This window comes from Pseudomonas sp. NPDC088414 (assembly GCF_044753325.1).
GTDB lineage: Bacteria > Pseudomonadota > Gammaproteobacteria > Pseudomonadales > Pseudomonadaceae > Aquipseudomonas.
Genome location: NZ_JBIVMY010000021.1, coordinates 1 through 57,671, shown reverse-complemented (window position 1 = coordinate 57,671; position 57,671 = coordinate 1). Strand labels below are relative to the sequence as shown.

Genomic DNA, 57,671 nt, shown 5'->3' with positions numbered 1-57,671 from the left:
GCCGTAGCTCGGAGTGAATCCGAGCACATTGATCCGATGGGTGCGGATCAAGTTGCAAATTTCTTCCGCGTCCCACTGCCCTTGCGCCCGCAGCACCACGTGCGCGCCGCTGAGCAGCGGCACCAGCAGACGTTCGGTGGCGGCGTCGAAGTTGATCGAATAGAAGTGCAGTTCGCAGTCGTCCGGGCGCATGCCGAAACGCTCGATCACCGCCTGGCAATGCATGGCGATTTCGCCGTGCGACACCACCACGCCCTTCGGCTTGCCGGTCGAGCCCGAGGTGTAAATCAGATAGGCCTGATGCTGCGGCAGGCTGATAAATGGCAACTCGCTGACTGGATAATCCACCAGCGCGGCGCTGTCATCTTCCAGGCACCAGCGCGCCACGTTCGATGGCAGATCGCCGAGGGCGTTGAACATCGCCCGGTCGCTGAGCAGCAGACCGATGCGGCTGTCTTCGATCATGTAGTGCAGACGGTCGAGCGGGTATTCCGGGTCCAGCGGCACGTAAGCGCCGCCCGCCTTGAGGATCGCCAGCAGGCCGACGACCATTTCCAGCGAGCGCTCCAGCGCCAGACCGACCCGCACTTGCGGACCGACCCCACGCTCGCGCAGGGCCCAGGCCAGGCGATTGGCGCGAGCGTCGAGTTCGGCGTAGCTCAAGGTCTGCCCGGCGAAGGTCAGGGCCGGGGCATCTTTGCGCGCCAGCGCCTGCTCGGCGAACAGATGATGGATGCACTGATCGAGACGACGCTCGCCCGGTTCAACGCCGAGGCTGTCGAGCAACTGCTGTTGCTCAGTCGGGTCGAGCAGCGGCAATTGGCTCAGACGCTGTTGCGGATCGGCGATCAACGCTTCCAGCAGGTTGCGCCAATGCCGGGCCATGCGCGCAATGGTCGGCTCGTCGAACAGATCGGTGCTGTAGGTCAGGCAGCAACCGAGGCGATGGTCGAGGTCGGTGACTTCCAGGTTGAGATCGAACTTGGTCGCACGCGCATCGTTGGCCAGGTACTCGACGGTCATCCCGGCGAGCATGCGGCTCTGCTGGAATTCCCAGCGCTGCACGTTGCACATCACCTGGAACAGCGGGTTGTACGCCGCGCTGCGTGGTGGTTGCAGCGCTTCGACCAGATGATCGAACGGCAGGTCCTGATGCGACTGGCCTTCGATAACGGTGTGGCGCACTTGCTCGAACAGTTCGCTGACCGACATCTGGCCGTCGAGCTGGCAGCGCAGTACCTGAGTGTTGAGAAATGCACCGATCAGCCCTTCGCTTTCCGGGCGGATACGGTTGGCCACCGGTGCGCCGATGCGCAGGTCGGTCTGGCCACTGTAGCGATAGAGCAAGGTGGCGAGCGCAGCGGTCATGGTCATGAACAGGGTCAGACCGTTTTGCGCATTGAACGCACGGACGCGAGCGGCGAGATCGTCGCTCAGATCGAAACGGAACAGTTCGCCCTGATGGCTTTGCACCGGCGGACGCGGCCGGTCCCCGGGCAGCTCCAGCAGCGGATGTTCGCGACCGAGCTGCGCAGTCCAGTAATCGAGCTGGCGCTGGCGTTCACCGGACTCCAGCCACTGCCGTTGCCAGACGCTGTAATCGAGGTACTGCACCGGCAACGCTTCAAGCGGCGAGTCACGGTCATCGACGAACGCTTCGTACAGCGCGCTGAGCTCGCGGGCAAAAATATCCATCGCCCAGCCTTCGGTGACGATGTGGTGCAGGGTCAGGACGAAGTAATGCTCGTGCTCGGCGGTCTTCACCAGACAGGCGCGCAACAGCGGGCCGCTTTCCAGGTCGAACGGCAGATGCGCTTCGTCATCGGCCAGTTGCTGGACGTTCTGTTCACGCTGGTCCGCCGGCAGTTTCGAGAAATCTTTCCAGCCCATGCGCACGCCGGTCTCGGCATGCACCTGCTGACGGGCCACGCCATCGACGCTCGGGAATATGGTGCGCAGGGTTTCGTGGCGCAGGATCAACGCCTGCAAGGCCGCCTCGAAATGCTCGACGTGCAACACGCCGCGCAGGCGCGCCATGCCACCGACGTTGTACGCCGGGCTGTCCGGCTCCATCTGCCAGAGGAACCACATGCGTTGCTGCGAATAGGACAACGGCACCGCCTGGCGGCGATCGACTTTGGCAATCGGCGGCTGTTGGTTGGTCTGGCCGCTGGCCTGGATCAGGCGGATCTGTTCGGCGAAGTCACCGAGTTCGCTGTGCTCGAACAAGGCGCGCAACGGCAACTCGACGTCACAGGCCTGACGGCTGCGGGAGATGATTTGCGTCGCCAGCAACGAGTGCCCGCCGAGGGCGAAGAAGTCGTCACGCAGACCGATCCGTGGCAGACCCAGCACTTCACGCCAGATCGCGGCGATCTGTTGTTCCAGCTCGGTGGCCGGTTCGACGTGCTCACGCACTTGCCACTGCGGCTCAGGCAAGGCGCGACGGTCGAGCTTGCCGCTCGGGCTCAGGGGCATCGCGTCCAGGCGCATCAGTTGCGCAGGGACCATGTATTCCGGCAGCTCGGAGGCCAGTGCGGTTTTCAGGCGGGCGATCTGTGCGTCCTGATCTTCGCTGGCGTCGGCGGCAGTGAAATAGCCGATCAGTTGCGCACCGGCCGCGGTTTCGCGCACCAGCACCACGGCCTGGGCGACGGTGTTTTGAGCCAGCAGCCGCGCTTCGATTTCTTCCGGTTCAACGCGGAAACCACGCAGTTTGACCTGCTGATCGAGACGTCCGAGGTATTCGATCACACCGTCGGCGGTCCAGCGTGCACGGTCACCGGTGCGGTACAGGCGTGCACCCTGCTCGCCCATTGGATCGACCACAAAGCGCTCGGCCGTCAGTGCCGGACGACCAAGGTAACCCCGGGCCAGACCGATGCCACTGATGCACAGCTCACCCGGCACACCGGCCGGCACGGGATTGAGATCGGCGTCGAGAATGCGGCAGATCACGTTGCCCAGCGGCCGGCCAATTGGCGAACGCTCGCCGTCGGCCGTGGTGCAGTGCCAGTGGGTGACGTTGATCGCGGTTTCGGTCGGGCCGTAACGGTTGTGCAATTGCACCGCCGGCAGTTGCGCCAGCACGCGGTTGCGCAGCTCCGCCGGCAGCGCCTCACCGCCGGAGAACACCCGGCGCAGACTGGTGCAGTCGGCGCTCAGCGGCTCGTCGATGAACAGCGCGAGCAGCGGCGGCACAAAGTGCAGCGTGGTCACACCGTATTCCTGCACCAGTTGCGCGATGCGATGCGGATCACGGTGTTCGCCGGGGCCGGCAATCAGCAGACGCGCGCCAGTGATCAGCGGCCAGAAGCACTCCCACACCGACACGTCGAAACTGATCGGCGCCTTTTGCATCAGCACGTCGGTTTCGTTCAGGCGATAGCTGTTCTGCATCCATTGCAGACGTTCGGCCAACGCGGCGTGGGTGTTGCCGACGCCTTTCGGTTGCCCGGTGGAGCCAGAGGTGTAAATCACGTAGGCGAGGTTGTCGCCGTGCAGGTGAAGGCCCGGTGCCTGGCTCGGCCAGTTTTCCAGGTGCAACGCGTCCATCGCGATCACGCTGACGCCGTCGCTGGCCGGCAGGCGGTCGAGCAATGCGGTCTGGGTCAGCAGCAATTCGACGCCGCTGTCGCTGAGCATGTAAGCCAGACGATCGGCCGGATAGTCCGGGTCCAGCGGCACATAGGCGCCACCGGCCTTGATGATCGCCAGCAGGCCGATCAGCAGTTGCGGCGAACGCTCGGCTGCGATCGCCACGCACACATCCGGACCGACGCCTTTATCGCGCAGATAGTGCGCGAGGCGATTGGCCTGGGCGTGTAATTCGGCGAAGTCGAGATTGCCACCGTCCCACAACAGCGCAGTGCGTTCCGGAGTTTGCCGCGCCTGTTCGTTAAGCAGTTCTGGCAGCCATTGTTGTGCCGGGGTACACGGGGCGATGTTCCATGCCTGTTGCTGTTCGTGCTCGCATGGAGTGAGCAATGGCAGGTCGCCGATCGCCTGTTGCGGCTGTTCGCAAACGGCGCGCAGCAGGTTGCTGAAATGTTCGGCCAGACGCTCGATGGTCGTCGCATCGAACAGTTCATCGGCGTAGTCGAAGGACAAGGTCAGGCGTCCGTTGCGATCTTCTTCGCTGTGCAGTTGCAGGTCGAACTTAGCCTCGCGGCTGTGCCACGGCAGTTCTTCAGCGAGCAACCCCGGCAGGCACTTGAGCGCACTCAGGTCGCGCTGCTGGTGGTTGAACATGACCTGGAACAGACCTTGTTCACGGGCCTGCGGGAACGCTTCAAGGAGTTGTTCGAACGGCAGATCCTGATGAGCCTGAGCGCCGAGCGCCGCCTCGCGGGTTTGTGCCAGCAATTCGACAAACGACAGCCGTGAATCAACCTCGGCACGCAGCACCTGAGTGTTGATGAAGAAGCCGATCAGACCCTGGGTTTCCAGGCGTGGACGGTTGGCGTTGGGGATGCCGATGCGGATATCGCGCTGACCACTGTAGCGGTGCAGCAAGCTTTGGAAAGCCGAGAGCAGCAGCATGAATGGCGTCGATTGATGCGCCTGCGCGGTCTGCTTGATCGCGTCGCTGAGGCTGACACCAAGGCGCACACTGTGGCGCGCGGCGCTGTGCAATTGTTTGGCCGAACGCGGATGATCGGTGGCCAGTTCCAGCACCGGATGTTCGTCGCCCAGTCGGGCTTTCCAGTACGCCAGTTGTCGCTCGCCCTCGCCTTGCGCCAGCCACTGGCGCTGCCAGCTGCCGTAGTCGGCGTATTGGGTCGGCAGCGGCGCGAGTTCGGCGCGCTGGCCTTGGGAGGCAGCGGCGTACAGACGCGAGAATTCGTCGATCAGCACGTTCAGCGACCAGCCGTCGGCGATGATGTGGTGCAGCGTCACCAACAACTGATGATCTTCGTCGTCGAGACGCACCAGCGTCACCCACAGCAGCGGGCCTTTTTCCAGATCGAACTGAGTGCGCGCCTCGTCTTCGCGGATCTGTTGCGCGCGGGCTTCACGCTCGTGCGCCGGCAGGTCGCTGATGTCGATCAGTTGCAGATTGAATTCAGGTGCAGCGTCGACTTGTTGCAGCGCCACACCGTCGCGCTCGAAGAAGCGCGTGCGCAGCGATTCGTGGCGCTCGATCAGTTGCTGGAAGCTGGCGCGCAACGCCTCTTCGTCCAGCTCGCCACGCAAACGCAGGGCGCCGGGAATGTTGTAGGCGCTGCTGTGCGGGTCGAGTTGCCAGGTGATCCACAGCCGGTTTTGCGCCAGCGATTGCGGCAGTGCTTCGCTGCGCGACAAGGTGTTGATTGCGCCTTGGGCGCTGCCGCCGTCCTGTTGCTGCTGTGCCACGGCTGCGGCGAATGCCGACAGGGTCGGGGCTTCGAACAACAGACGCAGGTTCAGCTCCAGCGCCAGCTCTTCACGCACCCGGGCGATCACTTGCGTGGCGGCAATCGAGTTGCCGCCGAGCAGGAAGAAGTGGTCGTCGGCACCGACCTGTTTGAGGTTGAGTTGCTCGGCCCAGATCTTGCCGATCAGCGCTTCCAGTTCGGAAGCCGCCAGGGTCGATTCGGTACTTTGCAGCTCGGCGGAGGGGAACACCGCGTAGCTGTCGAGGCTGCCATCGGCCAGACGATTGCGGCACGCCGAGCGTTGCAGCTTGCCGCTGGAGGTCTTCGGCAACGCGCCCGGATTGAGCAGCACCACCACGCTCGGTGCCTCTTGGTACGCTTCGGCGACCGCTTGGCGAATGGCTTTGATCAACGCTTCGGGTGGCAGGATTTTCTGCACGCTGCGGCTGATTTCCGCGGCGATGCCGATGCCCTCTTCACCGTCCTGATTGACCGCGAATGCCGCGACGCGACCTTTGCGTACCACCTCCACTTCGTTCTCGACCGTCTTTTCGATGTCCTGCGGATAGAGGTTGTGGCCGCGCACGATGAGCATGTCTTTCAGGCGCCCGGTGATGAACAGTTCACCGTCGCGGATAAAGCCCAGGTCACCCGTGCGCAACCAGGTGCGACCGGCGTGCTGGACGAAGGTCTTGGCGCTGGCCTCGGGGTTGCGCCAGTAGCCGTGGGCGATGCTCGGGCCGGCGGCCCAGACTTCGCCGACCGCATTGTCATTGAGTTCTTGCAGGCTGTTCGGCTCGACGATCAGCACCGCATGCTCCGGCTGGCTGATGCCGCAACTCATGATCGGGCTGCCGTCGCCCGGCTCGGCGCGGTTTTGCGCCAGCGCCTGATCATCGACGCGCAGCGCAGGAATGCCCGTGCCACGCGGTGTGCCGGCGACGAACAGGGTCGCCTCGGCCAGGCCATAGGAGGCCATGAAGTTGTCTTCGCTGAAGCCGCACGGGGTGAACTTCTCGGCGAAGCGCTCGAGGGAATCGAGACGGATCGGTTCGGAGCCGGAATAGGCCACGCGCCAGCGGCTCAGGTCGAGGCGCTCCAGCGCCGATTCGCTGACCCGCTCGCTGCACAAGCGGTAGGCGAAATCCGGCCCGCCGCTGATGGTGCCGCCGTATTGGCTGATCGCTTCAAGCCAGCGCAACGGGCGACCGAGGAAGTACGCCGGCGACATCAGAATGCACGGCACGCCGCTGAAAATCGGCTGCAGCAATCCGCCGATCAGGCCCATGTCGTGGTACAGCGGCAGCCAGCTGACGATCACGTCGTCGGGGTTCACGTCGATGCCGAAACCGTGGCGGATCAGCAGCTCGTTGGCCACCAGATTGCCGTGGCTGACCTGCACGCCCTTGGGCAGCGCAGTGGAGCCGGAGGTGTATTGCAGGAAGGCGATGTGGTTTGCGGGCAAAGTCGGTTCGACCCAGCGCTCGGCCAGGGCGTTGTCGAGAGTATCGACGCACAGCAACGGTGGCGCGCCGTCGATTTGCTGCAAGGCATCGCGCAGATCGGCACTGGTCAGCAGCAGACGCGGTTCGGCGTCGGCAATGATCGACAGCAGGCGCTCCTGATGATGACGCCGGGCGGACTCCGGCGGATAGGCCGGCACCGCAATCACCCCGGCATACAGGCAACCAAAGAACGCCGCGACGTAATCCGGACCGCTGGGAAACAGCAGCACCGCGCGATCACCGAACTCAGCCTGGGCCTGCAATGCGCCAGCAATGGTGCGCGCGCGTTGATCCAGTTCGCGATAACTGAGCACCACGCCCTGCTCCTCGGTTTCGGCGAGAAAGCGCAGGGCCAGGCGATCCGGCGTCTGTGCCGCACGGCGCTGGAGGGCTTGGACCAGAGTGCTGGGGAGTTCGAACGCGTCGGTCATGAGGTTTCCTGCCTGAATTCGGCTTGCTAAGTGGAATCGGGTTACTGCGTCACGCCGGTCGAGGGCGTGCAGGGCGCGGTCTGTGCCGACCGCGCAAGGCATGGGAATGCTTTCTGGCCGGGACTCGGTACCCGGAACCATTCACCAATGAGAACGGATGACGTCTTGAAATAATTAGTCGGCAGGCTGGATCGCCAACGGGGGCCGGGGTGTGGCGGTGTGTCGCAGTTCTCGATTCGCACCTTTACGGAGCATTAGTTCTCTTTCTCAATTGACAATCATTATCATTCAACATAATTTGTCGCTCGATGTGTAGGACGGCCCCGTCCCCCGGCGTCCCACTAACCTATTGGCAGCAAGGTGATTTCCATGACGGAACAAGTATCCACAAGCAGGTGCGATTCACCGCTACTTCAGGCCTTCGTCGACAATCGACTGATTCTGGTGAAGATCGCAGCGCGCATTACCGGCTGCCGTTCGCGCGCCGAAGACGTGGTGCAGGATGCGTTCTTCCGCTTGCAGTCGGCTCCGCCGATCACGTCGTCGATCAAGGCGCAATTGAGTTACCTGTTCCAGATCGTGCGCAACCTCGCCATCGATCACTACCGCAAACAGGCGCTGGAACAGAAGTACTCCGGTCCCGAAGAGGAAGGGTTGAACGTGGTCATTCAGGGCGCATCGCCGGAAACCTCGCACATCAATTTCTCGACGCTGGAACACATCGCCGACGCGCTGACCGAACTGCCCAGCCGCACCCGCTACGCCTTCGAGATGTACCGCCTGCACGGGGTGCCGCAAAAGGACATCGCCAAGGAACTCGGCGTCTCGCCAACCCTGGTCAATTTCATGATTCGTGATGCGCTGGTGCACTGCCGCAAGGTGTCGGGCAGTCGCGGGGATGCGGCCTCGATGGGTCGTCGTTAATCAGCGAAATCGTGGTAACCCCATTCGCGAGCAGGCTCGCTCCCACATTTGTCCTGTGTATGCAGAACCTGTGTGGGAGCAAGCCTGCTCGCGAATGCGGCCTCAAGATCACGTAGATCTTTGAGGCCTGAACCTCAGGCCAGCTTGCACCGATCAAAAAACCGCTCACGCCCCAGGATCATCAACGCCGCGCGCTTGTGCGGAAAGTCGAATTCCTTCTCGCAGTGGAAGCACTGATTCTGCATGTGGCCGATCATTTTCGCGTTGTCGGCACGCGGCTCGGCGACCACGCGTTGCGTGCGCGGATCATCCAGAAACAGATAGTGCACCAGCGCCGACAACCAGCTCGCGACCTTGTGCGGGCCACGGTGATTTTCCTCTCCCACCAGCATGTGAATGCCTCGGTCGTAATTGTCCGCGTCGTAGAACGGCGCGATGCGATCTTCCTTGGCCCAGTAGGCTTCGAAGTAGGCAAACGGCTGATCGTCGAAACACCCGATCAGCGTCAGGGTATGCGGATCGGCGTCGAGCTTGCCGAGGTATTCGCGATGCTGCTCAAGACTGCCCTCCTCCTGCCAGAAACTGGCGACCCGCGGACTGTTCTGCCAGCGATTGAATCGCGCCAGATCCTGCTCGATCTCCAGCGTACGCAGGGAAATCCACGCCCCGAGACGCGCATCGAAGCGTCGATAGACTTCACCGCGCGGCTTGACCGGACGCAGCGGATGGCGCTTGCCCTGGCTGATCACCATTTGTTGCGGATAACTGCCGCTCAGCGATGTACCGAGCCATGGCTGCGGCAATTGCCAAAAAAGGGTGCGCTCGCAACGGTATTCGCCGGCCACGTCGGTGCCAGCCAGCAAGCCGCTGCGCAAGGCTTCGGTGGGCGGCTGATCCAGTTGCCAGAGCAATTGCTGACGCTCCGGCTCACGGGCGAACAACCAGTAGCAGGCAGCCCACAGCGCCAGGCCCGGCGGCAGGGCAAAACGCTCATCGAGCTGAATCGGGCCGGTGCCGTCACGATTCAGACGCAGGCGAATCAGCGGTTGCCCGTCCAGGCTCAGGTTCAGACGGCTTTCAGTTGCATCGGCTACCAGTTCACTGCCCGAAGGCAAGGCCAGGGCAGTCAGGTCATTCAGATTGGACATGGGTCGGGCTCACGATAATCGGCGACAGTTCAACGATGGGACGTGAGCCAAGAGCGGAAATTTAGCCGCCGGGGCGAAAATTGCTCAGGAGTGCGGCACCGGCACCACGGCTATTTTGTACGGATCGAAGATCTTCAGCATCTGGCCGTTGTCGCGCAAACCCTGCAGCAACTTGCTGAACGCCTCGCCGGTGATCGGTGCGTTCGGGCGCAGAATCGCGTAATGGTGGTAGATCTGATCGATGCGCTGCGACACCAGCAGCTCGTCTTTGACCTTTTCGTTGCGCTTCAGATAATCGAACAGGTACGAGCGCGTCACCAGGGCTATGTCGGCCCGCCCGCGCAGGACCATCAGCAAGTTGCTGTCGTGGGAATAGGTCAGCGAGGCATTGAACGTATCAGCCAGGTATTTGGGATCGGCATTGAAGTTGGCGAACTCATAGTGATATCCACTGTAAAGCGCCAGGCGCTTGCCCTTCAGATCGGCGAAGTAGTTCTCCTGGCGAGCATCTTTGCGTTGCGCGACGAAAATCTCGGCATCTTCCAGCCCCATATCGACCGTGGTGTGTGGAATATCCTTCCAGCCCCATTCCGGGTTTTCGAAAATCGCCATGTCGGTGCGACCTTCCTTCAGGTCGCCGAAGCGCCGGGGAATCGAAGTCGGTACCAGGACAAACTGATACTCCGTCTGCAACGCATTCAACGCTTCGACCAATTCCGGCAGCAGACCGGTGTCAGCACCGCTTTCCGGGCGGATGGTGTAAGGCGGAAAGTGCGCGGCGCCCACTCGAACCAGTTGCGCTGCCTGCGCGGGCAACACCCAAAATACCGTCAGCGCTACGAGCAAAAGCCCTGCGGTCGTCCGAATTGGCGAAGACTTCAAAACACCCCACTCCCCGAAAAAATACCGATCAATGCATTCAAGCTAGGCGGTTTCGCCCAGTTAGCCAGTTTCCTGACCTGTTGGAACGTGGGTTAACGCTCTTCGAGCACCAGGATTAGTGCTTCATCGGCCAACTGATCAAGGCTCAGGCTGCCGCCGGCACGGAACCAGGTGGTGGTCCAGGACAACGCGCCGGTGAGAAAACGTCGGGTTACAAATACATCGCCACGGATGAAGCCGGCCTCCTTGGCTTCGCCCAGCACCTGCAGCCAGATGTCTTCGTAGACATCGCGCAATGCCAGCACTTTGGCCTGACCGTCTTCGGACAGCGAGCGCCATTCGTAGACCAGCACCGCCATGGCTTCGCCGCTGCCACCCATGATCGACTGCAACTCGCAGCGGATCAGCGCCAGTACCCGCTCGCGCACGTTGCTGGCTTCGGCCAGCGCGGCGCGCATCAGCGCGGTGTTGTAGCGGATGGTTTCTTCCATCACCGCCCGTAGGATTTCATCTTTGCTCTTGAAGTGATGAAAAATACTCCCGGACTGGATCCCTACCGCCCCCGCCAGATCACGCACCGTGGTGCGCTCGTAGCCTTTGTTGCGGAACAGGTGAGCGGCCACTTGCAGCAGTTTGCCGCGGGCGCTGTCAGGGTCGGTCAACTGGCCCTGGTCGACCAGTTCGCGCATGACCCTCAGGGCTTTTTGCTCGTCCACCCGTTCTCTCCTACAGTCGATCAGTCTGTTGCCCCCTGAACGCGCAGGGTTGCGCGCAATTTAAGCCCGGGGCCGCAACCAAGCAAGCGCTTGGGCAGAGATATTTCAGCTGTTTACAAACCAAGCGCTTGCTTGGTAGCCTCCAGACACTTCTGTCGCAGGTTCCTGAGTCGGAGATAAAAATGCCAACCACCGTCCGCATCGGATGCGCCAGCGCATTCTGGGGAGACACCAGTACCGCCGCCGCACAACTTGTGGCCGGCGGGCAGCTGGATTATCTGGTGTTCGATTACCTCGCCGAAATCACCCTGTCGATCATGGCCGGCGCGCGCATGAAGGACCCGCAGGCAGGGTTCGCCGGGGACTTCGTTGAGGTGCTCGCGCCGCTGCTGCCGCAACTGGCCGAACAGAAGATTCGCGTGATCAGCAACGCCGGCGGGATCAATCCGAGAGCCTGTGCCGCCGCCCTGCAAGCCGCCTGCGACAAGGCCGGGGTCAGTCTGAAAGTCGCCGTGCTGCTTGGTGACGATCTGCAACCGCAATTCAAGCAACTCGCCGTCCAAGGCATCCACGAAATGTTCAACGGCGCGCCGCTGCCGCCGATGTGCGTATCAACCAACGCCTACCTCGGCGCGCCGGGCATCGTCGAGGCTCTGCGTCTGGGCGCCGACATCGTCATTACCGGCCGGGTGGTCGACAGCGCGGTGGTCAGCGCGGCGCTGGTGCATGAGTTCGGTTGGGCCTGGCACGACTACGACAAACTGGCCCAGGCCGCGCTGGCCGGGCACATCATCGAATGCGGCGCGCAATGCACCGGAGGCAATTTCACCGACTGGCGCGACGTGCCGGATTACGAACACATCGGTTTTCCCATCGTCGAAGTCAGCGCCGACGGCCAGTTCATCGTCAGCAAACCCGAAGGCTCCGGCGGTCTCGTTACGCCACTGACCGTTGGCGAGCAGATGCTTTATGAAATCGGTGATCCGCAGGCCTATCTGTTGCCGGATGTGGTCTGCGATTTCACTCAGGTGAAACTGCAGCAACAGGGCAAAAACGCCGTGCATGTCCACGGAGCCAAAGGCCTGCCGCCCAGCGATAAATACAAGGTCAGCGCGACCTGGCCGGACGGGTTCCGTTGCACCGCCAGTTGCCTGATCGCCGGCATCGACGCGGTGGACAAAGCCCGACGTGTCAGTCAGGCAATCATCGACAAGACTGCCGAAATGTTCAGCCAGCGCGGCTGGCCCCCCTACAGCGAAGTCGACATCGAACTGCTCGGCAGCGAAGCCACATACGGCCCTCACGGCCAGCGTCGTGACAGCCGCGAGGTGGTGATCAAACTTGCGGTGCGCCATCCACTGAAACCGGCGCTGGTGCTGTTCTCCCGGGAAATCGCCCAGGCCGCCACCGGCATGGCGCCGGGACTGACCGGCATCGTCGGCGGACGGCCGACGGTTTACCCGCTGATCCGCCTGTTCTCGTTCCTGATCGATAAAACCGCCTGCACCCTGCACATCGACATGGCCGGTGAACAACATCCCTGCGCCCTCCCTGTGCAGATGCCGCTCGATAGCCATGACCTGCCAACTCCCGACCAGCCCCCCAAACCCCAGGGCCGCGCCGACGCCAGTGTGCCGTTGGTGAAACTGGCCGTGGCGCGCTCCGGTGACAAGGGCAACCACAGCAACATCGGCGTCTTGCCGCGCCGCCCCGAGTACCTGCCGTGGATCGCCGAAGCGCTGACGCCAGCGGTGATTGTCGACTGGATGCGCCATGTGCTCGACCCGATCCATGGCCGGGTCGAACGCTGGTACCTGCCCGGCACCCACAGCCTGAATTTTCTGCTGGAGAACGCCCTCGGTGGCGGCGGTGTCGCGAGTCTGCGCATCGACCCACAGGGCAAGGCCTTCGCCCAGCAGTTACTGGAAATCCAGATCCCGGTGCCGCAGAGCATCGCCGAACAACTCGACTAGAGGTTGGGCTCATGGCTTACGCATCGATTTTCAAAGCCGATCTGTTCAGCGGCCAGACCATCATCGTCACCGGTGGCGGCAGTGGCATTGGCCGTTGCACCGCGCATGAACTGGCAGCGCTCGGCGCCACTGTGCTGCTGGTCGGGCGCAAACCGGAGAAGCTGCAAAAGGTCGCCGCCGAAATCAGCGAAGACGGCGGCCGCGCCCATTGGCAGGCCTGCGATATCCGTGACGAAGACGCGGTGAAACAACTAGTCGCCGGGCTGATCGCCGAACACGGGCCGATCCACGGTCTGGTCAACAATGCCGGCGGCCAGTACCCCTCGCCACTGGCCGCGATCAATCAGAAAGGCTTCGAAACCGTGCTGCGCACCAATCTGGTCGGCGGCTTCCTGATGGCCCGGGAAGTGTTCAACCAGTCGATGAGCAAACACGGCGGCAACATCGTCAACATGCTCGCCGACATGTGGGGCGGCATGCCCGGCATGGGCCACTCGGGCGCGGCACGCTCGGGGATGGACAACTTCACCAAGACCGCCGCGTTCGAATGGGGCTACGCCGGGGTGCGGGTCAACGCGGTGGCGCCGGGCTGGATCGCGTCCAGCGGCATGGACACTTATGAAGGCGCGTTCAAAGCCGTGATCCCGACCCTGCGCGAACACGTGCCACTCAAACGCATCGGTACCGAATCGGAGGTCAGTGCGGCGATCGTTTTTCTGCTCAGCCCGGCGGCGGCGTTCATCAGCGGCAGCACCTTGAAAATCGATGGCGCGGCCAGTCTCGGCAGCCGCGCATGGCCGCTACACAAGGCGAGCCACAGCGAGTCGTTCAACGGTTTCCATCGGGCGTACCTGCCCGATGTGCTCAAGGACAAGGAGTAAGCCATGCCGCAGATCCAGTCCCAACTCGATCCGCACAGTGAAGCTTTCGCGCGCAACTGCGCAGCGATGCTCAGGGCCATCGAGCACGTCCAGCAACTGGAACAGAACCTGTTGAACAAGGCTGCCGAAGCCAAGGCCAAATTCGACAAGCGCGGGCAACTGCTGCCTCGTGAACGCCTGAATCTGCTGCTCGACCCCGGCGCGCCGTTCCTCGAACTGGCAAGCCTGGCGGGCTACAAGCTGCACGACGACAAGGACGGCAGCGCTGCCGGTGGCGGTCTGATCGCCGGCATCGGTTACGTGTCCGGCATACGGGCGATGGTGGTGGCCAACAACAGCGCGATCAAGGGCGGCACGATCTCCCCCACCGGCCTGAAAAAATCCCTGCGTCTGCAACAGATCGCCCAAGACAACAAACTACCGGTGATCACTCTGGCCGAAAGCGGCGGCGCCAACCTCAACTACGCTGCCGAAATTTTCGTCGAAGGCGCACGCAGTTTTGCCAATCAGGCGCGGATGTCGGCCATGGGCTTGCCGCAAATTACCGTGGTGCACGGCTCGGCGACGGCGGGCGGCGCCTATCAGCCGGGGCTGTCGGATTACGTGGTGGTAGTGCGCGGCAAAGCCAAGCTGTTTCTTGCCGGGCCGCCACTGCTCAAGGCTGCGACTGGCGAGGTCGCCACCGACGAGGAACTGGGCGGCGCCGAGATGCACGCGCAGGTCGCCGGCACCGCCGAATACCTGGCCGAGAACGATGCCGATGGCGTGCGCCTAGTACGCGAGATCCTGCGCATGCTGCCGTGGAACGAACAACTGCCGTGGCTGCCGGAACCGCAATACAAGGCGCCGCTGTACCCGATCGACGAGCTGCTCGGGCTGATTCCCGAAGACCCGAAGAAGCCCTACGACGTGCGCGAAATCGTTGCGCGGATTGCCGATGAATCGGAGTTTCTCGAATTCAAGGGCGAGTTCGATCAGCAAACCATCTGCGGCCAATTGAAAATCCACGGTCGCGCCTGCGGTTTGATCGGCAACAACGGCCCGATCACCCCCGCCGGCGCGAGCAAGGCTGCACAGTTCATTCAACTGTGCGATCAGAGCCAGACGCCGCTGCTGTTCCTCCACAACACCACCGGCTTCATGGTCGGCACCGAGTCCGAGCAGCAAGGCGTGATCAAACACGGCTCGAAACTGATTCAAGCGGTGGCCAATGCGCGAGTGCCTAAACTGACGATTGTCGTCGGTGGCTCCTACGGTGCCGGCAACTATGCGATGTGCGGGCGTGGTCTCGATCCACGTTTCATCTTCGCCTGGCCCAACAGCCGCACCGCAGTGATGGGCGGCGCGCAGGCCGGCAAGGTGCTGCGCATCGTCACCGAGGCCAAACAGCTCAAGGAAGGCCTGGTGCCGGATCCGAAAATGCTCGACATGCTCGAACAGGTCACCGCGCAGAAACTCGACAGCCAGTCCACCGCGCTCTACGGCAGCGCCAACCTGTGGGACGACGGCCTGATCGACCCACGCGATACGCGCACCCTGCTCGGTTATCTGCTGGATATCTGCCACGAAGCCGACATCCGCACGCTGCAACCCAACAGCTTCGGCGTCAGCCGCTTCTGACCGCCACGGATCCCCAGGAGAACAATAAAAATGATCTTCACCCCGGAACACGAAGCACTGCGCCGCACCGTCCGCCAATTCGTCGAGCACGAAATCAACCCGCACGTCGATGAATGGGAAAAGGCCGGGCGCTTTCCGATCCACGAGATTTTCCGCAAGGCCGGCGACCTTGGTCTGCTGGGGATTTCCAAACCGGAAAAATTCGGCGGCATGGGCCTCGACTACAGCTATTCGGTTGTCGCCGCCGAGGAGTTCGGCACCATTCATTGCGGCGGCATTCCGATGTCGATCGGCGTGCAGACCGACATGTGCACCCCGGCGCTGGCGCGCTTCGGCTCCGATGAATTGCGCGACGAGTTCCTCCGTCCCGCGATTAGCGGCGAGCAGGTCGGTTGCATTGGCGTCTCGGAAGTCGGTGCCGGCTCCGACGTCGCCGGGCTCAAAACCACCGCGCGCAAGGACGGCGACGACTACGTGATCAACGGCAGCAAGATGTGGATCACCAATTCACCGAGTGCCGACTTCATCTGCCTGCTGGCCAACACCTCGGACGACAAGCCGCACATCAACAAGTCGCTGATCATGGTGCCGATGAACACCCCGGGGATCAGCCTCAGCTCGCACCTGGACAAGCTCGGCATGCGCAGCTCGGAAACCGCCCAGGTGTTTTTCGACAACGTGCGTGTGCCGCAGCGCAACCGCATCGGCCACGAAGGCGCCGGGTTCATGATGCAGATGCTGCAGTTCCAGGAAGAACGCCTGTTCGGCGCGGCGAACATGATCAAGGGCCTGGAATATTGCGTCGACAGCACCATCGAGTACTGCAAGGAGCGCAAGACTTTCGGCAATGCGCTGATCGACAATCAGGTGATCCACTTCCGTCTCGCCGAATTGCAGACCGAAATCGAATGCCTGCGAGCGCTGGTCTATCAGGCCACCGAGCAATATGTGAAAGGTCAGGACGTCACGCGCCTGGCGTCGATGGCCAAACTCAAGGCCGGCCGTCTCGGCCGTGAAGTCAGCGACAGTTGCCTGCAATATTGGGGCGGCATGGGCTTCATGTGGGACAACCCGGTGGCCCGCGCCTATCGCGACGTGCGGCTGGTATCGATTGGCGGCGGCGCCGACGAAATCATGCTGGGGATCATCTGCAAACTGATGGGCATCCTGCCGGGGAAAAAGAAATGAGCCCCCTGCCCGATTGCCAGACGCTGTTGCTGGAACAGCACGGCGGCGTGCTGCACATCACCCTCAATCGCCCGGACAGCCGCAATGCGATGAGCCTGCAGATGGTCAGCGAACTGCGTGCGGTGCTGGCGGCAGTGCGTGATGACCGCGGTGTTCGCGCTCTGGTCTTCAGCGGTGCCGGCGGGCATTTCTGCGCCGGTGGCGACATCAAGGACATGGCCAATGCCCGCGCCCAGGGCGCCGATGCCTATCGCGAGTTGAACCGCGCTTTCGGCGCGCTGCTGCAAGAAGCGCAGCACGCACCGCAAGTGCTGATCACCGTGCTGCAGGGCGCAGTGCTGGGCGGCGGATTCGGTTTGGCGTGTGTCAGCGATATCGCCATGGCCGATCATCAGGCGCAGTTCGGTCTGCCGGAAACCAGCCTTGGCTTGCTGCCGGCACAGATCGCCCCGTTTGTGGTGCAACGCATCGGCCTGACCGAAACCCGCCGACTGGCACTGACTGCTGCACGCTTCGACGGCCATCAGGCGCGGCGGCTGGGGCTGGTGCATTTTGTCGAGCAGGATCCGCAGGCATTGGCCGAGCGCCTCGATGAAGTGCTTGATCATGTGCTGTGCTGCGCACCGGAAGCGAACGCGGCGACCAAAAAATTGCTGCTCGCCAGTGCCGGGCAGCCCTCTGATGAACTGCTGGATGAAGCGGCGCGGTGGTTCAGCGAAGCGGTGACCGGGGCCGAAGGGATCGAGGGCACCATGGCCTTCGTGCAAAAGCGTAAACCGAAGTGGGCGTCTTAACAGCTTCGCGATCGGGCTCGCTCCCACAGACGGAAAGCGTTCCAAATGTGGGAGCGAGCTTGCTCGCGAAGAGGCCAGCACCGACACCGCAAATTCCGAGGGAACAGCCATGCCCGCCATCCACAAAATCCTGATCGCCAACCGCGGTGAAATCGCCTGCCGCATCCAGCGCACCGCCCAGGCCCTCGGCTATCGCACCGTCGCCGTATTCAGCGATGCCGACGCCGATGCCCTGCACGTGCAGATGGCCGATCAAGCGGTGAACATCGGCCCGGCTCCGATGCAGCAGTCTTACCTGAACATCCCGGCAATCCTCGACGCCGCCCGGCGTAGCGGTGCCGACGCGATCCACCCCGGCTACGGCTTCCTCTCGGAGAATGCCGGCTTCGCCCGCGCCTGCGCAGAGGCCGGCCTGACCTTTATCGGCCCGAGTGCTGAGGCGATCGAACTGATGGGCAGCAAGCGCCTGTCGAAAATCGCCATGCTCGACGCTGGTGTTCCCTGCATCGCCGGCTATCAAGGTGCCGCGCAGGACGACGCAACGTTGTTGCGCGAAGCCGAGCGCATCGGCTACCCGTTGATGATCAAGGCCAGTGCCGGCGGCGGCGGGCGTGGCATGCGTCTGGTGCACAGAAGCGAAGATTTACCAGCGCAATTGCGCACCGCCCGCTCCGAAGCGCTGAACGGTTTCGGCAGTGACGAGCTGATCCTCGAGCAGGCGCTGATCGAACCACGGCACGTCGAGGTGCAACTGTTCGGCGACCGTCACGGCAACCTGATCTATCTCGGCGAGCGCGACTGCTCGGTGCAGCGCCGCCATCAGAAAGTCATCGAGGAGGCACCCTGCCCGGTGATGACCCGCGAGTTGCGCGAGGCCATGGGCGAAGCGGCATTGAAGGCTGGCCGAGCGGTGAATTACGTCGGTGCCGGCACCGTCGAGTTTCTGCTCGATGCCCGAGGGCAATTCTACTTTCTGGAAATGAACACGCGTCTGCAGGTCGAACATCCGGTGACCGAACTGATCACCGGGCAGGATCTGGTCGCCTGGCAACTGGCCGTCGCCGAAGGCCAGCCGCTGCCGCTGACTCAGGATCAGCTCGCGCTGAACGGCCACGCCATGGAAGTGCGCTTGTATGCCGAAGATCCGACGCAGAATTTCCTGCCGCAGACCGGTCGTGTACAGGCCTGGGAACCGGCAGTCAGTCCGGGCGCGCGGATCGATCACGGCTTGGGCGAAGGTCAGTGGGTCAGCCCGTTCTACGATCCGATGCTCGGCAAACTGATCGCCCACGGCGCCACCCGCGAAGAGGCGCGCCGCAAGCTGTTGCGCGCGGTGCAGGACAGCGTGCTGCTCGGCGTCCAGAGCAACCAGCGTTTGCTGGTCAGCCTGCTGCAGCATCCGCAGTTCATCAGCGGCGAATTCAGCACCGCGTTCATCGCACAGCATTTCACTGACCATCCCTGCCTGCAGACTTACGCACCCGGCGCCGAAGAACTGGCGATTGCCGCCGTGCTGTTTTATCAGGCCGGCGCACAGGCGCATCGTGCGCCGCTCAAAGGCTGGCGCAACAATGTCGGCGTACCCCTCGATTACCGCCTCGGGCTTGAACAGCAGGACTGGAGCGTGCAACTGCACACGGGCGGCGATAACCGCTTCACCGTGAACGTGATGCAACGCGCACTGGTACTGACCGTCATCAATTGCGACGGGCGCGCGGTGACGCTGGAAGTCGACGGCCTGCGCCAACGTCACGCCTACCGGATCGATGGCGAAGAACTCTGGCTGTTCACCCACCCCGGCAACCTGCGCCTGGAGGATCGAACTCATGCGCTGATCAGCAGTCAGAGCAGCGTCAGCTCAGGGACACTGAAGGCGCCGATGGACGGTGCCATCGTCGACGTGCTGGTCAGCGAAGGCAGTCCGGTCAGCAAGGGTCAGTTGCTGGTGGTGCTGGAGGCAATGAAAATGGAGCATCCGCTCAAGGCCGGCATCGACGGCGTGCTCAAGCGGATGCAGGTCAAGGTCGGCGATCAGGTAAAAAATCGTCAGGTTCTGTTGCAGGTCGAGTGAGTCGCCAGGCGCAAACGCAAGGTTTGACTACGCTCTGATCTATCAGGACGCGTAAATCAGGAAACCTGCGATGCCCCATTGGCTGGTCATTGATCTGGAAGCCACCACAGATGAAGGTGGCTGGCCGGTTACGGAAATGGAAATCATCGAAATCGGCGCGACGCTGGTCGATCGTGCCGGTCGCGAGCAGGATCACTTTCAACGGTTCGTCAAACCGACCCGGCGGCCGTTGCTGACGCCGTTTTGCCGTGAACTCACGCACATCACCCAGGCCAACATCGATGCCGCACAGCCATTGAGCGAAGTCTGGCCGGCGTTTGAACGCTGGCTTGGGCAACATCAGAAACGCCTCGAAGGCTGGGCCAGTTGGGGCGATTACGACCGCAAGCAGTTGCTCCAGGAATGGCAGCGCCTGCAACTCGACAGTCTGCTCAGCCGGGTACCGCACATGAACCTCAAACAGCGCTTTGCCAAAGCCCGCCGCCTGGAGCGGCCACTGGGCCTGAACGGTGCGTTGCAACTGGCCGGCATGCAGTTCAGCGGTCAACAGCACCGGGCCCTGGAAGATGCGCGCAATACCGCGCGGTTGCTGCCGTTGGTCTTGCCACTCTGAAGTCAGGGCGAGAACCCGCCGGACACGCTCCGGGCAGGTGACGGCGCCCGGAGCGTTGTGCATACTGGCCAGCCTTTTTTAACCCTTTTTTTGCCCTTTTCGAGAGGAATCGCCCATGTTCAAAGTCAACGAGTACTTCGACGGCACCGTCAAGTCGATCGCTTTTGGCACCGCTGAAGGTCCGGCGACCATCGGCGTCATGGCCCCGGGCGAATACGAATTCGGCACCGCTCAGCGCGAGATCATGCACGTGGTTTCCGGCGCGCTGACCGTCAAATTGCCGGACAGCAGCGACTGGGAAACTTTCGCCGCCGGCAGCCAGTTCAACGTTCCGGCCAACAGCAAGTTCCAGCTGAAAGTCGCCGTTGATACCGCTTACCTGTGCGAATACCGCGGCTAAGCCCACGGTTTTTCCCGGTGCAAAAAAATGCCCGTGTCCATGGACACGGGCATTTTTCATTTCCGGCTTCGGTTACTCGAGGATTTCCACCGGCATACCGACTTCCAGACGACCATTGCTGTCGTTGACCAGGTTCTGGCCGAACATCGCACCATCGGCCTGGGCGCGGTATTTCTGCAAGGTCGCCAGTGGCTCGCGATCAGCACTGCGCTCGCCGGTTTGTGGATCGATGGTGGTCAGGATGCAGCGCGAGCACGGTTTGACCACCCGAAACTCGACATCGCCGATGCGAATACGCTTCCAGCCATCTTCGGCAAACGCCGTACTGCCCTCGATCACCAGATTCGGCCGAAAGCGCAACATCTCCAGCGGTCGTCCGACCTTTTGCACCAGATCCTCAAGTGACGCCTCGCCGATCAGCAGCAACGGGAAACCGTCGGCGAATGCCACCTGATCATCCTCGCGGCCGTAACCGGCCTGCGTCATACGCGCGCGATCTAGGGGAACCTGCACCAGACGGGTCGGCTTGCCGATGAAATCGCTGACCCAGCGGGCCGCTGCATCACCGGCATCCGGCACGCGCAAGGTGTCACGCCAGATGGTCACGCCGCGCAGCTCGGCATCGTCCTCCGGCAACGGAATATCCAGCGCGGCGTGGTCGGGCGCACTGAGGGTCAGACCGCCCTGCGCATTCCACAGCGCCGACAGCTGACTCATTTTCGCCTCGGCCCTTTGCGTCAGGAAGCGGCCGCTGGCCTCGTCCACGAGCATCCAGCGTCGGTCACCTTCAAGGCCGAGTTTGTCCAGGCCAATCGATTGCAGAATCTCGGGCTTGCCGGATTTCAACGGGTAACGATAGAGCGCGCTCAGACGCAACATGTCCAGCTTCCTGATGGGCAAAAATGCCACCCTATACGAGCTTTATCGGCGAATCAAAGCCTGAGTTCGAGCACTGCACGACAAGGTAGGAGCTACGGCACGCTGCGATCTTTTGACTTTGGCTTTAAAGATCAAAAGATCGCAGCCTCGTTTCACTCGACAGCTCCTACAGGGGCGGCGTGGCTTTGCGGTCAGGCTGGCACTTCATCGAGCATCAGACGCTGACGCACCACATCGACCAGTTTGTCCGGCTGGAACTTGGAGAGGAAGTTGTCGCAACCGACCTTCTTCACCATCGAGTCGTTGAAGCTGCCGGACAGCGAGGTGTGCAACACCACGTACAGACCGCGCAGGCGCGGGTCGTTGCGAATTTCGGTGGTCAGGCGATAACCGTCCATTTCCGGCATCTCCGCGTCGGTAAACACCATCAGCAGCTTGTCGGTCATGTTCACGCCGGTATCGGCCCAACCCTTGAGCATGTTCAGCGCCTTCAGACCATCGCTGGCGATGTGCATTTTCACCCCGAGCTGGCCGAGGGTGTCACGCAGTTGCGAGAGCGCGACGTTGGAGTCGTCCACCAACAACACTTCACGGCCACGGGCACGCTCCAGTACCGGATCGTCGAGCTTGTCGCGCGAAACCTTGGCGTTGTACGGGACGATTTCGGCAAGGACTTTCTCGACGTCGATGATTTCCACCAGTTGATCGTCGACCTTGCTGATCGCGGTCAGGTAATGCTGGCGTCCGGCGCTGGTCGGCGGCGGCAGGATGGCTTCCCAGTTCATGTTGACGATGCGGTCCACGCCACCGACGAGGAAAGCCTGTACCGAACGGTTGTACTCGGTGACGATGATGGTGCTGTTCGGGCCCGGCACCAGCGGGCGCATGCCGATCGCCTGGGACAGGTCGATCACCGGCAGCGTCTGCCCACGCAGGTTGACCACGCCGCAGACAAACGGGTGACGCTGCGGCATCAGGGTCAGCTTCGGCAACTGCAGAACTTCCTGAACCTTGAACACGTTGATCGCGAACAACTGGCGTCCGGCCAGGCGAAACATGAGAATTTCCAGGCGATTCTCACCCACCAGTTGCGTGCGTTGGTCTACCGTGTCGAGAATGCCGGCCATCAATGACTCCTGGGCTTGTTCTGATGAATTCACTATTGAGGGGTTATCGGCTGTTTATGGCGATTCTTGATCCCCAAAAAATTCACCATCAAAATGCCACATACGGGCATTGATGTCACATTAACATCATGGTTTACTGGCTCGGTGTTTTCATCTGCTACATTCTCTTCTGGCGCGACCACGGTTTGCGCCACAGGTTCCCGCGCGTAAGGGAATCCCCTAGTAACAATCAGGCCCAACCTGATGTTCGCAATATCCAATAGCCATTAATGTGACGCCATTCTCATTGCATGAACGGAGTCAGGCTATTGTGTGCGATCGCAGGTCAGTGGAACCCCACCCTCTGGAAAACCTCAGCCAGTGCACTTGCACGGCGGGGCGCGATCTCCCGACGGTGCATGATCGTCGACACACACGGCATTCCCTCATCAGACATGACGCTGTGGAGATAAGCATGCCAATCGACCGTAAAGACTGGGCACAACGCTTTCCCGAATTTCTCGTCGAAGCTGAAACGCTCCTGGCCAAGTCCGAAGAATGCCTGAGCCACCTGCAACTGATCAGCAATGACAAGGACGCCATCGACTGCATGCGCAGTACTCTGCTCAAACTTGCGAGCCGGGCTGAAGCACTGGCACTGGAGGCGATCTCCGAATTCTCCCTGCATATTCACAGCCTGCTCGATCACGCGCCGGATCCTGTCGATCTGCATGCACAGGCCCTGGATGCGCTCAAAGACTGCTTCACCCTGATGGCCTGGCAGATCGAACTGGTCGATCACAATACCGGCCAGTTGAGCCTGGACACCAGCGAACAGACCTCCCTGATCGAAGCCTTCGCATTCCAGGTCGGTCAGAGCGAATTTCGGCCGCCACTGGCGACTCGAACGCTACCACTCATGTCTTATTCGGAACGTCAGGCCTGATTCAGGGCTGGCCCTGAACACGTCAAGGTCATTGATCCGAAGCGCAGAATGTCGCAAATGAATAGTTCATACCTGCCAGCGACAATTCGAATTAAATAATCACACCTGACACCAGCGGAAATTTTCCCGCGGCCTCAGGGTTTACCTGTGTCCGAGTAATGATCAACTTCGAGTAACATCGATATCTGCCGAACACAATAAAGCGCCTTTTTTCCATTATGGAACCCACGTCCAACATGGCGTCTTTCCTGACTCATTGGACATATATGGCAAACGCGACCAACGGTATCTTAAGTGGTATTATGCCGGCCATTAGTTGCTCTCAATTAATGGCACAGTGATTCACTGACAGTCACCCACCGAAGTTGGCGGTCAAACATCGTTCACTGAACCTGGTTAAAACCAACAACATAATTGACAGCATTTTCAGACAGAGATCGGCCCGCCACCGGCCGGTCTACCCGCAGCGAACATCCATTGGCTCCATCCGTTATGTACGCCAGCCTCAAGTCAATCACCACATGGCCACCGTCCCGGGAAAATGCACGCCGGTTCACACTCGTATTGTGTGTCACCGCCACCGTCGGCTGCCTGCTGACCTATGGTTTTTCGGCACCACTTTCACTGGGGTTGTTGCTGCTGAATATCGCCGCCACCGCTTGCGTCTGGGTGCAATATCGACTGTCGCGCAAATCGATCAAGTTCCAGCCTCAGGAACTCGCCGACCGTTTGCTGGAAGTCCAGGAAAACGAACGCCACCGTCTCAGCCGGGAACTGCACGACGACATCGGGCAGTTACTGACAGCGGCCAAGCTGCAAAGCGAATGGCTGAAAAAACGCCTGCCACCCGACTTGCAAGCGCAATGCTCGACACTCTGCGACACCCTTGAAGAAACCCTCAACAAGGTGCGCGACGTTTCCGCCATTCTCAATCCGCGCCAACTGACCAGTCTCGGGCTGGAAGCCAGTCTGCGAGCGCACCTGCTCAAGACTCTGGCGAACACGTCGGTGCACTGGAGCCTCGATTGCCAGCAGCGGCTCAACGGTATTCCGGAAGAAATGGCGGTCGCCGCCTTTCGCATTGCTCAGGAAGCGGTCACCAACATTCTGCGCCACGCACAGGCCAGCAACCTGCTGATCCGCGTGCAACGCCTGCCAAAAGGTCTGACGCTGCTGATCAGCGACGATGGCCAAGGCTTTGCGCCTGCCGCGGATCCGGGTCGCGAAGGACAACGCGGGATGGCCGGGATGGCCGAAAGGATCGAACAGTTGGGCGGCACGTTGAACGTGATCAGCGAGCCGGGCAAAGGCACTCAAATCGAAGCACTGTTCCCCTGGGCGCCCCGTGCACTCGAACGGGCCAGTACGAATAAGGTTATGCGTTGACTTGTAACTTACTTCTGGTGGATGACCACTCGCTGATCAGGGCCGGCGTGCGCGCTCTGGTGCTCGACATTCCCGGTTACGCGGTCGTTGGCGAAGCCAGCGATGGCTCGCAGTTGCTCGAAATGGTCGAGCAGCTGGCGCCCGACATCGTGCTGCTGGATATCTCGATGAAGGAAACCGGTGGCCTGGAAGCCCTGCAACGGCTCAAGCGGGTGCGCCCGCAAAGCAAGGTGCTGATTCTGTCGATGCACACCGATCCGGCGTTGATCATGCAGGCGCTGGAGTCCGGCGCACATGGTTATCTGCTCAAGGACACCACGGCCACCGAGCTGGAACATGCCCTCGAAGCCCTGCGCAACAACGAGCGCTACCTGAGCCCGGCGATCGCCCACACCGTGATCAATCAGGCGCTGACCCGCACGCAGAAAAACCAGCCGGAAGTGGCCGACTCTCACAACCTGACGGCCCGTCAGCTGGAAATCCTGCGGTTGATCGTACGCGGCAAATCCACCCGCGAGATCGCCAACGGCCTGGGCCTGAGCATCAAGACCGTCGAAACCCACCGCTCGCAGATCATGAAGCGCCTGCAGATCTACGATGTGGCGGGCCTGGTGCTGTTCGCGGTGCGCGAGCAGATTATCAGCCTGGACGATTGATCGAGCGGTTACCGCCCAACAGCGGCGAATGCTCGGGCAAGTGCACCCGCAAGGCTCCCGGACGCGCCTCGAAGCGCAGGCTGTCGCCCTCCAGCGGCTCGCCGTCAAGATTGATGCTCAGGCCTTCGGCAACCTTGATTTCGACCCAGGGCAGGCGGGCCCGGACAAACATATTGTCGAGGCCGAAACCGTCGCTTAGCAGGGTCTTCAGTGTCCCCACCAACTCCTGCGGAGCCGGCAGAATGCTGATATCCAGCAGGCCATCATCGGCCAGTGCCTGCGGACACAACTCATGTCCGCCACCCGCCTGGCGGCCGTTGCCGATCCCCAGCGCCAGCAGCTCGCCACTCCAGTGAAAGTCCGGCCCCTGCAGTTCGCCGTAGGCCGCGTGCAACTCACTGAAGCGCGACAGACCGGTGAACAGATAGGCGGCCCCGCCCAGCACTTTTTTCAGATCCTCCGACGTATTGGCCGTGACCTGGCTACCGAAACCGCCGGTCGCCATGTTGAGGAAAATCTGTCCGCCGACAGCGCCCAGATCAATGTCACGCGGCGGTACATCCAGAAGCTCAAGCGCCTCGGCCGGCTCCAGCGGGATCCCCGCCGCACGGGAAAAGTCGTTGGCCGTGCCCAGCGGCAACAGCACCAGACTGGCCTTGTGCGCATGCGCCGCAAGGGCTTCAGCAATATCGCGCAAGGTGCCATCACCGCCCCCGGCGATGATCTGCCGATAGCCACCCGCCAGTGCCTCTTCCACCAGGCGCTGAGCGTCACCGGCCTCCCAGGTCAGACGTACCGCCAACTCCCAGCCTTGTTTGCGTTTAGCTTCGACGGCGGCGCGAACCGCCTCGTTGAGTGCCTGCTTGCCATGCAGAATCAACAGCGCCCTGCGTTCACTCATAACGGTTACTCCCCACGATTGAATCGGTATGAAACATCTTGACCACTGGCGCACGCAAAAAAGCCGCAATAATTCCATTTAATTCAGGCGACTGGTCTCTCGCGTCCTACACGGCGGTATTTTTTCTTACAACATGTGAGGAATCGGCTCAATTGACCGGGCCCGCTCATTGATTCACCGTGTGCAGGCGGTATCAATTTTCGATTTCACAACACAAGGATGTGCAGGTAATGAGTGGATACACCCTCGGAGCTAGTAACAGCTGGAAGGACGGGAAGGCCGACGCGCTTACATTTACAACCGCCAATGGACATTCCGATGCTCAGCCATGAAGCCAGAGTTCACACCCGTTCGGTCCCCCCGCTCAATGAAAGTCGCGCCAGTCACAAATCCGATTTCAAGAAAAGCGCCAAAACCGCTGGAGAAGTTGATATGGAACCGCGTGTGACCGAACTGGAAACCCACCTCAAATACATTCGTCGCGATATGGACGAAGTGCGTGGTGATGTAAAGACCATCAAGCACCGTCTCGCCTATTCGGCAGGTGCAACGGCAGTGGTGTTGGGATTGCTGGGGTGGGTTGCCAATAGCCGGTTCGACCAGCTGGTCACGCTGATGAGCCATTGACAGAGAAATGCAGGCATCGACGCAGTATCGGTCGAGCCTGCAGTTACCAGCCGCGCGTCAGCCGAGCAGGTCACTCAGTGGAATGAATCCAACCTCATCACCCTTTACCAGCGTACGGCCCTCCAGCACTTCCACCAGGCCATCCGCCCAGGCCGCGCTGCGCAGCACGCCGGAGCTTTGATTGCGGTAGATAATTGCCCGCCCCTGCTCAAGACGACCGCGCAGATATTCGCGACGATTGCCGGCAACAGGCCAGACAAAATCTGCCGGAACCGTAAACTTCAGAGGTTCGACATCCTGTACACCCTGACGCCGCAACAAGTAAGGCCGCGTGAGCAGAGCAAAGGTCACCAGTGTCGAAGCGGGGTTACCCGGCAAACCGATGACGGGCACCTTGCGAAAATGACCGAATGTCAGCGGCTTGCCCGGTTTGATGGCCAGTTTCCACAGCGCCAGCTCGCCCTCTTCCCGCAACGCGATGCCAAGAAAATCCGCCTCGCCAACCGACACGCCTCCGGTCGAGAGAATCAGGTCGACACCCTGCAAGTCGCCAAGGCGCGCGCGCGTGGTCGCCAGATCGTCCGGAAGAATACCGGCATCAACCACTTCACAACCCAGGCGCTGCAACCAACTGCACAACACCACCCGATTACTGTTGTAGATCTGCCCCGGCCCCAGCGGCTGGCCCGGCTCGACCAGTTCATCGCCGGTGGACAGCACCGCCACTCGGACCTTGCGTACCACATTCAGCCCGGCACATCCCAGCGACGCCGCCAGACCTTGCTCGATCGGTCCCAGCCGGGTACCTGCAGCCAGAATCAACTCACCCACGGTGGTTTCCTGGCCCTGCGGACGAATGTTCTGGCCGACGCTCATGGTTTCAATGAAACGCACACTGCCGTCGGCTTGAACCTCGGCGTTCTCCTGCATTTCCACGCAATCGGCTCCGGCGGGCACTGGCGCGCCGGTGAAGATCCGCGCGCAAGTGCCGGGCTTCAAGGGTACAGGCGCCTGCCCGGCAAAGACTTTCTGGCTGACCGGCAGCGGTTCGCCGGTCCAGTCGGCCAGATTCAGGGCATAACCATCCATGGCGCTGTTTGGCCAGGGCGGCAGATCCAGGGTCGAAACCAGGTCTTCGGCGAGCACCCGCCCTTGCACCTCGGCCAATGGCAGAAACTCGCGCTCGACAATCGGCGTGGCCTCGGCCATTTGCAACAGACGGGCCAGCGCTTCCTCGACAGGCATCAGGCTGCCGGTCTTGCCCGGCTTACCCACGGGATTCACAAGGCGCCGCCTGTTTCAAGTGAGGAACGAAGTTGCACGGGCGATGCCGCGAATCCAGCTGTTCAGCCAGAATCCCGTCCCAACCGGTGCGTACCGCATTGGTCGAACCTGGCAGGCAGCACACCAGCGTGCCATTGGCCAGACCGGCCAGTGCCCGCGACTGCACAGTCGAGGTGCCGATATCGGCCACCGAAATCTGCCTGAACAGCTCACCAAAACCGTCGACCTGTTTGTCGAGCAGGCAAGCGACTGCCTCCGGCGTGCTGTCACGTCCGGTAAAGCCGGTGCCACCGGTAATCAGCACAACCTGCACCACGTCCTCGGCAATCCAGTGGGCAACTTGCGCGCGAATCTTGTAGAGATCATCTTTGAGCAAGACCCGCTCGGCCAGACGGTGACCGGCAGCAGTCAGGCGGTCGACGAAGACCTGGCCTGAGGTGTCGGTTTCCAGGGTTCGGGTATCGCTGACAGTCAGCACCGCAATGTTCAGCGGCGCAAAAGGTACATCGGCCTTGGCTTTCATCAGGCTCGTCCAGTTGTAGGAGAAACAGCTCGGTGTTATATCACAGCGCCTGAATTTTTCGCCGCCCTGCCGGAGAACTGCCATGACCAAAAGTACACCGCTCCCTTGTTCCATTCTGCTCCTGGCGGGCGGACGCGGCCAGCGCATGGGCGGCCAGGACAAGGGGCTGATCGAATGGCAGGGCGAGCCGCTGATTGCGCACTTGCACAGCAAGGTGCGGCCGCTGACCGCCGACCTGATCATCTCCTGCAATCGCAATCGCGAGCGTTATGCCGCGTACGCCGATCAACTGGTGAGCGATGAACAGAGCGATTTCCCCGGTCCGCTGGCGGGGATCCTTGCCGGCCTCAGGGCCGCCCGTCTGTCACACTTGCTGGTCTTGCCCTGCGACGTTCCGCGAATTGACGCAGCGCTATTGCGGGACATGCGTGAAACCGCCAGCCAGTTTCCTGAAAAACCTTTAATGTTGCGTCACGACGACCACTGGGAACCCCTGCTTTGCGTGATCCCTGTCGCGCTTCTGCCCATGTTCGAAAACGCCTGGAGCGCGGGTGAACGGAGCCCCGGAAGGGTCATGCGCAACCTCGGTGCGACTGCCCTGCAATGCCCGGACAATGACCCGCGACTGGCCAACCTGAACACCCCCGAACTGTTAAATACACATAACACTGTGTCAGACTGACAGCATTCAAGGAACTCTCACGCCTTGTACACGTCTCAAGCTCAGTAACCAAAAGTATTCCCATTCGGAGACACACTCATGACTCAACGGACCCTCGCCACTTTCATGCTCGCACTGGGCCTGGCTACCCTCGCTGGTTGCTCGTCGCCAACAGTGATCACCTTGAATGACGGTCGCGAAATCCAGGCCGTCGACACCCCGAAATACGATGACGATTCGGGCTTCTACGAGTTCAAGCAACTGGACGGCAAAGAGACCCGCATCAACAAGGATCAGGTTCGTACCGTTAAAGAGCTGTAATCTTTACGTCGACACCGGATACAGAAAAGCCCGCATTGATGCGGGCTTTTTCATGGGCGCTGCAAAGTGAGTGGCGTCACCATTGCAAGGTGATCTGGCTCTCGAATTCGCGCTCCTCGCCGGTCACCGGGTCGATAAAGCGCAACCCCTGCGCCAGCAGCTTGAGCGGATTGGCGTAATCATCCTCAACGTCTTTCAACACATCCGGGTAGAACGGATCGTTGCAGATACTCGCCCCCAGCGCGGTCATGTGTACGCGTAGCTGATGCTTCTTGCCAGTCACCGGATACAGGCCGTAGCGCCACAGATCACCGTTCTTTTCCCGGACTTCCACAGCCGTTTCAGTATTGGCGACGCCTGGCCCTTCCTGCATGCGGAAGAACGGTTCGCCATCGATCAGACGGCTTTTGTGTACAAGGGGAAATTCCAGCTCCGGCAGCGCAGGGGCGATCGCCTCATAACGTTTATCGATCTGCCGCGTAGGGAACAGCGACTGATAAGCGGAGCGGGTTTGTGGGTTAGCCGAAAAGATCACCAAGCCTGCCGTGTGCCGGTCAATGCGGTGCAGTGGCACCAGATGCGGATTATCGAGGCGGCGGATCAGACGACGCAGCAATGTTTGCTCAACGTATTCACCGGCCGGCGTCACCGGCAGGAAATGCGGCTTGTCCGCCACCACCAGATGCTCGTCCGCATACAAGATCGACTCGACCACCGGGATCGGCTTTTCATCCGGCACTTCACGGAAGTAATGAATACGCAGCCCTTCCTTGTACGGCAGATCCAGCGCAATCGGCTGTCCCTGCCCATCCAGCACCCGGCCCCGGGCGATCCGGTCCAGCCATTGCTCGCGACTGATCGCACTGAAATGCTCACACAGGCAATCCAGTACGGTAAGCCAGGCCCCCGGCGGCAGGTAAAGGGTGCTGGCCTGATTCTGCGCAGCGGAAAACGTTGGTGTGGACATACGGAAATCGAACCCTCAATGCAGGACGGCATTATCCAACACTGAGCGATACGAACCTAGCGCCGATTCCACCGCCCGCTTCAGGCCGGGATCGACTTGAGCGCGGCGGCTTCGGTGAATTCCTTGAGCCAGCGCAGCACATCGACCGCCTCCCAGCGTCCCGGGTCATACAAGGCGTACAACAAGCCCTGATAACCGACCACATCCAGTTGCTTGTGATAACCGGCACGCTGGAACAGCGCCTCGATCTCGGCAAAACAGGTGTTGAAATGCAGTTTGTTGAAAGGCGTCTTGCCCTCCGTGACCAGCCCGTCCAGGCGCAATTCGAGGACCGCCTCGCGCACCACGTCAACCGACATCCGGTTCACGCTGTTCTTCAACTGTTCGACATTGACCACGGTTCGTCCCTCTGACTGCCGGATTCACCTGCTCAAGCCATCAAAAGCAGCAGGCTCACCCAATTACTGTATGAACATACAGTAACCGAATAATCCGCAAAGTGCCAAGGGAAGGATGCGCGCTCGCGACCGGCGGAAAGCCACGCCGCGTCACCGAAAAAACAGGCTCAGCGCAGGAAGGCCACAACCTGATCGGCACTGAAAGGCCAGCTCAGCTCCGCGCCGGTGTCAACTCGTCGCAGCACCGGAATTCGCAGGCTGTAAGCCTCGAACCAGGATTCATCGTCGGCAATATCCACCAGTTCGACCAGCAGACCGTGCTCGACAAAAGGCATCAACTCGGCCTCTGCCACCTCACACAAATGGCATCCCAAGGTGCCGAACAACTGACATTCAGGAGGCATGATCGCTCAACCGGAAAAGTGAGCGTTCATTCTAGGCCTGCCTCGAAAACCCGTCGAGCGACAGCTGCCCAAAGACCCAGGCATGGCCGGAAACTCGCAAAACCCTGACGCAAATCAGCCCGCAAAAAGCCAATCAGGCGATCCTCCCGGACTTTTTGCCTCTACGCTTGAGAAGCCTGAGCCTGACATCGGAGTGCTTTGTGTTTGCCAACCTGTTGATCATCCTCGCCTCATCCCTGGTGATGATTGCCCTGTTCCGCCGACTGCGCTTGCCGCCAGTGCTGGGCTATCTGTGCGTGGGCCTGATGGTGGGGCCGACCGCTTTCAACTGGGTCAACGAGAGCGAACACCTGCCGGATGTGGCCGAGATGGGCGTGGTATTCCTGCTGTTCTCGCTGGGCCTGGAGTTTTCCCTGTCGAAAATGATCGCACTGCGTCAGGTGGTGTTTCGCCTGGGCAGTCAGCAGGTATTGCTCAGTACCGGAGTGCTCGGGCTGGTGCTGATTCTGCTGGGTATGCCGCTGGCCCCGGCGCTGTTGCTTGGCGCCGGGCTGTCGCTGTCGTCGACGGCGATTGTCACCAAGGAGTTGAGCAGCCTGGGCGAAGTGTTCAGCAGTCACGGGCAGAACGCGGTCGGGGTCTTGCTGTTTCAGGACGTGGTCGCGGTGTTGCTGCTGACCCTGGTGCCGGTGTTCGCCGGGAGCAGCGCGCAAGCTTGGTACTGGGCCTTGCCGCTGACGCTGGTGAAGACCGTGGTGCTGTTTTTCGGTCTGTTGCTGGCCAGCCGCTGGTTGCTGCCACGGCTGTTCCATGAGGTGGCCGCGTCGCGTTCGGCGGAACTGTTCGTGCTGCTGGCGCTGGTGATTGTATTGCTGACCGCTTGGCTGACGCACCTGCTGGGCCTGTCCCCTGCCCTTGGCGCATTTCTGGCCGGGATGCTGCTCGGCGAAAGCCACTATCGCCATCAGATCGAGGCCGATATCCGGCCGTTTCGCGACATCCTGCTCGGGGTGTTTTTCGTCAGCATCGGCATGCTGATCGACCTGCAACTATTCGTCAGTCACAGCCTGTTGATTCTCGGCCTGAGCCTCGGCCTGATGCTGATCAAAGGCACGGTCGTCGCGCTGTTGGTGAAGTGGCGCGGCAGCGATCACGAGACTGCCTGGCGCAGCGGCCTGGCCCTGGCACAGGGCGGGGAGTTCTGCTTCGCGTTGATGGCGCAGATGCAACAGAACCAGATGCTGCCTGCCGAGTTGGGCGCCCTGCTGCTCGCGGCCACCTTCTGTTCGATGCTGCTGACGCCATTGCTGTTGCGCGCCGCGCCGCGCATTGCCGCAAGCCTGCATCGCAAGCCGAACCAGGAGGCGCAAATCGAGGAAATAAGCGCCCTCAACGCCGGTCTGGATCAGCACGTGGTGATCTGTGGTTATGGCCGTGTCGGCCAATCCATCGGCCGCTTCATGCGCAATGCCAGTCAGCCTTATATCGCGTTGGACAACGATCCGGTGCGCGTGCAGGAAGCCGCGTCCGGCGAAAGCGAGGTGCATTACGGCGACTCGTCGCGCGGCGACCTGCTGACCGCGGTCGGATTGTTGCGCGCGCGGCTGCTGGTGATCGCCGTGGATCAGAGCGATGTCAGCCTGCGGATCCTCAAGGAAGCGCGCCGGCTTCATGCGCGGATACCGATCCTGGTGCGCACTCGCGACGACAGCCAATGGGCCGAACTCAAGGCCGCCGGCGCCACCGAAGTGGTGCCGGAGCTATTGGAATCGAGCCTGATGCTCGCCTCCCACGCCTTGATCATGCTCGGGCTGCCGGCGCATCAGGTGCAGGAGAAGATCGATCAAGTGCGCATCGACCGCTATCGCCTGTTGCATGGGTTCTATCCAGGTGCCGAAGACAAGGAAGCCTAGTCCTGACTGACCGCGCCGATCTTGTGCAGCGACAGGTCGGCGCCGTAATACTCTTGCTCCTGACTCAGGCGCAGGCCGTGCAAGGCCTTGATCAAACCGTAGACGGCGAATCCGCCGATCAGCGCGACAACCACACCGAGCGCAGTGCCGATCAACTGACTGATCAGGCTGACACCTCCCAGACCGCCGAGCGCAGTCTGGCCGAAGATACCGCACGCGATCCCGCCCCACACCCCGCACAAACCATGCAACGGCCACACGCCCAGAACATCGTCGATGCGCCATTTGACTTGCGCGGCGGTAAAGCACCAGACGAACAGCGCACCGGCAATCGCGCCAGTCACCAGCGCACCCACCGGGTGCATCAGGTCGGAACCGGCACAGATCGCCACCAGCCCGGCCAGCGGGCCGTTGTGCAGGAAGCCCGGGTCATTGCGCCCGACGATCAGCGCCGCCACCGTACCACCGACCATGGCCATCAGCGAATTGACCGCCACCAGACCGCTGACGCCTTGCAAGGTCTGCGCGCTCATCACGTTGAAACCGAACCAGCCGACAATCAGAATCCACGAACCCAGCGCCAGAAACGGAATGCTCGACGGCGCGAACGCCACCAGACGCCCGTCGCGATAACGCCCGTTGCGCGGACCGAGCAGCAAAACCGCCGCCAGCGCCAACCAGCCGCCCATCGCGTGCACCACCACCGAACCGGCGAAGTCATGGAACGCCGCGCCAAAGCGTGCCGTCAGCCAGGCTTGCAGACCGTAGTTGCCGTTCCAGATCATGCCCTCGAAAAACGGGTAGATGAACGCCACGATCAGCGCCGTCGCACACAACTGCGGAACGAATCGCGCACGCTCGGCAATCCCGCCGGAGATGATCGCCGGAATCGCCGCAGCAAAGGTCAGCAGAAAGAAAAACTTCACCAGCCCATAACCGTGGTCGGCACTCAGCACCGCCGCCGGTTGCATGAAGGTCACCCCGTAGGAGATCCAATAGCCTATAAAGAAATAGGCCATGGTCGAAACGGCAAAGTCGCTGAGAATTTTCGACAGTGCATTGACCTGGTTTTTCTGACGCACCGTGCCGACTTCAAGGAAGGCGAAACCGGCGTGCATCGCCAGCACCATCACCGCACCGATCAGAATGAACAACGTGTTGGAGCTGTGGACCAGCGTGTCCACAGCGCTTTGCAGATTTTCCATAAAGAGGCAGACCTGAAGGCTAAAAAGGCACCAAAGCGGTTCGCGCGGACAATTCATGCACCAAGTTGCGACCGCTCGGTCCGCGCAGTGAAGCTGCGATGAACCGCTTTGGCGCACAAGGTTGATGTCGTGACACGAACCAGGATTATTTGAGTTAAGGTTTTGCTGCACGCCCGCCCGCCAACAGCGCACGGCGGCAACAGGACGCACCACGACATAGCAAAAGCTGTACCAGTCATTTGTACTGAACCTTCGCGCAAGGCTCATACTCGAACGCTTCAGACGTCACTTACGGAGATCCACCCATGGCCAGCATCAAGGCAAAGACTGCTCAAGAAATCCTGATGAACGACTTCCAGACTCTGGTCGCCGACACCGAGCGGTTGCTCGAACACACTGCGTCCCTGGCGGGCGATCAGGCCGATGAGCTGCGTGATCAGATCCATGACAGCCTGCTGCGCGCCCGGGAAACCCTCAAGCTGACCGAAGACACCCTGCGTGATCGCGGTCAGGCTGCCGTCACCGCCACCGAAGACTATGTGTCGGCCAACCCTTGGCAATCGGTGGGCATCGCTGCCGGGGTAGGCTTTCTGATTGGCCTGCTGGCCACGCGGCGCTGATCATGTCGATCGGCGAATCCGGCCTGGGGTCGGGCACTACTTCCTCCACGCGGCGTCTGGGCGCCGCTGTTCTCGGCTTGCTGCACAGCCATGTCGAACTCTTCGGCATCGAATTGCAGGAGCAGAAAGCACGCACCGTCAGCCTGCTGTTGTTCGCTGGCCTGGCGCTGGTGTTTGCCCTGCTGTTGCTGGTCGGTCTGTCGACGCTGGTGCTGATCGTGTTCTGGGATACCTATCGTCTGGCCGCGATCATTGGCCTGTGCGTGTTCTACACACTGGCGGCCGCTTTCTGCGGGTTGCGCCTCAAGGCAGCAGTCTTCGATGAATCCTCACCCTTCCACGGCACGCTGGAAGAATTGGCCAACGATCGGGAGCGCCTGTTGCCATGAGCCTGCCTGAATTGCCACACAACAGCTCACGCCGGGAAATGCGCAAGGCGCTGATTCGCCTGCGCATGGAAATGCATCGTCAGGAAATCCGCCACGAAGCCGGGCAAGTGCTGCAACCCTTGCAGCGTATGCGTGGCATGACACAAAGCCTGCAAGGCGGTTTCGGCATCAAGCACGCGCCGCTGTGGGGCGTGGCCGCCGTGACCCTGCTTGGCTTCATCACCGGCAAGGGCGCGAAAAGCGGTGGCGTCGGTGGCCTGACCCGGCTGATTCGCTTGGGCACCAGCCTCGGGCCGCTGATCAGGCTGGTGATGCAGAGTTCGGGCAAACGCTAAGCCGGCGCATCTGGCTGCATTCTTGCAATATCCGCGGGATTGAACCTCTTCACCAAGAGGTTCAATCCCGCGCGCCTACCCGGTCGGCGGGTTCATCCAGAACAACAACGACTAAGGAGGCCCCGTGATCGACGGGCAACCGCTCGCCTGCTTTCAGCCTTTCATCGATACCGCTACCGGACGTATCGCAGGCGTTGAAGCATTGGGTCGCCTGCGCCAGCCTGACGGCCAACTGGCCTCGGTCGGGCCGTTGTTCGCCGACCCGCGCACACCCGCCATCGCCCTGCGCCGCCTCGACCGACAGATCCGCGACAACGCCCTGAGCCGACTGCATGAAGCCCCCGCCGAGTGGTTTCTCAGCCTGAACATGTCGCCGCGCTGGATCAGTCGCCTGCGCGCCGATCAGCCATTGCCCAGCCTCAAACAAATGCTGCGACACCGCGTCGATCCGCAACGCATTGTGTTCGAGATCACTGAACTGGGTGGCAACAATCAGCGTCTGGCCGAGGTGGTGGCGCGCTATCGCGAGGCCGGCGCGCGGATTGCGATTGATGATTTTGGCGCTGGTTACTCGCAGCTCGATCGGGTACTGGCGTTGCAGCCGGACATTCTCAAACTCGACATGCGCCTGTTTCAGGCTGCCGCGCTGGGCGGGCCGAGTAGTGACGTGGTCAAGGCTCTGGCGCAAATGGCCGAGAAAACCGGCTGCTGGATCATTGCCGAAGGCGTCGAAACCGAAGCCCAGCTCAATTTCGCCCTGGAATGCGGCTCGCGCTACGTTCAGGGTTTCCTGTTCGCCCGGGCGCAGGAGGCGTTCTATCCAACCGATGCCTTCGTGCAGCGCTTCGCTGAACTGCGCCAGCGTTACGTGCGGCAGAAACTGGCCGAACGCGGGCGCTTGATGCAGATGCGTCAGCAGCTCGGCGAACTGATGGCGATCCTCCAGACCTGGGCTCAGGCCCACGCACCGCTCAGTGCGCTGCCGCAACTGGAGGCTTTTCCGTGGTTGCTGCGGTTCTACCAGTGCGACCGCCATGGCACCCAACTCACACCCAACCTTGAGTGGCGGCACAACCGCTGGGTCGCCGACAACCGCTACCTGGGGCACAACTGGTCATGGCGTCCGTACTTCTATCATCTGCTCGCCGAGGGCTGGGAAGAGCGACGCCTGACCCTGTCCAGCACCTACCGCGATGCCACGAGCAACCAGTATTGCCTGACCGCCGGCCAGTTCTTCGATAACGGCGAGCGCCTGCTGCTGATCGATATTGATGCCGCGGGTTTGTAGTTCCGCTTGCAGGGGCGTGGCTGAACCGGGAAGCTAGGGCAACAGTCATCCCAGTCACCGACGGAGAGAACCAGCCTTGGATTGGCAGACCCTGCTCAACCGCGAACGCCTTGGAAAACCGCTGCACAGCCCGCAAGAGCTGGGCCGCAGCCCGTTCCACAAAGACCACGACCGCATCATCTTCTCCGGCGCCTTCCGCCGTCTGGGCCGCAAGACCCAGGTGCATCCGGTATCGAGTAACGACCACATCCACACCCGTCTGACCCATTCGCTGGAAGTCAGCTGCGTCGGGCGCTCGCTGGGCATGCGCGTCGGTGAAACCTTGCGCAGCGCCCTGCCCGACTGGTGCGACCCGAGCGATCTGGGCATGGTCGTGCAATCGGCCTGCCTGGCCCATGACATCGGCAATCCGCCGTTCGGCCACTCCGGTGAAGACGCGATTCGTCACTGGTTCCAGCAGGCAGCCGGGCGCGGCTGGCTCGACGGCATGAGCGAAGCCGAGCGCGGTGACTTCCTCAATTTCGAAGGCAACGCGCAAGGCTTCCGGGTGCTGACTCAGCTTGAGTATCACCAGTTCGACGGTGGCACCCGCCTCACCTACGCCACCCTCGGCACCTATTTGAAATATCCGTGGACCGCACGTCACGCCGACTCGCTGGGTTACAAGAAACACAAGTTCGGCTGCTACCAGAGCGAATTGCCGCTGCTGGAGCAGATCGCCCACAAGCTCGGCCTGCCGCAAATCGAGGACCAACGCTGGGCGCGCCACCCGTTGGTGTATCTGATGGAGGCGGCCGACGACATCTGCTATGCGCTGATCGACCTCGAAGATGGCCTGGAAATGGAGCTGCTGGAGTACGCTGAGGTTGAATCACTGCTGCTCGGTCTGGTCGGTGACGATCTGCCGGAAACCTATCGCCAGCTCGGCCCACAGGATTCGCGTCGACGCAAACTGGCGATCCTGCGCGGCAAGGCCATCGAGCACCTGACCAACGCCGCCGCCCGGGCATTCGTCGAGCAACAGGATGCGCTGCTGGCCGGCACCCTGCACGGCGACCTGGTGGAACACATGCACGGCCCGGCCAAACGCTGCGTGCTCAACGCCAAGGACATCGCCCGCAAGAAGATCTTCCAGGACAAGCGCAAGACGCTGCATGAAATCGGCGCCTATACCACGCTGGAAATTCTCCTCAACGCGTTCTGCGGCGCCGCGCTGGAGCAACATGGCGGTCGCACGCCGTCGTTCAAGAGCCGCCGTATCCTCGACCTGCTGGGCAACAATGCACCGGATCCCCACGGGCCGTTGCACACCTCGTTCCTGCGCATGATCGACTTCATCGCCGGGATGACCGACAGCTACGCCAGTGACATGGCGCTGGAAATGACCGGGCGCTCCAGCCACTGACAGAACCTTCTTCAACCGGGTCAGTGCGACACCCGGTTGAAGGATTGATCCATGAAAGCGGCTCAGCGGTATTCGATAGCCGCGCCGACCAAACGTAATCCGTTTAACGACGACAGTACGCAAACAAACGCTGTTTTCTCAATAATCTAACAGCAACTTAAAACATTCAGATAAACAAATAATCTAAACACTTCCTTACGCGACACAGAGTTTTGTCGTAGTCAATTTCTCTTTAGTGTGTAGGACTTATCCTATATTGCTGCTAGAGCCCTGTGAGTTCATGCGATCGCTCTTTTATCTGAGCTAAGGTGCGCGCTTTATTCGCGCACGTATGGGATTTGATTATGAACTCCGTTTTTATTGTCGATGATCACCCCGTCATCCGACTTGCCGTTCGAATGCTCCTCGAGCATGAAGGTTACAAGGTCGTCGGCGAAACCGATAACGGGGTCGATGCCATGCAGATGGTTCGCGAATGCATGCCCGACTTGATCATCCTCGATATCAGCATCCCCAAACTCGACGGCCTGGAAGTCCTCGCCCGCTTCAATGCCATGGGCACTCCGCTCAAGACCCTGGTACTGACGGCGCAATGCCCGACGCTGTTCGGCATTCGCTGCATGCAGTCCGGCGCATCCGGTTATGTGTGCAAGGAAGAAGACTTGAGCGAACTGGTCAGCGCCATAAAAGCGGTACTTTCCGGTTACAACTATTTCCCCAGTCAGGCATTGAATCCGGTACGCAGTGACGATGTGCGTTACGCCGAGCTGGAATTGTTCAAAGCCGTCAATGACCGCGAACTCATGGTCCTGCAGTTATTTGCCCAAGGGCGCACCAACAAGGAAATTGCCAAGGGCATGTTCCTCAGTAACAAAACCGTCAGCACTTATAAAAAACGCTTGATGCAGAAACTGAAAGCCAGGTCCCTGGTGGAACTTATCGAGATGGCCAAGCGCAACGCGCTAGTGTGAGAGCCTGAATGCCCAGTCGTCTAAAGATCTATCTCGCCATATTGTGTGCAAGCCTGTGCCTGACTTCTCAGGCACAGGCCGACCTTGTCACAGCGCAGGATTATGTGCTGCGCAGCCGTTCGAGCCACGACGCGCTGACCATGCACCTGCAGCCCGCGCAACGGCAATGGTTACAGACTCGCCGCGAACTGATACTGGGCACTTCCGCACCGGATTATCCGCCATTCGACATGACCGCCAGCGGTCGTGATTACGAAGGCTTTACTGCCGACTATGCCGGCCTGCTCGAGCAGGCTGTGGGCTTGCCAGTCCGGGTCAAGCGCTTTGCCTCACGGGAAGCTGCGGTACGCGCGCTGGTAGCTGGGCAGGTTGATATGCTCGGTACCGCCAACGGTTTCGAGGCCAGTAACGCCGACATCCTGCTTTCTATCCCCTACGCCATCGACCAGCCGGTACTGGTCACCCGCGAAGACGAAACCCGCGCGCTCACCGAGGGCCTGGCCGGACTGCGCCTGAGCATGGTCTATCACTATCTGCCGCAGAACGAAGTCAAGGCGCTCTACCCCAAAGCCATCCTGACGTCCTATCCGTCCTATCAAAACGCAATCAACGCGGTGGCTTTCGATCAGGCCGACGTGTTTCTGGGCGATACCATTTCCACCCACTACATGATCAACAAGGGCTATCTGAACAACATCCGCATGGCCAATTTCGGCAAACAGGAAGCCCATGGTTTCAGCTTTGCCGTGCACGCCGATAACCCGCAACTGCTGGCCATCATCAATACCGCACTGCTGGCCATACCCGCCAGTGAACGGGACAGCATCGCCAAGCGCTGGAGCGCCGGCAGCGACATCCTGCTGACCGACCAGAAACTGCAATTGACCCACCACGAAGAACAGTGGCTCAAACAGCATCCGGTGCTGCGCGTGGTGGTGAACGAGGCGTTCGCGCCGCTGACATTCTTTGACAGTGACGGCAATCTGCGCGGCATCACCGCAGACCTGCTCGAACTGCTGCGCCTGCGTACCGGCATGCGTTTCGAACTGGTGCGCAGCCGCAGCGACGCTGACATGGTCGAGCAGATCAATCAGCACCGGGCCGATCTGATCGCGGCGTTGCTGCCCAGCCCGCAACGGGAAAAGACCCTGCAATTCAGCCGTCCCTATCTGGAAAACTCCTTCGTCCTGCTGACCCGCAAATCCACTGAGAGCCCGACCCATCCTGCGCAGCTCAAGGACAAATACCTGGCGATTGCCCAAGGCAGTCCCATGGCCGCCTACCTGCGCCGCGAGTTCCCCGATATCCATCTGACCGAAACCTCCGACACCTTCGGCGCCGCGACCTTGCTCGCCGAAGGCAAGGCCGATGGTGCCGTCGCCTCGCTGGTGATCGCCAACTATCTGATTTCGTCGCGGATCTTCGAGCATCAGTTGCAGATCACCACCACCCTTGGTACCCGGCAGGCGGCCTTTTCGCTGGCCACGGCCCGTGACAACAGCGAACTCGGATCGATCCTCGACAAGGCCCTGCTGAGCATCAGCCCCGAAGAGCTGGGGGTCATCAACAGCCGCTGGCGCGGTTTTTCCAATGCCGCGCAAAGCAACTGGCATCACTATCAGCGTCTGTTTTACCAACTGATCGGCGCAGCCTGTCTGCTGCTGTTGTTGTCCCTGATCTGGAACGCCTACATGCGGCGCCAGATCAAGCAACGCCAGGCCGCCGAGCGGGCACTCAACGATCAGTTCGAGTTCATGCGCTCACTGGTCAACGGCACACCTCATCCAATCTACGTGCGCGATCGCCGAGGCTTGCTGCAAAGCTGCAACGACAGCTACCTCGAAGCCTTCAACGCGAAACGCGAAGACGTGATCGGCAAGAGTGTCATGCAAGGCACCCTGAGCAATGCCTTCGAAGCCCGGGCCTTCGAGGCGGATTACCAGCGGGTTGTGGCCGAGGGGACGCCGCTGCTGCTCGACCGTCCGTTGCACATCGGTGGCCGGCGTCTGACGATCTATCACTGGATCCTGCCTTACCGCGACTCCAGCGGCGATGTACAAGGGATCATCGGTGGCTGGATCGATATCAGTGATCGCCGCCAGTTGTTCGATGAACTGCGCACAGCCAAGGAACAGGCGGACAACGCCAACCGGGCGAAAAGTACTTTTCTGGCGACCATGAGCCACGAAATCCGTACGCCGATGAATGCCATCATCGGCATGCTCGAATTGACGCTCGAACGCATGACCGATCAGGCGCCGGATCGCTCGTCCATCGAAACCGCCTACTGTTCCGCCAAGGATCTGCTGGGGCTGATCGGCGACATCCTCGATATCGCCCGGATCGAGTCCGGACGCCTGAGCCTGGCGCCCGAGCGGATCAATCTGGTCGACACCGTCGCTTCGGTGGTGAGGATCTTCGACGGCCTTGCCCGGCAGAAAAACCTCGCCCTGCCCCTGACCGTCAATCCTCCAGGGCTCGAAGTCGATGTGGAACTGGATCCGCTGCGCTTCAAGCAGATCCTGTCGAACCTGATCAGCAATGCCATCAAGTTCACCCAGAGTGGGCAGGTGCGGGTCACATTGGACGTGCTGCCTAATGCCGCCGGCAAGTGTTCGCTGGTTCAATTGACGATCCACGACACCGGCGTCGGCATCAGCATTGAAGATCAACAACGTCTGTTCGAGCCGTTCGCCCAGGCTGACGGCGGCCGCCAGCAGGCCCGCAGCGGCGCCGGACTGGGGCTGGTGATCAGCCGCAACCTCTGTGAAATGATGGGCGGTCAGTTGCAATTGAGTAGTCAGCCGGGGATCGGCACCCAGGTCTGCCTGTCGCTGCCGCTGCAAACGCTGCCATGCAGGGTGGCCACGGCGAAAACCGCATCGCCGATCCGCGTGTCAGGTGCGCCGCTGAATATTCTGGTGGTCGACGACCATCCCGCCAATCGCCTGCTGATGTGCCAGCAACTGGAGTTCCTCGGGCATCGCTTCAGCCTTGCCGAAGAAGGTCGCAGTGGATTGGCGAAGTGGCAGGCCGGTGAATTCGACCTGGTCATCGCCGACTGCAACATGCCGTTGATGAACGGCTACGAATTGGCGGCGGCCATCCGCCAGGAAGAACAACGCACAGGCCGTCCTCCTTGCAAGGTCCTTGGCTTCACGGCCAACGCGCAGCCCGAGGAAGTGCAACGCTGCAAACAGGCGGGCATGAATGACTGCCTGTTCAAACCCCTGAGCCTCAGCGCGCTGAGCCAGTGGGTCAACGGGCTGCAACCGGCAACACCGCAACCCGCGTTCAATCTCGAGGGCTTGCATCAACTGACCGGTGGTAATCCGCTTCAAGCCCGGCGCCTGCTCACGCAATTACTCAAGAGCAGCCGCCTCGATCGCGAGGAGCTGCTGGCCCTGGCGCCGCACAATGATCGCGAGGCACTGGCGGTGGTGGCGCACAAGATCAAGGGCGCCGCCCGGATCGCCCAGGCTTCGCGTCTGATCGTCTGCTGCGATGCGCTGGAACACGCCTGCCAGCAGACCACGTCGGTGCCGGCCATCGTGCGCTGCATCGAGGCCACCGACGCGGCGATGGTCGAACTGGAGCAGGCGTTGCAGCAACAATTGGAACCGTTCGCTGAAAGCACAATGACCGAGCCTTAACTATGCTTGAACGCTGAGCAGTGTGTTTACTTCAATGGAGAGTCAGCAATGCCCAGCCCACTGCGCCCGGATCAACGCCGGTTCCCGTTGCACGTGCACATCAGCGTCATGTTCACCTTTCTGCTGTTGCTGACAGGCGTGGTGCTGGGGCTGTTCAATTATCGCCAGACCACCCGGATCATCCTGTCGAGCAGTGAAAACCTGTTCAATCGCATCGAACAGGACGTGCGCCTGGACCTGCATTCAACCTACGAACCGATCCGTCATCTGCTGAGCCTGCTGACCGACAATCAGGCCGCCGGGGCCTCGAACCTGCAGCAGCGTATGGCGTTGCTCAAGCCGTTCAGTCAGTCACTCAAGGACAACACCGATCTCGCTTCGCTGTACCTGGGGTACGGCAACGGCGACTTCTTCATGGTTCGGCCGTTGCGCACCAGCTCCCTGAAAACCCTGCTCAAGGCGCCGCCGACGGCAGCCTATCAGGTCTGGAGCATCGAGCACGATGCCGGCGGCGCTGCGTCGTCGCAGTCGCTATTCTTCGACCAGGCGCTGACGCCCGTCGGGCGCCAGGACAATCCTGACGACCGCTACGATCCGCGCACTCGCAACTGGTACACCAACGCCCTGCAGCAGGGTGATCAGATCACCACCGAGCCCTATGTGTTTTTCTCCACACACAACGTGGGCACTACCTTGGCCCGACGCAGCGGCGCAACCAGTGTGATCGGTGCCGACCTGACGCTGGAAGCACTCTCGGCCACCTTGCTCAAACACGTGGTCACCCCCTCCACCGAAATCGTGTTGTTCGATGCCGATGGCAACGCCGTGGCCTACCCGGACAGCCGCCGGCTGATTGTCGACGACAGCAGCGCACGCCTGGCCAAGGCCGCCGACCTGAGCCCGACTCTGCACGCGTTACTGTCCACCACGCATCAGGGCAAACGGCTGAACGTCGATGGCCGCCACTGGATCGTCGCCCGCAGCCAGTTGCAGGAGGGTGGGCCGAGAGGTCTGCAAATGGCCCTGGTGGTGCCAGAGGACGAGTTGCTGGCCGACGCCTACCGCATGCGCTGGCAGGGTGCACTGATCACCCTGGCGACCTTGCTGCTGTGCCTGCCACTGGGTTGGCTGACCTCACGGATTCTGGTCAAGCCGCTGCATGCGCTGGTCAAGGAAGCCGACGCGATCCGCAGCTTCGATTTCAACTTTCCGGTCACCCGCCGCTCGCCGGTGCTGGAGGTCGACCAGCTGAGCCTGTCGATGGCCCGCATGAAGGAAACACTCGCCAGTTTCTTCCGCATCACCGACAGTCTGTGCGCCGAAACCCGCTTCGCCCCGCTGCTGCAACGGGTGCTGTTCGAGACCGTTCAGATTGCCCAGGCGCAGGCTGGGTTGATCTACCTGCGCGAAAGCGATGGCAACCGGATGGAGCCTTACGGACTGGTTATTGATGGCGCCTCGCACGAGCCGGGCGAGTTCGCTGTGCTGGGCCGGGATCTCCTGGCCGATCAAGGGCCGGCGTGGTTCCAGCAACTGATCAACGCTGACAACGTGGTCAGCAGCCTTGGCTTCGAACAGGCAGGGGACTTGCAGAAAGTCTTGCTGGCAATGGCGTCGCCGCGCATCCACCTGATTGGAATCCGCCTGCGCAACCGCCACAACGAAACCATCGGCCTGCTGCTTTTGCTGATCAACGACAGCGGCAGCGCTCAGGATCTGGAGAAACTGCGTCCGGATCGCATCGCCTTCCTGCAAGCAGTCTCTGGCGCGGCGGCGGTGAGTATCGAAAGTCAGCGCCTGCAGGCGAAGCAGAAGCAGTTGCTCGACGCGTTCATTCAGTTGCTGGCCGGCGCCATCGACGCCAAGAGCCCCTACACCGGCGGCCACTGCCAGCGCGTGCCGGAGCTGACCCTGATGCTCGCGCAGGCCGCGGCCGCCAGCCAGGCGCCGGCGTTCCAGAGCTATCAGCCCAGTGAAGACGAATGGGAAGCCCTGCACATTGCGGCCTGGCTGCACGATTGCGGCAAAGTCACGACGCCGGAGTATGTCGTCGACAAGGCGACCAAACTGGAAACCCTCAACGATCGCATCCACGAAATCCGCACCCGTTTCGAAGTGCTCAAGCGCGATGCCTGGATCAGTTACTGGCAGGCGCTGGCGCTGGGCGGCAACGAGGTGCAACTGAGCGAACTGCGTGACGCTACGCTGACGCAACTGGACGATGACTTTGCCTTCGTTGCCCGCTGCAATCTGGGTGGTGAAGCCATGGCACCCGCTGATCTGCAGCGCCTTGAGCGCATCGCCGAGCGCCGCTGGACGCGCACCCTCGATGATCGTCTGGGCGTGTCATGGGAGGAAAACCGCCGTCAGGCGCAAACGCCGGCGCCGAATCTGCCGGTCAGCGAGCCACTGCTGGCGGACAAGCCCGAACACCTGATCGAACGTGCCGACAGCGAGCTGATTCCGGAAGACAATCCGTGGGGGTTCAAACTGGATGTACCGCGCTATAAATACAATCGCGGCGAGCTGTATAACCTGAGCATTACCCGAGGCACGCTGACTCGCGAGGAGCGCTACATCATCAATCACCACATGGTGCAGACGATTCTGATGCTCAGCCACCTGCCCTTCCCCGGGCACCTGGACAGCGTTGCGGAAATTGCCGGTGGGCATCACGAAAAGATGGACGGCAGCGGCTACCCAAAACGCCTGAAGCGCGAGGACATGAGCCTGCCGGCGAGGATGATGGCGATTGCCGATATCTTCGAGGCACTGACAGCGGCGGATCGGCCGTACAAGAAGGCCAAATCCTTGAGCGAAGCCTTGGGAATCATGGCCACCATGTCCCGCGAGGCGCACATCGACCCCGAGCTGTTTGCACTGTTCATCAACGACGAGGTGTACATGCAGTACGCCACGCGGTTTCTCGATCCGCGCCAGATCGATGCGGTGGATCCGGCCAGCCTGCTAAGCAAGGCTGGCCTGAGCGCCTGATCAGCAGTCGGTCAGACGCAGGAAGATCGCCGCCAGTTGCTCGATACCGGCCTGATCGGCGGTGCCGAAACGTGCGAGTTTCGGGCTGTCGAGATCGAGTACGCCGATCAACCGACCGTCCTTGACCAGTGGCACGACCAGCTCGCTGTTGGAGGCGCTGTCGCAAGCGATATGACCGGGGAACGCATGCACGTCTTCAACGCGCTGGGTCTGCCGACTGGCCGCTGCCGCGCCACATACACCGCGACCGAACGGAATGCGCACACAGGCGATCTGCCCCTGAAACGGGCCAAGCACCAGCTCCTCGTTGCGATTGAGGTAGAAACCGGCCCAGTTCAAATCGTCGAGCTGGTTGAACAGGAACGCCGAAAACTGCGCGGCGTTGGCGATGAAGTCGCGCTCGTCCGCCAGCAGCGATTCCAGTTGTGCGGCTAACATGCCATAGCCTTCGAGGCCCTGGCCGCTTTGTTGCAAATCAATCATGCCTTGTGCTCCAGCAATTTCAGTCCCACCCAGTAACGGGCGAATTGGTACGCGCAACGTCCGTTGCGATTGCCGCGCCCGGTGGCCCAGCGCACGGCGAGGATGTCCAGTGCTTCGTCGCGCTGCCAGCTCAAGCCGGCCTTGGCCGCCAACTGGCCGATCCAGTGTTCGACGACGTTGAGGAAATGTTCCTGGGTAAACGGATAAAACGACAGCCACAGACCGAAACGGTCCGACAAGGCGATCTTGTCTTCCACCGCCTCACTCGGATGCAGTTCGCCGTCGACGCGCTTCCAGTTTTCGTTGTCGCTTTCCTTTTCCGGCACCAAGTGACGGCGGTTGGAAGTGGCGTACAGCAGAACGTTTTCCGGAGCCTGTTCGAGCGAGCCGTCGAGCACGCTTTTCAGCACGCGGTAATCGCCCTCCCCGGACTCGAACGACAGGTCATCGCAGAACAGTACGAAGCGTTGTGGCAGTTTGGCGATCTGCTCGACCACGCGCGGCAGGTCGGCCAGATGGTCGCGCTCGATTTCGATCAAACGCAGGCCGGCCTTGGCGTGTTCGGCCAGCAACGCCCGCACCAGCGAGGATTTTCCGGTGCCGCGCGAGCCCCAGAGCAGCGCATGGTTGGCCGGCATGCCGTCGAGAAACTGTTGAGTGTTGCGGCCCAGTTGTTCCAACTGACGGTCGACACCGATCAAGTCGGACAGGCGCATGTCGAGGCTGACGTCCAGCGGCAACAAATAGCCACTGCGCCCGTCACGCTGCCAGCGCGCGGCCAGGCAGGTTTCCCAGTCGATCAGCGGACGCGGTGCCGGCAGCAAGGGTTCGATCCGCGCGAGAACCGACTCGGCACGTTCAAGAAAAGCATTCAATCGGGAATCCACGTCTTCTCCTCGGGCACGTTCAAAGTGATGATGGTGCTTCAGCGACGACAATCAGATCAACAAACCCCGCTCAGGCCTTGTTACAAGGCGATTCGGGAACCTCGGTATCCATACATGATCGACTATGCTTGAGCAGCGAAGGGAAACGGAAGTGGTTCAACACCCCATGGATATCAAATTCACCCACCGGCTGTCTTACAAGCAAGCCAGATTCACTGTGCTGGTCGGGTTCATTCTGGGCACGCTGCTCAGCCTGCTGCAGATCGGCATCGATTATGCCAGCGAAGACGCCTCCATCAACCGTGAAATCCTGTCTTTGCTGGAAATCAGCCACAATCCGGCGTCGCGTATCGCCTACAACATCGACGCGGAACTGGCGCAGGAACTGACCCTGGGCCTGTTGCGTTCGCCGGCGATCATCTCGGCGCAATTGACCGACAACAACGGCAATGTCCTGGCCAACGTCAAACGCCCGGAGCTGCAAAGCGGTTATCGGGTGATCAGCGACTTCCTGTTCGGCGCCAAGCGCCAGTTTGAAGACCGCCTGTACCTCGATCACCTGCCCGAAGAATCACTGGGCACGCTGAGTCTTGAAGTCGACACCTACGCGTTCGGCAGCCGCTTCCTGCGCCGCGCCGAAGTCACCCTGCTCAACGGCTTTGCCCGCAGCCTGATTCTCACCGGGATCCTGCTGGCGCTGTTCTACGTGATGCTGACCAAGCCACTGGTGCGCCTGATCCGGGAACTTAGCGCGCGTGACGCACGCAGTGCGGAACCGACGACCCTGGAATGTCCGGCCGGCCACGCCAATGACGAGATCGGCGTACTGGTCAAAGTCGCCAACCAGCAGTTCGACAACATCGCCACGGAAATCCAGCAACGCCGCAACGCGGAAAACCGCCTGACCGACTACCTCGGGCAACTGGAACACATCGTCTCGGCCCGCACCGCCGAGCTCAAGGCCATCAATACCCGGCTCAGCCAATCCAACGAGGAACTGGAGGTGGCCCGCAGCACCGCACTGGACATGGCCGAAGCGCGCTCGGCATTCCTCGCCAACATGAGCCACGAGATTCGCACCCCGCTCAATGGCCTGCTGGGAATGATCGCCCTGTCCCTCGACGGACCGCTGAACGCCGAGCAACAGCAACAGCTGTCGATTGCCCATGACTCGGGCAAGGTGCTGGTGGAGCTGCTCAACGATATTCTCGACCTGTCCAAATTCGACGCGGGGCAACTGGAGCTGGAACACATCCCGTTCGACCTCGGCTCGCTGATCGAGGACACCGCCAACCTGCTGTCGCAGAACGCCGCGCCCAGCGTCGAACTGACCTGCCTGATCGACCCGCACTTCCCGGCGCTGGTGCTGGGGGATCCGACCCGGGTACGGCAGATTGTCAGCAACCTGTTGTCCAATGCGCTGAAATTCACCCGTTTCGGCCGGGTCGATGTGCGTTTGTCAGCGCATAACGACGGGGTGCGCATCGAGGTCTGTGACACCGGCATCGGCATCGCCCAGGAAGCCCAGGTGAAAATCTTCCAGCCGTTCACCCAGGCCGGTGCCGGCATCACGCGGCAGTACGGCGGCACCGGCCTCGGCCTGGCACTGACCTACAACCTGTGCGAGGCCATGCAAGGCCGGCTGACCATCAGTTCCGAGGCCGGTTTCGGCAGCCAGTTCTGCGCTGACCTGCCGCTACCATGCCATACCCGAGCGGTCATGCCGCCGCCGCTGCACGGCAAGGTCTTGGCAATCACTGCGGCCAGCAGCGGCTTGGCGGAACTGCTCAAGACATTGTTGCCAGTGTGGGGCGTGACTTATGAACAGCGCACGATGGACGACCCGTTGCTGGGCCTGTCACCCGATCTGCTGATCACCGATTGCCCGGAATGCCTGTTCAGTCTGCGCCCGACCCTCAGCGCGCCAATTCTCGTTGTCACCGCTTATGGCAGTTTCATGCCCAGCGAAGAGGCCGCCGCGCTGGCGCCATTGCAGCAACAGGCCCGACCACTGGCGCGCAACGCGCTGTATCAGATCCTGCGGCGCATCCTGCTGGCGGACGTCACCACGATCAACGATGCGCAGCTCGAGAGCCTGCCGGTTCGGCGGCGCGCAAAGGTGCTGCTGGTGGAAGACAACCCGGTCAACCAACTGGTGGCCAAAGGCATGCTCGGCAAGCTCGGTTGCGATGTGGTGGTCGCTGCCCACGGCGCCGAAGCGCTGGATCAACTGGAGCACGATGAATTCGATCTGGTACTTATGGATTGCAACATGCCGGTGATGGACGGCTACGAAGCGAGCCGGCAGATTCGCCAGAGCGGGCGCTGGCCGCACCTGCCGATCGTCGCGCTGACTGCCAACGCCATGTCCGAAGAACGCGAGCGCTGCCGTGCGGCCGGCATGAGCGATTACCTGGCCAAGCCGTTCCGCCGCGAAGAGCTGGCGGCCCTGCTCGACCAGTGGATTCCGGCTACGTCAGCGCTTTGATCTGCCCCAGCAGCTGATCGAGGCCGTTACGCAAATCGTTGAGCCGATCAAGGTCCACCCCGCTGTCGCACAACAACCGCGCCTTGAGCGGCCCGACCTGCTCGCGCAACGCCTGGCCTTGCGCGGTCAGGCTCAGGTGCACTTCACGCTCGTCGCGCGCCGAGCGCTGTCGCTGCACCCACTGCAATTGTTCAAGGCGCTTGAGCAACGGCGTCAGGGTGCCGGAGTCCAGCGCCAGACGCTCGCCCAAGGCCTTGACCGTCGGTTGCGCCGGCGCACTGTCCTGCCATTCCCACAGCACCAGCATCGCCAGGTACTGCGGATAGGTCAGGCCGAGCTGATCGAGCATCGGCTTGTAAGCACGAATCACCGCCCGGGACGCGGCATACAACTTGAAGCACAACTGACTGTCGAGCTTCAGCGAATCGTCGGGCAGGCTGTTCATTTGAGCAGGGCTTCGATCTCGCCGCTGATGTCCTGCGGTTTGGTGGTCGGGGCGAAACGCTTGACCAGTTGCCCGTCCTTGCCGATCAGGAACTTGGTGAAGTTCCACTTGATGCCCTCAGAGCCGAGCAGACCGGGAGCACGCTTTTTCAACTGCACGAACAGTGGATGCGCGGCAGAACCGTTGACGTCGATCTTCTTGAACAGCGGGAAACTCACGCCGTAGTTCAGCTCACAGAACTCGCTGATCGCACCCTCGTTGCCCGGCTCCTGCTTGCCGAACTGATTGCACGGAAACCCCAGCACCACCAGGCCCTGATCCTTGTAGGTCTGCCACAACTCTTCCAGGCCTTTGTATTGCGGGGTGAAGCCGCATTTGCTGGCGGTGTTGACCACCAGAACCGCCTTGCCGGCGAAATCGGCGAGGGTCTTTTGTTCACCCTTGATGGTGGTGACGGGGATATTCAGCAGGTTGTCGCTCATGAGACGGCTCCTCGGGTATCGGGAAAGGCCAAACATAGCGAGCAATTAAATTGTGTGCAATTTAATTAATTGCACATACCCGTGTAGGAGCTGCCGAAGGCTGCGACTGTTGATCTTAAAATCAAAAGATCGCAGCCTTCGGCAGCTCCTACACGGTGGATCAAGCGATCCGGTCGAGCGGGCAATTCATTCGCGCGGCTCGAGATCCAGGCACACCGAGTTGATGCAATACCGCAGGCCGGTCGGTGGCGGACCATCGGGGAACACGTGGCCCAGATGCGCGTCGCAGCGGGCGCATTTGACCTCGGTGCGGATCATGCCGTGGCTGGTATCGCGGATCTCGGTCATGGCGCTTTCGCCGATCGGCGCGTAGAAGCTCGGCCAGCCGCAGCCGGAATCGAATTTGGTCGTGGAGTCGAACAGCGGCTCATTGCAGCAGACGCAGTGATAGACACCGTCGGTTTTGGTGTCGTTGTATTTGCCAGAGAACGGTCGCTCGGTGGCGCTCAGGCGACATACGTTGTACTGCTCGGGGTCGAGCATCGCCCGCCATTCTTCCAGGGTTTTTTGCAACTTTTCCATCATCACACCTCAGCGGCTGAAAAAGCCCGATCTGTACCTTTTCCACGGATCGGGTGGCACGTATGATTGCGCCTCGTCACACGCCAGTCTGGCAGCCAGACCGGGCGCATTCAAACGGATTCTCGGCGCCACGGCGCAAGACTCCGCCTGTGCGAAGACGCAGGAATCCCAGTACGGTTGGCCATCCGCCGTCTGGATCGTTCATTTTCGGGATCACATCGCCATGCAGTTCAGCAAATCGAACAAGCTCGCCAACGTCTGCTACGACATTCGCGGCCCGGTGCTCAAGCACGCCAAACGTCTGGAGGAGGAAGGCCAGCGCATCCTCAAGCTGAACATCGGCAACCCGGCGCCGTTTGGTTTCGAAGCGCCGGACGAAATTCTTCAGGATGTGATCCGCAACCTGCCGACCGCACAAGGCTACAGCGATTCCAAAGGCCTGTTCAGCGCCCGTAAAGCGGTGATGCAGTATTACCAGCAAAAAAATGTCGAAGGTGTCGGCATCGAAGACATCTACCTCGGCAACGGCGTGTCCGAGCTGATCGTGATGTCGCTGCAGGCGCTGCTCAACAACGGCGACGAAGTGCTGGTACCGGCCCCGGACTACCCGCTGTGGACCGCTGCCGTCAGCCTGGCCGGCGGTAATGCCGTGCACTACCTGTGTGACGAGGGTGCCGACTGGTTCCCTGATCTGGCCGACATCAAGGCCAAGATCACCCCGAACACCAAGGCCATGGTGATCATCAACCCGAACAACCCGACTGGCGCGGTGTATTCGAAGGAAGTGCTGCTGGGCATGCTGGAAATCGCCCGCGCGCACAACCTGGTAGTGTTCTCCGACGAGATCTACGACAAGATCCTCTACGACGACGCCGTGCACATCTGCACCGCTTCGCTGGCCCCGGACCTGCTGTGCCTGACCTTCAACGGTCTGTCGAAATCCTACCGCGTGGCGGGTTTCCGCTCCGGCTGGATCGCCATCTCCGGGCCGAAACACAATGCCCAGAGCTACATCGAAGGCATCGACATGCTGGCCAACATGCGCCTCTGTGCCAACGTGCCGAGCCAGCATGCGATCCAGACTGCCCTTGGCGGTTATCAGAGCATCAATGACCTGGTGCTGCCGCAAGGTCGCCTGCTGGAGCAGCGCAACCGTACCTGGGAGTTGCTCAATGACATTCCGGGGGTCAGCTGCGTCAAGCCAATGGGCGCCCTGTATGCGTTCCCGCGGATCGATCCGAAGGTCTGCCCGATCTACAACGACGAAAAATTCGTCCTCGACCTGCTGCTCTCCGAGAAGCTGCTGGTGGTGCAAGGCACGGCCTTCAACTGGCCGTGGCCGGATCACTTCCGCGTGGTGACCCTGCCCCGTGTCGACGATCTCGAGATGGCCATCGGCCGCATCGGCAACTTCCTCAAGTCCTACCGCCAGTAACCGGTCTACGGTGCGCAACGGCCGAACGTTGCGCACTGTCTGATTCAGCAACACTTCTGCTCTCCCCGCCTCGCTGCGCCTTCTACACTTGCGATTCGTATGGCCCACACGCCTCTGGCGTAGTGGCGGCGGGTGGCGGCTGACTGTCAGCCCTTTCGGTTTCGCTCGTGGGCAATGACCTGCAGACCAGGGAATCCGCTGTAGGACACAGTTTGAAATAGTCACTCGGTTGAATCACCCGGTGCCGCACCTTATATACCCCGCAGTACGCTACATCTTTAGCTTGAGGAGATTTCTACAACCATGATGCGCATCCTGCTGTTTTTGGCCACTAACCTGGCGGTCGTGCTGATAGCCAGCATCACCCTGAGCCTGTTTGGCTTCAACGGGTTCATGGCGGCCAACGGGGTTGATCTCAACCTCAGTCAGCTGCTGGTTTTCTGTGCGGTCTTTGGTTTCGCCGGTTCGCTGTTCTCGCTGTTCATCTCCAAGTGGATGGCGAAGATGAGCACCAGCACCCAGATCATCAGCCAGCCACGTACCCGGCATGAGCAATGGCTGCTGCAAACCGTCGAGCAACTGTCCCGCGAAGCCGGGATCAAGATGCCCGAAGTCGGTATTTTCCCGGCCTACGAAGCAAACGCCTTTGCTACCGGCTGGAACAAGAACGACGCGCTGGTCGCGGTCAGCCAGGGCCTGCTAGAACGCTTTTCGCCGGATGAAGTGAAAGCCGTTCTGGCCCACGAAATCGGTCACGTGGCCAACGGTGACATGGTCACCCTCGCGCTGATCCAGGGCGTGGTGAACACCTTCGTGATGTTCTTCGCGCGGATCATCGGCAACTTCGTCGACAAGGTGATTTTCAAGAACGAAGAAGGCCAGGGCATCGCCTACTACGTGGCGACGATCTTCGCCGAACTGGTACTGGGCATTCTCGCCAGCGCCATCGTCATGTGGTTCTCGCGCAAACGCGAATTCCGCGCCGACGAAGCCGGCGCACGTCTGGCGGGCACCAACGCGATGATCGGTGCGCTGCAACGCCTGCGCGCCGAACAGGGCCTGCCTGTGCACATGCCGGACACCCTCAACGCCTTCGGCATCAACGGTGGCATCAAACAGGGCTTTGCCCGCATGTTCATGAGCCACCCGCCGCTGGAAGAGCGTATCGACGCGCTGCGTCGTCGCGGTTGATCGGTTTGGCACAGTAACGAAAAGGCCCGCAGTGATGCGGGCCTTTTTTGTACTCGGGGGTTATGCGCTGCCTGTTCTGGCCTCATCGCTGGCAAGCCAGCTCCCACAGGGTTTTGTGGTGTTCTCTGGATTTCTGATACAACGGGGATCACTGTGGGAGCTGGCTTGCCAGCGATGAGGCCGGCCCTGCCAATAAAAACCTATCGGCCAGAAACCCGATAAACCCGCTCCTCCAACCGCGTCACTCCCGCCTGCAGAAACTTCCAGCTCTCCCCCAGCACATCCTGCTCTTCCAGCATCCGCACCTGCCAGACATCACCCAGCAACCGCTGCACTTCATCATCCCCCACCGCAAACGGCGGCCCTGGCATCTGCGCCTGATTGTAATCCAGGGTAATCAACAGACCTTGCACACTTTGCGGCAGGATTTGCTGCAGATGCGCCGCATAGCGCTCACGCATCGCTGGTGGCAAGGCGATCAGCGCGGCGCGGTCGTATAACGCGGTGCAATCGGCTACATCGCTTGCTGTCAGCGCAAAAAAGTCACCGCACCACAACTCGATGGCGTCACCGCTATAGACCTTGAACGCACCCTTCTGGCTGATCTGCGGCTGCACCTGATGCTCCCTGAAAAAGTCCTCAATAGCCTTTTCCGACAGTTCGATCCCGAGCACCTGATGACCGCGCCCGGCCAGCCACGCCAAATCCAGACTTTTCCCACACAACGGCACGAGCACTCGCGCCGTTGCCGGTACCGCCCAGTGCCGCTGCAGATACGGGTTCACCTCAGGCAGATGAAAGCCGATCTGATTGGATTCCCACTTCTTGTGCCAAAACTCAGGCTGCATGCATCACCCCAAAAAATTCGATCAAAAGGCGTTAAAACTTATATTAGATTTAGATCAATGATCTGACTGAAGATGAGGCCATCTTACCGCTCAGGAACCTTTCCATGTTTCCCAGCCTGTTTATCTCCCACGGCTCACCGATGCTGGCCCTGGAACCCGGTGCCAGTGGCCCGGCTCTGGCGCGCCTGGCTGCCGAACTGCCGCGGCCGAAAGCCATCGTGATTGTCTCCGCGCATTGGGAAAGCCAGGAGTTGCTGGTCAGCAGCAACCCTCGTCCAGAAACCTGGCACGACTTCGGCGGCTTCCCGCGCGCCCTTTTCGAAGTGCAGTACCCGGCACCGGGGGATCCGCAACTGGCGGCCGAAGTGGCTGAATTGCTTGACACCGCGCATCTGCCGGCACGCCTCGACCCGCAGCGTCCGTTCGATCACGGCGTTTGGGTGCCACTGTCGCTGATGTACCCGCAAGCGGATATTCCGGTGGTGCAGGTGTCGCTGCCGAGTCGCGGCGGCCCGGTGTTGCAAACCCGTGTCGGACGAGCGCTGGCGACGCTGCGCGAGCAAGGCATTCTGCTGATCGGCTCCGGCAGCATCACCCACAACCTGCGCGAGCTGGACTGGCATGCCGGCCCGGACAGTGTCGAGCCATGGGCCAGGGATTTTCGCGACTGGGTCATCCACAAGCTTGCAGCCAACGACGAAGCGGCTCTGCACGACTACCGTCAGCAGGCACCCAATGCCGTGCGCAGCCATCCGAGTGATGAGCATTTGTTGCCGTTGTATTTCGCACGGGGTGCGGGGGGTGAGTTCAGCGTGGCGCACCGGGGGTTCACCATGGGTGCGTTGGGCATGGATATCTATCGCTTCGGTTAAAGGCAGATCAAAAGATCGCAGCCTGCGGCAGCTCCTACATTTGGAATGCATTTCTCCTGTAGGAGCTGCCGCAGGCTGCGATCTTTTGAGCTTGAAAGACAGGCAAAAAAAATCCCCGAACCAGTCGGGGATTTTTCATGTGCGATCAATCAGCCAAAGGGCGGATCAATCTTCGCGGTAGCGACGCAGTTTCAACTGCTTGCCAGCGACGCGAGTGTCCTTCAGCTTGGTCAGGAGTTTGTCCAGACCATCTTCCGGCAGCTCGACGAGGCTGAAGCTGTCACGCACCTGGATGCGACCGATCGCTTCGCGGGCCAGACCACCTTCGTTGAGGATCGCGCCCAGCAGGTTCTTGGCGGCGATACCGTCACGCGCACCCAGCGCGGTACGGCAACGGGCACGGCCTTCGCCCAGAGGCATTGGCGCGCGACGCTCGCGGTCACCACGATCAGGACGATCACCGGAACGCTCAGGACGGTCGCCACGCGGTGCGTTGTTCGGCACCAGTGGACGTTCCTTCTCGATCGCTGCCAGGTTCAGCGCCTGACCATTAGTGGCCTTGCGCAGCAGAGCAGCGGCCAGTGCACGCGGAGTGCAACCGATGTCGGCAGTCAGACGATCCAGCAGTTCGCCGTGAGTCGACTCGGCATCAGCGACCAGCGGCGACAGGCTGTTGGTCAGTTTCTTGATGCGTGCATCGAGAACAGCCTGAGCGTCCGGCAGACGCACTTCGGCAACCTTCTGACCGGTGACACGCTCGATCACTTGCAGCATGCGGCGCTCACGTGGAGTCACCAGCAGCAGCGCACGACCTTCGCGACCGGCACGGCCGGTACGGCCGATACGGTGCACGTAGGATTCCGGATCGTACGGCATGTCCACGTTGAACACGTGGGTGATGCGCGGAACGTCCAGACCACGGGCAGCCACGTCGGTCGCGACAACGATGTCCAGACGGCCATCTTTCAGCGAGTCGATCACGCGCTCACGCTGGTTCTGGGCGATGTCACCGTTCAGCGCAGCGGCTTTGTAGCCTTTGGCGTCGAGGGCACTGGCCAGATCCAGGGTCGCCTGCTTGGTGCGCACGAACATGATCAGAGCGTCGAAGTCTTCCACTTCCAGCAAGCTGAGAACGGCAGAGGTCTTCTGGTCAGCGTGAACCAGCAGGTGAGCCTGCTCGATCGCGGTAACGGTCTGGGTCTTGCTCTGGATCTTCACGTGCTTCGGATCGCGCAGATGACGCTCGGCGATGGCACGGATCGACTGCGGCAGGGTCGCCGAGAACAATACGGTCTGACGGGTTTCCGGCATGGCCTTGAAGATGACTTCCAGGTCGTCCATGAAGCCCAGTTTGAGCATTTCGTCTGCCTCGTCCAGAACCAGGTGGTTCACGGTAGCGAGGACTTTTTCGTCGCGACGCAGGTGGTCGCACAGACGGCCCGGAGTGGCGACAACGATCTGTGCGCCATTACGGATTGCCTTCAATTGTGGGCCCATCGGCGCGCCGCCGTAGACAGCCACAACAGTTACGCCCGGCATTTGCTTGGCGTAGGTTTCGAAAGCGGTTGCAACTTGTAGCGCCAACTCACGAGTTGGGGCCAGGATCAGTGCTTGCGGCTCGCG

At 61.1% G+C, this 57,671-nt stretch carries 48 protein-coding genes (1 of these 48 running past the window's edge); 28 read left to right on the top strand and 20 right to left on the bottom strand.

Features of this window, described 5'->3' with window-relative positions:
- On the bottom strand, nt 1-7,293 hold the 5' portion of the coding sequence (locus ACIP8I_RS18120; protein WP_400762808.1) for a non-ribosomal peptide synthetase. The gene continues 5,706 nt to the left of window position 1, outside the view; 7,293 of the gene's 12,999 nt are visible here — the first part of the coding sequence; its start codon is at nt 7,291-7,293; the stop codon falls past the left edge of the window.
- A gap of 369 nt (nt 7,294-7,662) precedes the next feature.
- Between ACIP8I_RS18120 and ACIP8I_RS18115 the strand changes: the two genes are divergently transcribed.
- Nucleotides 7,663-8,217 carry an RNA polymerase factor sigma-70 gene (locus tag ACIP8I_RS18115; protein ID WP_027613402.1) on the top strand — a complete coding sequence of 185 codons (555 nt, stop codon included), beginning with the start codon at nt 7,663-7,665 and terminating at the stop codon, nt 8,215-8,217.
- Between the two features lie 134 nt (nt 8,218-8,351).
- Here ACIP8I_RS18115 and ACIP8I_RS18110 read toward each other — a convergent pair whose 3' ends face one another.
- The 3 genes from ACIP8I_RS18110 to ACIP8I_RS18100 all read right to left on the bottom strand — a co-directional run bounded on the left by ACIP8I_RS18110 (nt 8,352) and on the right by ACIP8I_RS18100 (nt 10,963).
- Nucleotides 8,352-9,365, bottom strand: a complete 1,014-nt coding sequence (locus ACIP8I_RS18110) for a GNAT family N-acetyltransferase (protein WP_400762806.1) — start codon at nt 9,363-9,365, stop codon at nt 8,352-8,354.
- 84 nt (nt 9,366-9,449) lie between these two features.
- Nucleotides 9,450-10,247, bottom strand: a complete 798-nt coding sequence (locus ACIP8I_RS18105) for a substrate-binding periplasmic protein (protein ID WP_400762804.1) — start codon at nt 10,245-10,247, stop codon at nt 9,450-9,452.
- A gap of 92 nt (nt 10,248-10,339) precedes the next feature.
- Nucleotides 10,340-10,963: a TetR/AcrR family transcriptional regulator gene (locus ACIP8I_RS18100; RefSeq protein ID WP_007969065.1), complete on the bottom strand. Its 624-nt coding sequence runs from the start codon at nt 10,961-10,963 to the stop codon at nt 10,340-10,342.
- Nucleotides 10,964-11,145: 182 nt separating this feature from the next.
- Here ACIP8I_RS18100 and ACIP8I_RS18095 point away from each other — a divergent pair, with 182 nt between their 5' ends.
- The 8 genes from ACIP8I_RS18095 to ACIP8I_RS18060 all read left to right on the top strand — a co-directional run bounded on the left by ACIP8I_RS18095 (nt 11,146) and on the right by ACIP8I_RS18060 (nt 20,503).
- The gene (locus tag ACIP8I_RS18095; RefSeq protein WP_400762802.1) at nt 11,146-12,936 is read left to right on the top strand and encodes an acyclic terpene utilization AtuA family protein; all 1,791 of its coding nucleotides are present in this window, start codon (nt 11,146-11,148) and stop codon (nt 12,934-12,936) included.
- A gap of 11 nt (nt 12,937-12,947) precedes the next feature.
- Nucleotides 12,948-13,817 carry an SDR family oxidoreductase gene (locus tag ACIP8I_RS18090; protein ID WP_115989249.1) on the top strand — a complete coding sequence of 290 codons (870 nt, stop codon included), beginning with the start codon at nt 12,948-12,950 and terminating at the stop codon, nt 13,815-13,817.
- Nucleotides 13,818-13,820: 3 nt separating this feature from the next.
- Nucleotides 13,821-15,437 (top strand): geranyl-CoA carboxylase subunit beta, encoded by a 1,617-nt coding sequence (gene atuC, locus ACIP8I_RS18085; protein WP_400762800.1) that lies wholly within the window; start codon nt 13,821-13,823, stop codon nt 15,435-15,437.
- Nucleotides 15,438-15,467: 30 nt separating this feature from the next.
- Nucleotides 15,468-16,625, top strand: a complete 1,158-nt coding sequence (atuD, locus tag ACIP8I_RS18080) for a citronellyl-CoA dehydrogenase (RefSeq protein WP_400762798.1) — start codon at nt 15,468-15,470, stop codon at nt 16,623-16,625.
- Complete coding sequence (locus ACIP8I_RS18075; protein ID WP_400762796.1) at nt 16,622-17,419, top strand: enoyl-CoA hydratase/isomerase family protein; 798 nt, start codon at nt 16,622-16,624, stop codon at nt 17,417-17,419. The genes atuD and ACIP8I_RS18075 overlap by 4 nt, the downstream gene beginning before the upstream one ends.
- Nucleotides 17,420-17,528: 109 nt before the next feature.
- Nucleotides 17,529-19,490, top strand: a complete 1,962-nt coding sequence (locus tag ACIP8I_RS18070; protein WP_400762794.1) for an acetyl/propionyl/methylcrotonyl-CoA carboxylase subunit alpha — start codon at nt 17,529-17,531, stop codon at nt 19,488-19,490.
- 70 nt (nt 19,491-19,560) lie between these two features.
- Entirely contained in the window at nt 19,561-20,103 is a 543-nt protein-coding gene (locus tag ACIP8I_RS18065) for an exonuclease domain-containing protein (protein WP_400762792.1), read from the top strand.
- A gap of 115 nt (nt 20,104-20,218) precedes the next feature.
- On the top strand, nt 20,219-20,503 hold the full coding sequence (locus tag ACIP8I_RS18060; protein WP_003226701.1) for a pyrimidine/purine nucleoside phosphorylase: 285 nt from the start codon (nt 20,219-20,221) through the stop codon (nt 20,501-20,503).
- Between the two features lie 72 nt (nt 20,504-20,575).
- On the opposite strand, the gene ACIP8I_RS18055 is transcribed toward ACIP8I_RS18060, so the two are convergent.
- Complete coding sequence (locus tag ACIP8I_RS18055; RefSeq protein WP_400762790.1) at nt 20,576-21,382, bottom strand: MOSC domain-containing protein; 807 nt, start codon at nt 21,380-21,382, stop codon at nt 20,576-20,578.
- Between the two features lie 191 nt (nt 21,383-21,573).
- Nucleotides 21,574-22,509 carry a chemotaxis protein CheV gene (locus ACIP8I_RS18050; protein ID WP_095137331.1) on the bottom strand — a complete coding sequence of 312 codons (936 nt, stop codon included), beginning with the start codon at nt 22,507-22,509 and terminating at the stop codon, nt 21,574-21,576.
- Between the two features lie 454 nt (nt 22,510-22,963).
- Here ACIP8I_RS18050 and ACIP8I_RS18045 point away from each other — a divergent pair, with 454 nt between their 5' ends.
- From ACIP8I_RS18045 to ACIP8I_RS18035, 3 genes are all read left to right on the top strand, one after another.
- Nucleotides 22,964-23,434 carry a hypothetical protein gene (locus ACIP8I_RS18045; protein WP_367085255.1) on the top strand — a complete coding sequence of 157 codons (471 nt, stop codon included), beginning with the start codon at nt 22,964-22,966 and terminating at the stop codon, nt 23,432-23,434.
- Nucleotides 23,435-23,926: 492 nt separating this feature from the next.
- On the top strand, nt 23,927-24,820 hold the full coding sequence (locus ACIP8I_RS18040) for a sensor histidine kinase (protein WP_367086174.1): 894 nt from the start codon (nt 23,927-23,929) through the stop codon (nt 24,818-24,820).
- The gene (locus ACIP8I_RS18035; protein ID WP_007969079.1) at nt 24,817-25,476 is read left to right on the top strand and encodes a response regulator transcription factor; all 660 of its coding nucleotides are present in this window, start codon (nt 24,817-24,819) and stop codon (nt 25,474-25,476) included. Before ACIP8I_RS18040 ends, ACIP8I_RS18035 begins: the two co-directional genes overlap by 4 nt.
- Here ACIP8I_RS18035 and yegS read toward each other — a convergent pair.
- Complete coding sequence (gene yegS, locus ACIP8I_RS18030; protein ID WP_400762787.1) at nt 25,460-26,377, bottom strand: lipid kinase YegS; 918 nt, start codon at nt 26,375-26,377, stop codon at nt 25,460-25,462. The two genes, ACIP8I_RS18035 and yegS, sit on opposite strands and share 17 nt — an antisense overlap.
- A gap of 318 nt (nt 26,378-26,695) precedes the next feature.
- Here yegS and ACIP8I_RS18025 point away from each other — a divergent pair, with 318 nt between their 5' ends.
- The gene (locus tag ACIP8I_RS18025; protein ID WP_400762785.1) at nt 26,696-27,004 is read left to right on the top strand and encodes a hypothetical protein; all 309 of its coding nucleotides are present in this window, start codon (nt 26,696-26,698) and stop codon (nt 27,002-27,004) included.
- Between the two features lie 57 nt (nt 27,005-27,061).
- On the opposite strand, the gene glp is transcribed toward ACIP8I_RS18025, so the two are convergent.
- Together glp and moaB are read right to left on the bottom strand one after the other, a co-directional pair.
- Entirely contained in the window at nt 27,062-28,288 is a 1,227-nt protein-coding gene (gene glp, locus ACIP8I_RS18020) for a gephyrin-like molybdotransferase Glp (RefSeq protein WP_400762783.1), read from the bottom strand.
- The gene (gene moaB / locus ACIP8I_RS18015) at nt 28,272-28,811 is read right to left on the bottom strand and encodes a molybdenum cofactor biosynthesis protein B (protein WP_003226719.1); all 540 of its coding nucleotides are present in this window, start codon (nt 28,809-28,811) and stop codon (nt 28,272-28,274) included. The genes glp and moaB overlap by 17 nt, the downstream gene beginning before the upstream one ends.
- Before the next feature lie 82 nt (nt 28,812-28,893).
- On the opposite strand from moaB, the gene mobA reads away from it, so the two are divergent.
- A complete protein-coding gene (mobA, locus tag ACIP8I_RS18010) occupies nt 28,894-29,493 on the top strand; it encodes a molybdenum cofactor guanylyltransferase MobA (RefSeq protein ID WP_400762781.1) in 600 nt (199 codons plus the stop codon).
- A 78-nt stretch (nt 29,494-29,571) separates the two neighbouring features.
- A complete protein-coding gene (locus tag ACIP8I_RS18005; RefSeq protein WP_007908660.1) occupies nt 29,572-29,793 on the top strand; it encodes a YgdI/YgdR family lipoprotein in 222 nt (73 codons plus the stop codon).
- A 76-nt stretch (nt 29,794-29,869) separates the two neighbouring features.
- Here ACIP8I_RS18005 and ACIP8I_RS18000 read toward each other — a convergent pair whose 3' ends face one another.
- The 3 genes from ACIP8I_RS18000 to ACIP8I_RS17990 all read right to left on the bottom strand — a co-directional run bounded on the left by ACIP8I_RS18000 (nt 29,870) and on the right by ACIP8I_RS17990 (nt 31,562).
- Entirely contained in the window at nt 29,870-30,760 is an 891-nt protein-coding gene (locus tag ACIP8I_RS18000) for a pseudouridine synthase (protein WP_400762780.1), read from the bottom strand.
- An 80-nt stretch (nt 30,761-30,840) separates the two neighbouring features.
- Nucleotides 30,841-31,158, bottom strand: coding sequence for a transcriptional regulator (locus ACIP8I_RS17995; RefSeq protein ID WP_003226726.1), 318 nt, complete (start codon nt 31,156-31,158; stop codon nt 30,841-30,843).
- A gap of 167 nt (nt 31,159-31,325) precedes the next feature.
- A complete protein-coding gene (locus tag ACIP8I_RS17990; RefSeq protein ID WP_007969085.1) occupies nt 31,326-31,562 on the bottom strand; it encodes a glutaredoxin family protein in 237 nt (78 codons plus the stop codon).
- A gap of 200 nt (nt 31,563-31,762) precedes the next feature.
- Here ACIP8I_RS17990 and ACIP8I_RS17985 point away from each other — a divergent pair, with 200 nt between their 5' ends.
- The gene (locus ACIP8I_RS17985; protein ID WP_400762778.1) at nt 31,763-33,475 is read left to right on the top strand and encodes a cation:proton antiporter; all 1,713 of its coding nucleotides are present in this window, start codon (nt 31,763-31,765) and stop codon (nt 33,473-33,475) included.
- On the opposite strand, the gene ACIP8I_RS17980 is transcribed toward ACIP8I_RS17985, so the two are convergent.
- The gene (locus ACIP8I_RS17980) at nt 33,472-34,680 is read right to left on the bottom strand and encodes an ammonium transporter (RefSeq protein WP_400762777.1); all 1,209 of its coding nucleotides are present in this window, start codon (nt 34,678-34,680) and stop codon (nt 33,472-33,474) included. The two genes, ACIP8I_RS17985 and ACIP8I_RS17980, sit on opposite strands and share 4 nt — an antisense overlap.
- A 305-nt stretch (nt 34,681-34,985) precedes the next feature.
- Here ACIP8I_RS17980 and ACIP8I_RS17975 point away from each other — a divergent pair, with 305 nt between their 5' ends.
- The 8 genes from ACIP8I_RS17975 to ACIP8I_RS17940 all read left to right on the top strand — a co-directional run bounded on the left by ACIP8I_RS17975 (nt 34,986) and on the right by ACIP8I_RS17940 (nt 46,335).
- Complete coding sequence (locus tag ACIP8I_RS17975; RefSeq protein ID WP_003226733.1) at nt 34,986-35,300, top strand: YqjD family protein; 315 nt, start codon at nt 34,986-34,988, stop codon at nt 35,298-35,300.
- Between the two features lie 2 nt (nt 35,301-35,302).
- Nucleotides 35,303-35,689, top strand: a complete 387-nt coding sequence (locus ACIP8I_RS17970) for a phage holin family protein (RefSeq protein WP_007969088.1) — start codon at nt 35,303-35,305, stop codon at nt 35,687-35,689.
- Nucleotides 35,686-36,024: a hypothetical protein gene (locus tag ACIP8I_RS17965; protein ID WP_400762775.1), complete on the top strand. Its 339-nt coding sequence runs from the start codon at nt 35,686-35,688 to the stop codon at nt 36,022-36,024. Before ACIP8I_RS17970 ends, ACIP8I_RS17965 begins: the two co-directional genes overlap by 4 nt.
- Before the next feature lie 124 nt (nt 36,025-36,148).
- A complete protein-coding gene (locus tag ACIP8I_RS17960; RefSeq protein ID WP_400762773.1) occupies nt 36,149-37,312 on the top strand; it encodes an EAL domain-containing protein in 1,164 nt (387 codons plus the stop codon).
- Nucleotides 37,313-37,388: 76 nt separating this feature from the next.
- On the top strand, nt 37,389-38,717 hold the full coding sequence (locus ACIP8I_RS17955) for a deoxyguanosinetriphosphate triphosphohydrolase (protein ID WP_400762771.1): 1,329 nt from the start codon (nt 37,389-37,391) through the stop codon (nt 38,715-38,717).
- Nucleotides 38,718-39,061: 344 nt separating this feature from the next.
- Nucleotides 39,062-39,688, top strand: a complete 627-nt coding sequence (locus ACIP8I_RS17950) for a response regulator transcription factor (protein ID WP_007969092.1) — start codon at nt 39,062-39,064, stop codon at nt 39,686-39,688.
- An 8-nt stretch (nt 39,689-39,696) separates the two neighbouring features.
- Nucleotides 39,697-43,341 carry a transporter substrate-binding domain-containing protein gene (locus tag ACIP8I_RS17945; protein WP_400762769.1) on the top strand — a complete coding sequence of 1,215 codons (3,645 nt, stop codon included), beginning with the start codon at nt 39,697-39,699 and terminating at the stop codon, nt 43,339-43,341.
- 48 nt (nt 43,342-43,389) lie between these two features.
- Entirely contained in the window at nt 43,390-46,335 is a 2,946-nt protein-coding gene (locus tag ACIP8I_RS17940) for an HD domain-containing phosphohydrolase (RefSeq protein WP_400762767.1), read from the top strand.
- Here the strand turns inward: ACIP8I_RS17940 and ACIP8I_RS17935 are convergent, their stop codons facing one another.
- Complete coding sequence (locus ACIP8I_RS17935) at nt 46,336-46,818, bottom strand: GAF domain-containing protein (RefSeq protein WP_123587425.1); 483 nt, start codon at nt 46,816-46,818, stop codon at nt 46,336-46,338.
- Nucleotides 46,815-47,705, bottom strand: coding sequence for an ATP-binding protein (locus ACIP8I_RS17930; protein WP_007969096.1), 891 nt, complete (start codon nt 47,703-47,705; stop codon nt 46,815-46,817). The genes ACIP8I_RS17935 and ACIP8I_RS17930 overlap by 4 nt, the downstream gene beginning before the upstream one ends.
- Before the next feature lie 166 nt (nt 47,706-47,871).
- On the opposite strand from ACIP8I_RS17930, the gene ACIP8I_RS17925 reads away from it, so the two are divergent.
- Nucleotides 47,872-50,193 carry a response regulator gene (locus ACIP8I_RS17925; protein WP_007969097.1) on the top strand — a complete coding sequence of 774 codons (2,322 nt, stop codon included), beginning with the start codon at nt 47,872-47,874 and terminating at the stop codon, nt 50,191-50,193.
- Here the strand turns inward: ACIP8I_RS17925 and ACIP8I_RS17920 are convergent.
- The 3 genes from ACIP8I_RS17920 to msrB form a co-directional block, all read right to left on the bottom strand.
- Entirely contained in the window at nt 50,177-50,638 is a 462-nt protein-coding gene (locus tag ACIP8I_RS17920) for a MarR family transcriptional regulator (RefSeq protein WP_367085267.1), read from the bottom strand. The two genes, ACIP8I_RS17925 and ACIP8I_RS17920, sit on opposite strands and share 17 nt — an antisense overlap.
- Complete coding sequence (locus tag ACIP8I_RS17915; protein WP_400762764.1) at nt 50,635-51,120, bottom strand: glutathione peroxidase; 486 nt, start codon at nt 51,118-51,120, stop codon at nt 50,635-50,637. Before ACIP8I_RS17915 ends, ACIP8I_RS17920 begins: the two co-directional genes overlap by 4 nt.
- A gap of 186 nt (nt 51,121-51,306) precedes the next feature.
- On the bottom strand, nt 51,307-51,702 hold the full coding sequence (gene msrB / locus ACIP8I_RS17910) for a peptide-methionine (R)-S-oxide reductase MsrB (protein WP_400762762.1): 396 nt from the start codon (nt 51,700-51,702) through the stop codon (nt 51,307-51,309).
- A 223-nt stretch (nt 51,703-51,925) separates the two neighbouring features.
- Between msrB and ACIP8I_RS17905 the strand changes: the two genes are divergently transcribed.
- Nucleotides 51,926-53,137 carry a pyridoxal phosphate-dependent aminotransferase gene (locus tag ACIP8I_RS17905; RefSeq protein WP_400762760.1) on the top strand — a complete coding sequence of 404 codons (1,212 nt, stop codon included), beginning with the start codon at nt 51,926-51,928 and terminating at the stop codon, nt 53,135-53,137.
- 303 nt (nt 53,138-53,440) lie between these two features.
- Nucleotides 53,441-54,328: a protease HtpX gene (gene htpX, locus ACIP8I_RS17900; RefSeq protein ID WP_007964827.1), complete on the top strand. Its 888-nt coding sequence runs from the start codon at nt 53,441-53,443 to the stop codon at nt 54,326-54,328.
- A 200-nt stretch (nt 54,329-54,528) separates the two neighbouring features.
- Here the strand turns inward: htpX and ACIP8I_RS17895 are convergent, their stop codons facing one another.
- Nucleotides 54,529-55,176, bottom strand: a complete 648-nt coding sequence (locus tag ACIP8I_RS17895) for a thiopurine S-methyltransferase (protein WP_400762758.1) — start codon at nt 55,174-55,176, stop codon at nt 54,529-54,531.
- 104 nt (nt 55,177-55,280) lie between these two features.
- Between ACIP8I_RS17895 and ACIP8I_RS17890 the strand changes: the two genes are divergently transcribed.
- The gene (locus ACIP8I_RS17890; protein WP_400762756.1) at nt 55,281-56,048 is read left to right on the top strand and encodes a DODA-type extradiol aromatic ring-opening family dioxygenase; all 768 of its coding nucleotides are present in this window, start codon (nt 55,281-55,283) and stop codon (nt 56,046-56,048) included.
- 165 nt (nt 56,049-56,213) lie between these two features.
- Here the strand turns inward: ACIP8I_RS17890 and ACIP8I_RS17885 are convergent.
- On the bottom strand, nt 56,214-57,671 hold a 1,458-nt coding region (locus ACIP8I_RS17885; RefSeq protein ID WP_400762754.1), incomplete at its 5' end, for a DEAD/DEAH box helicase.

Excerpts from the sequence above, each read along its gene's own strand:
- ACIP8I_RS17980 (WP_400762777.1), bottom strand. The coding sequence starts at position 34,680 with ATGGAAAATCTGCAAAGCGCTGTGGACACGCTGGTCCACAGCTCCAAC.
- ACIP8I_RS17915 (WP_400762764.1), bottom strand. The coding sequence starts at position 51,120 with ATGAGCGACAACCTGCTGAATATCCCCGTCACCACCATCAAGGGTGAA.
- ACIP8I_RS18025 (WP_400762785.1), top strand. The coding sequence starts at position 26,696 with ATGCTCAGCCATGAAGCCAGAGTTCACACCCGTTCGGTCCCCCCGCTC.
- ACIP8I_RS17965 (WP_400762775.1), top strand. The coding sequence starts at position 35,686 with ATGAGCCTGCCTGAATTGCCACACAACAGCTCACGCCGGGAAATGCGC.
- ACIP8I_RS18095 (WP_400762802.1), top strand. The coding sequence starts at position 11,146 with ATGCCAACCACCGTCCGCATCGGATGCGCCAGCGCATTCTGGGGAGAC.
- ACIP8I_RS18055 (WP_400762790.1), bottom strand. The coding sequence starts at position 21,382 with ATGTTGCGTCTGAGCGCGCTCTATCGTTACCCGTTGAAATCCGGCAAG.
- ACIP8I_RS18060 (WP_003226701.1), top strand. The coding sequence starts at position 20,219 with ATGTTCAAAGTCAACGAGTACTTCGACGGCACCGTCAAGTCGATCGCT.
- ACIP8I_RS17920 (WP_367085267.1), bottom strand. The coding sequence starts at position 50,638 with ATGAACAGCCTGCCCGACGATTCGCTGAAGCTCGACAGTCAGTTGTGC.
- ACIP8I_RS18050 (WP_095137331.1), bottom strand. The coding sequence starts at position 22,509 with ATGGCCGGCATTCTCGACACGGTAGACCAACGCACGCAACTGGTGGGT.
- ACIP8I_RS17895 (WP_400762758.1), bottom strand. The coding sequence starts at position 55,176 with ATGCAGCCTGAGTTTTGGCACAAGAAGTGGGAATCCAATCAGATCGGC.
- atuD (WP_400762798.1), top strand. The coding sequence starts at position 15,468 with ATGATCTTCACCCCGGAACACGAAGCACTGCGCCGCACCGTCCGCCAA.
- ACIP8I_RS17940 (WP_400762767.1), top strand. The coding sequence starts at position 43,390 with ATGCCCAGCCCACTGCGCCCGGATCAACGCCGGTTCCCGTTGCACGTG.
- ACIP8I_RS17970 (WP_007969088.1), top strand. The coding sequence starts at position 35,303 with ATGTCGATCGGCGAATCCGGCCTGGGGTCGGGCACTACTTCCTCCACG.
- ACIP8I_RS18090 (WP_115989249.1), top strand. The coding sequence starts at position 12,948 with ATGGCTTACGCATCGATTTTCAAAGCCGATCTGTTCAGCGGCCAGACC.
- ACIP8I_RS17905 (WP_400762760.1), top strand. The coding sequence starts at position 51,926 with ATGCAGTTCAGCAAATCGAACAAGCTCGCCAACGTCTGCTACGACATT.
- ACIP8I_RS18110 (WP_400762806.1), bottom strand. The coding sequence starts at position 9,365 with ATGTCCAATCTGAATGACCTGACTGCCCTGGCCTTGCCTTCGGGCAGT.
- ACIP8I_RS18065 (WP_400762792.1), top strand. The coding sequence starts at position 19,561 with ATGCCCCATTGGCTGGTCATTGATCTGGAAGCCACCACAGATGAAGGT.
- ACIP8I_RS18075 (WP_400762796.1), top strand. The coding sequence starts at position 16,622 with ATGAGCCCCCTGCCCGATTGCCAGACGCTGTTGCTGGAACAGCACGGC.
- ACIP8I_RS17890 (WP_400762756.1), top strand. The coding sequence starts at position 55,281 with ATGTTTCCCAGCCTGTTTATCTCCCACGGCTCACCGATGCTGGCCCTG.
- msrB (WP_400762762.1), bottom strand. The coding sequence starts at position 51,702 with ATGGAAAAGTTGCAAAAAACCCTGGAAGAATGGCGGGCGATGCTCGAC.
- moaB (WP_003226719.1), bottom strand. The coding sequence starts at position 28,811 with ATGAAAGCCAAGGCCGATGTACCTTTTGCGCCGCTGAACATTGCGGTG.
- ACIP8I_RS18045 (WP_367085255.1), top strand. The coding sequence starts at position 22,964 with ATGCCAATCGACCGTAAAGACTGGGCACAACGCTTTCCCGAATTTCTC.
- ACIP8I_RS18070 (WP_400762794.1), top strand. The coding sequence starts at position 17,529 with ATGCCCGCCATCCACAAAATCCTGATCGCCAACCGCGGTGAAATCGCC.
- ACIP8I_RS18115 (WP_027613402.1), top strand. The coding sequence starts at position 7,663 with ATGACGGAACAAGTATCCACAAGCAGGTGCGATTCACCGCTACTTCAG.
- mobA (WP_400762781.1), top strand. The coding sequence starts at position 28,894 with ATGACCAAAAGTACACCGCTCCCTTGTTCCATTCTGCTCCTGGCGGGC.
- ACIP8I_RS18000 (WP_400762780.1), bottom strand. The coding sequence starts at position 30,760 with ATGTCCACACCAACGTTTTCCGCTGCGCAGAATCAGGCCAGCACCCTT.
- ACIP8I_RS17935 (WP_123587425.1), bottom strand. The coding sequence starts at position 46,818 with ATGATTGATTTGCAACAAAGCGGCCAGGGCCTCGAAGGCTATGGCATG.
- ACIP8I_RS17945 (WP_400762769.1), top strand. The coding sequence starts at position 39,697 with ATGCCCAGTCGTCTAAAGATCTATCTCGCCATATTGTGTGCAAGCCTG.
- ACIP8I_RS17950 (WP_007969092.1), top strand. The coding sequence starts at position 39,062 with ATGAACTCCGTTTTTATTGTCGATGATCACCCCGTCATCCGACTTGCC.
- ACIP8I_RS17990 (WP_007969085.1), bottom strand. The coding sequence starts at position 31,562 with ATGCCTCCTGAATGTCAGTTGTTCGGCACCTTGGGATGCCATTTGTGT.
- ACIP8I_RS18040 (WP_367086174.1), top strand. The coding sequence starts at position 23,927 with ATGTACGCCAGCCTCAAGTCAATCACCACATGGCCACCGTCCCGGGAA.
- ACIP8I_RS18005 (WP_007908660.1), top strand. The coding sequence starts at position 29,572 with ATGACTCAACGGACCCTCGCCACTTTCATGCTCGCACTGGGCCTGGCT.
- atuC (WP_400762800.1), top strand. The coding sequence starts at position 13,821 with ATGCCGCAGATCCAGTCCCAACTCGATCCGCACAGTGAAGCTTTCGCG.
- ACIP8I_RS17975 (WP_003226733.1), top strand. The coding sequence starts at position 34,986 with ATGGCCAGCATCAAGGCAAAGACTGCTCAAGAAATCCTGATGAACGAC.
- yegS (WP_400762787.1), bottom strand. The coding sequence starts at position 26,377 with ATGAGTGAACGCAGGGCGCTGTTGATTCTGCATGGCAAGCAGGCACTC.
- ACIP8I_RS17925 (WP_007969097.1), top strand. The coding sequence starts at position 47,872 with ATGGATATCAAATTCACCCACCGGCTGTCTTACAAGCAAGCCAGATTC.
- htpX (WP_007964827.1), top strand. The coding sequence starts at position 53,441 with ATGATGCGCATCCTGCTGTTTTTGGCCACTAACCTGGCGGTCGTGCTG.